The organism is Escherichia sp. MOD1-EC5950 (genome assembly GCF_002965345.1).
Taxonomy (GTDB): Bacteria; Pseudomonadota; Gammaproteobacteria; order Enterobacterales; family Enterobacteriaceae; genus Escherichia; species Escherichia marmotae.
Genome location: NZ_PTSR01000013.1, coordinates 1 through 57,671 on the forward strand (window position 1 = coordinate 1; position 57,671 = coordinate 57,671).

Annotated in this window: 42 protein-coding genes and 3 pseudogenes (1 of these 45 running past the window's edge); 24 read left to right on the forward strand and 21 right to left on the reverse strand. The window is 49.8% G+C overall.

From position 1 onward, the window contains the following. Positions 1-75: 75 nt before the first annotated feature. The 5 genes and pseudogenes from BEA93_RS13975 to apbC all read right to left on the reverse strand — a co-directional run. A pseudogene (locus BEA93_RS13975) lies at positions 76-684 on the reverse strand (FimD/PapC N-terminal domain-containing protein); the annotation flags it as partial. A 15-nt stretch (positions 685-699) separates the two neighbouring features. After that, complete coding sequence (locus BEA93_RS13980; protein ID WP_105225002.1) at positions 700-1,374, reverse strand: fimbria/pilus periplasmic chaperone; 675 nt, start codon at positions 1,372-1,374, stop codon at positions 700-702. Between the two features lie 85 nt (positions 1,375-1,459). Continuing rightward, a complete protein-coding gene (locus BEA93_RS13985) occupies positions 1,460-2,002 on the reverse strand; it encodes a fimbrial protein (RefSeq protein ID WP_016248949.1) in 543 nt (180 codons plus the stop codon). Positions 2,003-2,295: 293 nt separating this feature from the next. After that, positions 2,296-2,577, reverse strand: a complete 282-nt coding sequence (locus BEA93_RS13990; RefSeq protein ID WP_001516679.1) for a DUF2574 family protein — start codon at positions 2,575-2,577, stop codon at positions 2,296-2,298. Positions 2,578-2,840: 263 nt separating this feature from the next. Beyond that, the gene (gene apbC / locus BEA93_RS13995; RefSeq protein WP_105225001.1) at positions 2,841-3,950 is read right to left on the reverse strand and encodes an iron-sulfur cluster carrier protein ApbC; all 1,110 of its coding nucleotides are present in this window, start codon (positions 3,948-3,950) and stop codon (positions 2,841-2,843) included. A gap of 132 nt (positions 3,951-4,082) precedes the next feature. Here apbC and metG point away from each other — a divergent pair, with 132 nt between their 5' ends. The 12 genes and pseudogenes from metG to BEA93_RS14050 all read left to right on the forward strand — a co-directional run bounded on the left by metG (position 4,083) and on the right by BEA93_RS14050 (position 28,810). Continuing rightward, entirely contained in the window at positions 4,083-6,116 is a 2,034-nt protein-coding gene (metG, locus tag BEA93_RS14000; RefSeq protein WP_016248950.1) for a methionine--tRNA ligase, read from the forward strand. Between the two features lie 140 nt (positions 6,117-6,256). Further along, positions 6,257-10,078, forward strand: a complete 3,822-nt coding sequence (locus BEA93_RS14005; RefSeq protein WP_105225000.1) for a WGR and DUF4132 domain-containing protein — start codon at positions 6,257-6,259, stop codon at positions 10,076-10,078. Positions 10,079-10,090: 12 nt separating this feature from the next. Continuing rightward, on the forward strand, positions 10,091-14,083 hold the full coding sequence (locus BEA93_RS14010; protein ID WP_105224999.1) for a DUF4132 domain-containing protein: 3,993 nt from the start codon (positions 10,091-10,093) through the stop codon (positions 14,081-14,083). A 12-nt stretch (positions 14,084-14,095) separates the two neighbouring features. Next, positions 14,096-14,303, forward strand: a pseudogene (locus BEA93_RS26350) (WGR domain-containing protein); the annotation flags it as partial. A gap of 1,328 nt (positions 14,304-15,631) precedes the next feature. Further along, positions 15,632-17,119: pseudogene (locus tag BEA93_RS26355) on the forward strand (DUF4132 domain-containing protein); the annotation flags it as partial. 9 nt (positions 17,120-17,128) lie between these two features. Then, positions 17,129-20,761: a DUF4132 domain-containing protein YehI gene (gene yehI / locus BEA93_RS14020; RefSeq protein WP_105224997.1), complete on the forward strand. Its 3,633-nt coding sequence runs from the start codon at positions 17,129-17,131 to the stop codon at positions 20,759-20,761. 52 nt (positions 20,762-20,813) lie between these two features. After that, the gene (locus BEA93_RS14025; RefSeq protein WP_001516688.1) at positions 20,814-21,119 is read left to right on the forward strand and encodes a hypothetical protein; all 306 of its coding nucleotides are present in this window, start codon (positions 20,814-20,816) and stop codon (positions 21,117-21,119) included. Between the two features lie 600 nt (positions 21,120-21,719). Continuing rightward, entirely contained in the window at positions 21,720-22,808 is a 1,089-nt protein-coding gene (locus tag BEA93_RS14030) for an ATP-binding protein (RefSeq protein ID WP_001516689.1), read from the forward strand. 10 nt (positions 22,809-22,818) lie between these two features. Next, the gene (locus BEA93_RS14035) at positions 22,819-25,098 is read left to right on the forward strand and encodes a DUF5682 family protein (RefSeq protein ID WP_105224996.1); all 2,280 of its coding nucleotides are present in this window, start codon (positions 22,819-22,821) and stop codon (positions 25,096-25,098) included. Next, positions 25,091-26,227 (forward strand): vWA domain-containing protein, encoded by a 1,137-nt coding sequence (locus BEA93_RS14040; protein WP_001292790.1) that lies wholly within the window; start codon positions 25,091-25,093, stop codon positions 26,225-26,227. The genes BEA93_RS14035 and BEA93_RS14040 overlap by 8 nt, the downstream gene beginning before the upstream one ends. Beyond that, the gene (locus tag BEA93_RS14045) at positions 26,224-28,242 is read left to right on the forward strand and encodes an SWIM zinc finger family protein (protein ID WP_105224995.1); all 2,019 of its coding nucleotides are present in this window, start codon (positions 26,224-26,226) and stop codon (positions 28,240-28,242) included. Before BEA93_RS14040 ends, BEA93_RS14045 begins: the two co-directional genes overlap by 4 nt. A gap of 106 nt (positions 28,243-28,348) precedes the next feature. Continuing rightward, the gene (locus BEA93_RS14050) at positions 28,349-28,810 is read left to right on the forward strand and encodes a YehR family lipoprotein (RefSeq protein ID WP_001516693.1); all 462 of its coding nucleotides are present in this window, start codon (positions 28,349-28,351) and stop codon (positions 28,808-28,810) included. A 41-nt stretch (positions 28,811-28,851) separates the two neighbouring features. On the opposite strand, the gene BEA93_RS14055 is transcribed toward BEA93_RS14050, so the two are convergent. The 3 genes from BEA93_RS14055 to btsS are packed head-to-tail and all read right to left on the reverse strand — an operon-like array spanning position 28,852 to position 31,770. After that, entirely contained in the window at positions 28,852-29,322 is a 471-nt protein-coding gene (locus tag BEA93_RS14055; RefSeq protein WP_001516694.1) for a DUF1456 family protein, read from the reverse strand. Between the two features lie 46 nt (positions 29,323-29,368). Further along, on the reverse strand, positions 29,369-30,088 hold the full coding sequence (btsR, locus tag BEA93_RS14060) for a two-component system response regulator BtsR (protein WP_001516696.1): 720 nt from the start codon (positions 30,086-30,088) through the stop codon (positions 29,369-29,371). Next, a complete protein-coding gene (gene btsS / locus BEA93_RS14065; RefSeq protein WP_001516697.1) occupies positions 30,085-31,770 on the reverse strand; it encodes a two-component regulatory system sensor histidine kinase BtsS in 1,686 nt (561 codons plus the stop codon). Before btsS ends, btsR begins: the two co-directional genes overlap by 4 nt. A gap of 225 nt (positions 31,771-31,995) precedes the next feature. On the opposite strand from btsS, the gene mlrA reads away from it, so the two are divergent. Both mlrA and BEA93_RS14075 read left to right on the forward strand, forming a co-directional pair. Then, on the forward strand, positions 31,996-32,727 hold the full coding sequence (mlrA, locus tag BEA93_RS14070; protein WP_001240391.1) for an HTH-type transcriptional regulator MlrA: 732 nt from the start codon (positions 31,996-31,998) through the stop codon (positions 32,725-32,727). A gap of 59 nt (positions 32,728-32,786) precedes the next feature. Further along, positions 32,787-32,894 carry a protein YohO gene (locus tag BEA93_RS14075; RefSeq protein WP_001216965.1) on the forward strand — a complete coding sequence of 36 codons (108 nt, stop codon included), beginning with the start codon at positions 32,787-32,789 and terminating at the stop codon, positions 32,892-32,894. Here BEA93_RS14075 and BEA93_RS14080 read toward each other — a convergent pair. The 5 genes from BEA93_RS14080 to bglX form a co-directional block, all read right to left on the reverse strand. Continuing rightward, the gene (locus BEA93_RS14080) at positions 32,875-33,606 is read right to left on the reverse strand and encodes an ABC transporter permease (RefSeq protein WP_001516698.1); all 732 of its coding nucleotides are present in this window, start codon (positions 33,604-33,606) and stop codon (positions 32,875-32,877) included. The genes BEA93_RS14075 and BEA93_RS14080 overlap by 20 nt on opposite strands. Before the next feature lie 4 nt (positions 33,607-33,610). Then, on the reverse strand, positions 33,611-34,537 hold the full coding sequence (yehX, locus tag BEA93_RS14085) for a glycine betaine ABC transporter ATP binding protein YehX (protein ID WP_105224994.1): 927 nt from the start codon (positions 34,535-34,537) through the stop codon (positions 33,611-33,613). Then, positions 34,530-35,687 (reverse strand): ABC transporter permease, encoded by a 1,158-nt coding sequence (locus tag BEA93_RS14090; protein ID WP_000940766.1) that lies wholly within the window; start codon positions 35,685-35,687, stop codon positions 34,530-34,532. The genes yehX and BEA93_RS14090 overlap by 8 nt, the downstream gene beginning before the upstream one ends. A gap of 6 nt (positions 35,688-35,693) precedes the next feature. After that, positions 35,694-36,611, reverse strand: a complete 918-nt coding sequence (gene osmF / locus BEA93_RS14095) for a glycine betaine ABC transporter substrate-binding protein OsmF (protein WP_105224993.1) — start codon at positions 36,609-36,611, stop codon at positions 35,694-35,696. Between the two features lie 256 nt (positions 36,612-36,867). Then, positions 36,868-39,165: a beta-glucosidase BglX gene (gene bglX, locus BEA93_RS14100; RefSeq protein ID WP_016248961.1), complete on the reverse strand. Its 2,298-nt coding sequence runs from the start codon at positions 39,163-39,165 to the stop codon at positions 36,868-36,870. Positions 39,166-39,360: 195 nt separating this feature from the next. On the opposite strand from bglX, the gene dld reads away from it, so the two are divergent. Continuing rightward, entirely contained in the window at positions 39,361-41,076 is a 1,716-nt protein-coding gene (gene dld, locus BEA93_RS14105; RefSeq protein ID WP_105224992.1) for a D-lactate dehydrogenase, read from the forward strand. Positions 41,077-41,872: 796 nt separating this feature from the next. Here dld and pbpG read toward each other — a convergent pair. After that, complete coding sequence (gene pbpG, locus BEA93_RS14110; RefSeq protein WP_038355335.1) at positions 41,873-42,802, reverse strand: D-alanyl-D-alanine endopeptidase; 930 nt, start codon at positions 42,800-42,802, stop codon at positions 41,873-41,875. Positions 42,803-42,975: 173 nt separating this feature from the next. Beyond that, complete coding sequence (locus BEA93_RS14115) at positions 42,976-43,563, reverse strand: Yip1 family protein (protein WP_010379386.1); 588 nt, start codon at positions 43,561-43,563, stop codon at positions 42,976-42,978. Between the two features lie 169 nt (positions 43,564-43,732). Here BEA93_RS14115 and BEA93_RS14120 point away from each other — a divergent pair, with 169 nt between their 5' ends. Continuing rightward, positions 43,733-44,302 carry a DedA family protein gene (locus tag BEA93_RS14120; RefSeq protein WP_000365434.1) on the forward strand — a complete coding sequence of 190 codons (570 nt, stop codon included), beginning with the start codon at positions 43,733-43,735 and terminating at the stop codon, positions 44,300-44,302. 26 nt (positions 44,303-44,328) lie between these two features. On the opposite strand, the gene mdtQ is transcribed toward BEA93_RS14120, so the two are convergent. After that, a complete protein-coding gene (mdtQ, locus tag BEA93_RS14125; protein ID WP_105224896.1) occupies positions 44,329-45,768 on the reverse strand; it encodes a multidrug resistance outer membrane protein MdtQ in 1,440 nt (479 codons plus the stop codon). Positions 45,769-45,991: 223 nt separating this feature from the next. On the opposite strand from mdtQ, the gene yohP reads away from it, so the two are divergent. Further along, a complete protein-coding gene (yohP, locus tag BEA93_RS25725; protein ID WP_000691708.1) occupies positions 45,992-46,075 on the forward strand; it encodes a small membrane protein YohP in 84 nt (27 codons plus the stop codon). A 180-nt stretch (positions 46,076-46,255) separates the two neighbouring features. On the opposite strand, the gene dusC is transcribed toward yohP, so the two are convergent. Beyond that, positions 46,256-47,203, reverse strand: coding sequence for a tRNA dihydrouridine(16) synthase DusC (dusC, locus tag BEA93_RS14140; protein ID WP_001264859.1), 948 nt, complete (start codon positions 47,201-47,203; stop codon positions 46,256-46,258). 273 nt (positions 47,204-47,476) lie between these two features. Here dusC and BEA93_RS14145 point away from each other — a divergent pair, with 273 nt between their 5' ends. The 7 genes from BEA93_RS14145 (at position 47,477) to preA (ending at position 53,402) form a co-directional block, all read left to right on the forward strand. Further along, positions 47,477-47,875, forward strand: coding sequence for a CidA/LrgA family protein (locus BEA93_RS14145; protein WP_001516704.1), 399 nt, complete (start codon positions 47,477-47,479; stop codon positions 47,873-47,875). Continuing rightward, positions 47,872-48,567, forward strand: coding sequence for a CidB/LrgB family autolysis modulator (locus BEA93_RS14150; protein ID WP_000968214.1), 696 nt, complete (start codon positions 47,872-47,874; stop codon positions 48,565-48,567). The genes BEA93_RS14145 and BEA93_RS14150 overlap by 4 nt, the downstream gene beginning before the upstream one ends. 129 nt (positions 48,568-48,696) lie before the next feature. Next, on the forward strand, positions 48,697-49,581 hold the full coding sequence (gene cdd, locus BEA93_RS14155; protein ID WP_000553575.1) for a cytidine deaminase: 885 nt from the start codon (positions 48,697-48,699) through the stop codon (positions 49,579-49,581). A gap of 195 nt (positions 49,582-49,776) precedes the next feature. Then, the gene (gene sanA / locus BEA93_RS14160; protein ID WP_000920076.1) at positions 49,777-50,496 is read left to right on the forward strand and encodes an outer membrane permeability protein SanA; all 720 of its coding nucleotides are present in this window, start codon (positions 49,777-49,779) and stop codon (positions 50,494-50,496) included. 2 nt (positions 50,497-50,498) lie between these two features. Continuing rightward, positions 50,499-50,738 carry a DUF2542 family protein gene (locus BEA93_RS14165; protein WP_105224897.1) on the forward strand — a complete coding sequence of 80 codons (240 nt, stop codon included), beginning with the start codon at positions 50,499-50,501 and terminating at the stop codon, positions 50,736-50,738. A gap of 196 nt (positions 50,739-50,934) precedes the next feature. Further along, the gene (locus BEA93_RS14170; RefSeq protein ID WP_105224898.1) at positions 50,935-52,173 is read left to right on the forward strand and encodes an NAD(P)-dependent oxidoreductase; all 1,239 of its coding nucleotides are present in this window, start codon (positions 50,935-50,937) and stop codon (positions 52,171-52,173) included. Further along, positions 52,167-53,402, forward strand: a complete 1,236-nt coding sequence (gene preA / locus BEA93_RS14175) for an NAD-dependent dihydropyrimidine dehydrogenase subunit PreA (RefSeq protein ID WP_000956081.1) — start codon at positions 52,167-52,169, stop codon at positions 53,400-53,402. Before BEA93_RS14170 ends, preA begins: the two co-directional genes overlap by 7 nt. Before the next feature lie 104 nt (positions 53,403-53,506). Here preA and mglC read toward each other — a convergent pair whose 3' ends face one another. The 4 genes from mglC to galS all read right to left on the reverse strand — a co-directional run. Then, positions 53,507-54,517, reverse strand: coding sequence for a galactose/methyl galactoside ABC transporter permease MglC (mglC, locus tag BEA93_RS14180; RefSeq protein WP_001275110.1), 1,011 nt, complete (start codon positions 54,515-54,517; stop codon positions 53,507-53,509). A 15-nt stretch (positions 54,518-54,532) separates the two neighbouring features. Continuing rightward, on the reverse strand, positions 54,533-56,053 hold the full coding sequence (mglA, locus tag BEA93_RS14185; RefSeq protein ID WP_000255047.1) for a galactose/methyl galactoside ABC transporter ATP-binding protein MglA: 1,521 nt from the start codon (positions 56,051-56,053) through the stop codon (positions 54,533-54,535). Positions 56,054-56,113: 60 nt separating this feature from the next. Beyond that, complete coding sequence (mglB, locus tag BEA93_RS14190) at positions 56,114-57,112, reverse strand: galactose/glucose ABC transporter substrate-binding protein MglB (protein ID WP_001036961.1); 999 nt, start codon at positions 57,110-57,112, stop codon at positions 56,114-56,116. A gap of 278 nt (positions 57,113-57,390) precedes the next feature. After that, a protein-coding gene (gene galS / locus BEA93_RS14195; RefSeq protein WP_000628623.1) for an HTH-type transcriptional regulator GalS crosses the window boundary here: on the reverse strand, positions 57,391-57,671 show its end. It continues 760 nt past the right edge of the window; the window shows 281 of its 1,041 coding nt (coding positions 761-1,041); its start codon lies off the right edge, out of view — the gene reads right to left on this strand; its stop codon occupies positions 57,391-57,393.

The window sequence follows — 57,671 nt, forward strand, 5'->3', positions numbered from 1 at the left end:
TCAGGAAGAACGAAGAATGGGATATGTCATACCATTCGGTATCTCTTTAATTTTATCATTCAAGACAGTTGCTGTATTGTTATCTGTTTTGCTAAAACTGGCATCAGAATGCAGTTGCCACCCCAGAAAATTTAACCCGCTGTTAAAACGTACATAGGTACTTTTGCTATTTCCCGACGCTTTATAGTCGCTGTAATACTGACTCACATAATAAGAGGTGTAAACCGCATTAATTCCCCGTTCCCAGTTTTCCGGTGGAACATAGCCACTTTCCAGCTCTTCCACCCAGGCTTGCGGAACACTGAAATCGAGACGAAAAACGCCGATATCCCAGGCATAACTCCCCCCCTGAACAAGTTGCTCTAATGTTAAACATTGCTTGTCGCTGGCAAAGTTATCGGTATTAATACCTAACCGTTTGATAATATCCCTCGATAAACACGTTTCTTGCGGATTATCTTTAACGCTAATTTCATATTTACCGCGCCATTGTTTATTAACATAAATATCGATTTCATATTGGCCAGGCAAAGGTTGATTATCATCCAGACGAATATGAGCAACCTGTTGGTCTTTCATTCCCCCCATCATAAAATGGGTATCAAAGGTTTCTTCAGCCGCATAAGCTTCAATGCCGAGCAATAACGCAACGATTGCTGATGCAAGTGGGGTCATTCTCAACATAGGCAGCTCCTGCAATTAAATTTTGTCACTAATATAGTTGCCACGATCATCAATAATGGTCAGATGCCAGCTATTTGCATTATTATTTTTTACGTTAACACTCTGACTTTCTAATGGTGCAATCATGATAGTTTCATAATTAACTTTGACATTATTGGCTTTTACATCAGAAATCGTTACCCAATTCGCTGAGTCATTTTTTATCACCAAATGATTACCACTGCGATTCACCAGCAATTTTTTAAATATTGCTTTGTTTACCGGTGGGATACCCGCCGGTCGATAAAACAATTTAATTCTGTTTTGCATCGCAAACTTCAGTGCATTCTTGCCTTCTTGTTCTGGACTATTTGGTGGAATATCCAGAATATTCAGATAAAAAATACTCTCTTTATTAGTGGGCAGTTTATTCGGCATGATTTTAATTTTTACTTGCTGCCCGGAATTTGCCCCTATTTTTGCCACTGGTGGCGTTAACATAAAAGGAACCTGGATTTTTTCTGGTGGGAGTGAAGTATCACCATCATCAATCCACGCCTGAAGCAGCGAAGAGCGATCACCCTGATTCATCAACTGTACCATCACTTCTTTTTTTTCTGCCGGGTAAATAATACGTGTCCCGTAGATAACAACTCCGGCATGTGCAGGAAAAACCATCGAAGAGATGAGCAAGGGTAATAATCCTTTCATCTTAATTCCTCTTTAAATTAAAAGGCCGCCATGGGGATAGCGGCCATGTCTATTACCTGGAGAAACTTGAAAATTTATTTAATTATTAATCCTGGGCTACACGCATAACTAAAGAAGATACTACATCACCTGATTGCACTGAGTTTTCTGTCAGTTTCAGATATTTCGCTTTAAACGGGATCGCATATTGACCATCCGCTGTTTTATAATTTTCAATATTAAAAGGTGCAGAAACATCCAGGACATCGCTGTTATCACCTAAATAGAGATAGTAGCCCACGGTATCGTTACTACTGGCTATAGCTTTATCGTTGCCGGTTATTTTATCGTTGGTAATCAACGAAAGTTTTACACCAGCAACCTCTTTCGGACAGCTAATTTTTAACATGCTACTGGTTACACCGACCGCATCATCATAGGTAGAATATTTAGATTTACCATCAAAGACAGTAGTTGGTACAGTCGGCATATTAATACTTACTGAATCACCACCTGCCTCGAATTTACATGGGGACTCTGCAATATTCCCTTTAATGGTTAAAGTCCCGGTATCAACATCAGCAGCAAATACCTCAGCACTCATGAAAAAAGAAGAAAAGACAGCGGCAGCAATAATTGAACGTTTCATAACATGTTCCTTAATAGAATTTATTTTTGGTTGTTAAGAGTCTGTATCTCCTGGGAACAAATTTCTCACGCTTCAAAAGTTACCGCAATGTAAACATATTGTTTTATTGATTTAAAGCAAATTAACTATTGCAATATAAACGCAACAAATAGCTAATGGTATTAAATATTTATCAAATCTATTAATTAATACGAATTACTGTAGCTGTCATTTTTAATATCAATAAAAAAGCTGAAATCATTCACATGAATGATTTCAGCTTTCTAAACTCTTTAACCCCGATATTGCCAGATTTAATCGTAGCGATTTAAAACGATTTGCCGTTTGTTCCCATTACCCGCAGCAACCAGCTCTGTCGTGACGCCTTTTACCGGTGAAGAAATCCGATGGCGGGAATCAACGCTTTGCAATACCTGACCGCAATGCTGTTGGGGCTGGCTATTAACAATATCCATACTGCATGTCGGGGGGCTGATCCTGCCATTGATAGTTAATGTGGCGGTATCTGATGAAAACGCGGGAGACGCCAATCCATAGGCGAGAAAAATAATTCCTGACAGCCAATACTTATTCATTGAACGTTATCCCTGTAGTAAAGGTTATGCCTGGATAGATTGAGTGCATAACAAACTATAGCTGTACATCCACTACACAGCCACGAAGGATGGTAAATGGGCATTGCCTGCACGATCAATCTACTTTGTTCAGTTTCGGACGAAGATCCGCAGAATATTCGCAGCATTAAAAAAGCTGTTCATTATAGCTGCAAAAATAAATACACCGCATCAATGTAACATTGCTGCGGTGTATGAAGTGTACCCAGAAAGGTTAATACGCGTTAGACTGCGCGGAAGGAGATCTCGCCAGGAATAACTTCTCCCTGCCAGTAGAGCTGGGCAGCAACGCGGTCAGCCAGTTGACGATAGATAGCGGTAAATTCGCTCTCCGGACGGCTGATAACGGTCGGTGTGCCTTTGTCGAGGTCTTCACGCAGGCTAATGTGCAACGGCATCTGACCCAGCAACTGCGTGTGATATTTCTCAGCCAGTTTCTCTGCACCACCGGTGCCAAAAATCGGCTCGTGGTGACCACAATTACTACAGATATGCACGCTCATGTTCTCGACAATGCCCAGTACCGGCACTTCGACTTTCTCGAACATTACAATGCCTTTTTTCGCATCAATCAATGCGATGTCTTGCGGCGTAGTGACCACTACAGCACCGGTCACTGGAATATTCTGCGCCAGTGTCAATTGAATATCACCGGTGCCTGGCGGCATATCAAGCACCAGATAGTCCAGATCGGGCCATAAGGTTTCTTGCAACATTTGCATCAGCGCCTTGCTGGCCATCGGGCCGCGCCACACCATCGCGTTGTCGTCAGTGACCAGATAACCAATCGAGTTGGTTGCCAGACCATGAGACATAATCGGCGCCATGTGAGTGCCGTCCGGCGAGGTCGGACGCTGATTTTCTGCCCCCAGCATGGTTGGGATCGACGGGCCATAAATGTCGGCATCCAGAATGCCGACTTTCGCTCCTTCCGCCGCCAGCGCCAGCGCCAGGTTTACCGCCGTGGAGGATTTACCCACGCCGCCTTTGCCGGAACTGACCGCGATAATGTTCTTCACGCCGTTAATTCCCGGCTGATTTTTAACGCGTTTCAGCGTGGCAATGCTATACGACAGTTTCCAGTCGATAGCTTTTGCCCCGGTGATACGCAGCAATTCGGCGCTACATTGCTCTTTTAACTCTTCGAACGCGCTATGCCAGACGAACGGCATAACCAGTTCCACATGCAGCGTGTCGTCCATCCAGGCGACATGATGCAATGCTTTCAGCGTGGTGAGGTTATGCTTCAGGGTTGGGTGCTGAAAATTAGCCAGTGTCCCGGCGACCATTGCGCGCAAGGCTTCTGGTGATTTGGCCTGGGATTGTTCGTTCATCCCGACTCCTTATTTATATAGATAAACCATCAGCTAAATAGTTTACCTGAAGAAAATAGATAAGTACTTACTTAACATTTTCCCATTTGGTACTATCTAACCCCTTTTCACTACTAAGAAGTAATGCCTACTATGACTCAAGTCGCGAAGAAAATTCTGGTGACGTGCGCACTGCCGTACGCTAACGGCTCAATCCACCTCGGCCATATGCTGGAGCACATCCAGGCTGATGTCTGGGTCCGTTACCAGCGAATGCGCGGCCACGAAGTCAACTTCATCTGTGCCGACGATGCGCACGGTACGCCGATCATGCTGAAAGCTCAGCAACTCGGTATCTCCCCGGAGCAGATGATTGGCGAAATGAGTCAGGAGCATCAGACTGATTTCGCAGGCTTTAATATCAGCTATGACAACTATCACTCAACGCACAGCGAAGAGAACCGCCAGTTGTCGGAGCTTATTTACACTCGCCTGAAAGAGAACGGTTTTATTAAAAACCGCACTATCTCTCAGTTGTACGACCCGGAAAAAGGCATGTTCCTGCCGGATCGTTTTGTGAAAGGCACCTGCCCGAAATGTAAAGCGCCAGATCAATACGGCGATAACTGTGAAGTATGCGGTGCGACTTACAGCCCGACTGAACTGATTGAACCGAAATCGGTGGTTTCTGGCGCTACGCCGGTAATGCGTGATTCCGAACACTTCTTCTTTGATCTGCCCTCTTTCAGCGAAATGTTGCAGGCATGGACCCGCAGCGGCGCGTTGCAGGAACAGGTGGCAAACAAAATGCAGGAGTGGTTTGAATCCGGTCTGCAACAGTGGGATATCTCCCGCGACGCGCCTTACTTCGGTTTTGAAATTCCGAACGCGCCGGGTAAATACTTCTATGTCTGGCTGGATGCGCCGATTGGCTACATGGGTTCCTTCAAGAATCTGTGCGACAAGCGCGGCGATACCACCAGCTTCGATGAATACTGGAAGAAAGATTCCACCGCCGAGCTGTACCACTTCATCGGTAAAGATATCGTTTACTTCCACAGCCTGTTCTGGCCAGCCATGCTGGAAGGCAGCAACTTCCGCAAGCCGACCAACCTGTTTGTTCACGGCTATGTGACGGTGAACGGCGCGAAGATGTCCAAATCTCGCGGCACGTTCATTAAAGCCAGCACCTGGCTGAATCACTTTGACGCTGACAGCCTGCGCTACTACTACACCGCGAAGCTCTCTTCACGCATCGATGATATCGACCTGAACCTGGAAGATTTTGTTCAGCGTGTGAATGCCGATATCGTTAACAAAGTGGTTAACCTGGCCTCCCGTAACGCGGGCTTCATTAACAAGCGTTTTGACGGTGTGCTGGCAAGCGAGCTGGCTGACCCTGAGCTGTACAAAACCTTTACCGATGCCGCTGAAGTGATTGGCGAAGCGTGGGAAAGCCGCGAATTTGGTAAAGCAGTGCGCGAAATCATGGCGCTGGCTGACCTGGCTAACCGCTATGTTGACGAGCAGGCTCCGTGGGTGGTGGCGAAACAGGAAGGCCGCGATGCTGACCTGCAGGCGATTTGCTCGATGGGTATTAACCTGTTCCGTGTGCTGATGACGTATCTGAAGCCGGTTCTGCCAAAACTGACCGAGCGTGCAGAAGCATTCCTGAATACGGAACTGACCTGGGATAGTATCCAGCAACCGCTGCTGGCGCATAAAGTGAATCCGTTCAAAGCACTGTATAACCGCATCGACATGAAGCAGGTTGAAGCACTGGTGGAAGCATCCAAAGAAGAAGTGAAAGCCACCGCCGCGCCAGTTACTGGCCCGCTGGCAGACGATCCGATTCAGGAAACCATCACCTTTGATGACTTCGCCAAAGTTGACCTGCGCGTGGCGCTGATCGAAAACGCAGAGTTTGTTGAAGGTTCTGACAAGCTGCTGCGCCTGACGCTGGATCTCGGCGGTGAAAAACGCAATGTCTTCTCCGGCATTCGTTCTGCTTATCCAGACCCACAAGCGTTGATTGGTCGTCACACCATTATGGTGGCTAACCTGGCGCCGCGTAAGATGCGCTTCGGTATCTCCGAAGGCATGGTGATGGCTGCCGGTCCTGGCGGGAAAGATATCTTCCTGTTAAGCCCGGATGCCGGTGCTAAACCGGGTCATCAGGTGAAATAATTCCCCTTCAAGGCGCTGCATCGACAGCGCCTTTTCTTTATAAATTCCTAAAGTTGTTTTCTTGCGATTTCGTCTCTCTCTAACCTGCATAAATACTGTTAGCATCTGTATTCGACTGGATAAAAATACAGGGATGCAGAATGAGACAGTTTATCTATCAGGACGAAAAATCACATAAATTCTGGATGGTGGAGCCGCATGGCAACGTGCTGCATATCAGTTGGGGCAAAGTTGGCACCAACGGACAAAGCCAGGTAAAAAACTTTGCGGACGCTGCAGCAGCGGAAAAAGCGGAGCTGAAGCTGATTGCGGAGAAAACGAAAAAAGGCTATGTGGAAGACGCTTCGGCAAATGTGAATCTCCCGGCAGCCACCAAAGCCAGAGTCACTCCTGAAGTTGAAACTCCTCCTGTAAATAAGAATAAATGCCCCTGGCTTGCTGATGATGCGACGATTCCGGTAACTGACGATATTAATCGATTTGCTTTTCCTCATCGCCGCAGGCCGAGAGAAATCGGTTACCTGTATAAAGATGGTGAAATATGGAAGCGCATCGCAGATAACACCAATATGTATCTTCCCTATAAACGGTACACTTCTTATCCTGAAAACTGGCAGCAGGCATTTGCTGAGTTACAAATGCGAATCCAGCAAAACCAAAACTCAGGGAGCTTGCAATCCGATGCCGCATTGCTCTGGCGCTTCTGGCACTCTTATTTTGCAGATGAACTTGTTGATGACTTAGTCGTTCACCGTGGTCTGGAAACTACTGTTGAGATCGCCATCCTGTCTTTGCAACTAATTGCAATATCTAATGAATTATCAAGAGAGTATGAAGTAAATGTGACAACAGATATTGCTCCTGATCTCGAAATTGAATCTCGACCAGACTGGCATCAGCGTCTATGCCATTATCTTTCACTCGCTTCAGAAGATGAGTGGCAACGCTGTGTAGATAAAGTACTTGCCGCCATTCCCTCGCTCTCCCCGGCACGGCAACCTTTTGCGGCGCTACTGATCCCTGAACGACCGGATATCGCCAATGCTATGGCGCTACGTTATGTAGATCAAAACGTTCCGGCAATGACCTGGTTAAGACTGGTGGTAACCGATAATGCAGCTCTGAGCACAGCGGAAAAATACGACTTCCCACCGTTGTATCGTGATTTTCGCGCTTACCTGGCAATGTTGCTGGCAAATCATGGGATATGCGGTGTAAGCCGGATACTTCTTGAGTTAACGGAAGACCATTCTGACAATCCCACTTATCTCTTCGAGCGCATCAGCGAGACTGAAGATCTTGTCAAATGGTTATGGAAAACGAATCACCCGGATGCGATTCAAATTCTGATCCTTGGTGTAATTGGCAAGAAAAAGCACCTGGAATACTTAAGCAAAGCCTGCCAAAAACATCCCGCTGCGGCTATTGCCGCTTATGCAACTTTACTGGCAATACATGAAGATGCACAGTGGCGTAACGCACTTGTCAAACTGATTACCGCCACGCCAGAGTTGGTATGTGACGTTATTCCCTGGGTTAATGCTAAAGCGGCAGGCATATTATCTGAATGTCGTCCGCAACCTGTGACTGATGAATGTGAATATGCCACTGCGGATATGTTGCCGGAGCTGTTTACCGCTCCACCGTGGGTAATAAATAAGAAAAAGAATGCAATACCCGTATTTGATTTACCGGTGCTTCCAGTTCCTGCCGTCACTGATATCACACCAGGAATTACAGAGTTAATCAGTCATACTGACATATCCAGATTCAGTGAAATCGCGAAATTTCAGGCATCACAGCAAACATTATTTACCGATCTGCCACTAATTGAAAAGGAAAGCTGGGAAACGTCTTTCATCCCTTTAACGCCAGAACAGCAAATCCTTTGGCGACTGGGGTTTAAGGAATGGCGCAGAACCGGAGAAGAACAATACGAAAAAAAAATAATGCCACAAAGCGCAGTTGATGCCCTGTTACGTTTCGATTTCCCCGCGCTGAAAGCAGAGTTTGCGCAATACCATAACAAAGGAAGCAGACACTGGCAGTTGTACGCGCTCTGCTTCCTACCCACTCAGCATGCTATTTATTTTCTCAATCAAATAATTAATGAAGAGCAATTCTCCGGCGAGAGAGAAATTCTGGCGATTTTTGGTGACGCGGCCATTCCTGCGTTTATGAAATGTCTGCAACGTAAGCCACAACAGTTGTGGATATTCACCCTTTTCCTGGGCGTCAGCGAATTAGCATTACCGATGGCGCAGCGATTACAGAAAAAAATGTCTGCTGAAGATGCCCGAAAATGGCTGGTTAACTTCCCACGCCATGCAACCGCCGGGCTACTTCCTGTGGCACTGGGCAAACAAGGAAAAGATCGTGATTGTGCCCGCCAGGCACTCCGCCTGCTGGTGAAATTAAACCAGCGAGAAACGATTGAGGAAATCGCCCAATGGTATAATCAACCTGATGTTTTAGCTGCGCTGGCAACATTATTTGATAGCGACCCGCTGGAAGAATATCCCGCTAAAATCGCCCCACTGCCCGGCTTTTATCAGTTCAGCTTATGGCGCAGACCACGGCTTAAAAGTAACAACCTGCCTCTGCCAGATGACGCTATGCGCCACCTCGGCACAATGTTGAGCTTTCCTCGCGACATTACCCCCTACGCTGGGCTGGCGATCATCAAAGAAACCTTCACCCGCGAATCACTGGCTGACTTTGGCTGGGATCTGTATACCGCATGGACGGAAGCTGGCGCACCCGCAAAAGAAAATTGGGCATTTACCTCGCTGGGGATTTTAGGCAATGACGACACCGCGCGTAAACTAACCCCGCTCATCCGCGCCTGGCCGGGTGAATCCCAGCATAAAAGAGCTGTTTATGGTTTGGATGTGCTAGCCAATATCGGTAGCGATATTGCGCTGATGTTGCTTAATGGTATTGCGCAAAAGATTAAATTCGTTGCATTACAAGAACATGCCAGCGACAAAATCAACATGGTCGCTGAAAATCGCGGACTGACAATGGCCGAACTGGAAGACCGCCTGGCACCGGATTTAGGGCTTGATATCAACGGCTCGCTGACACTGGGTTTCGGCTCACGCCAATTCACCGTTGGTTTTGATGAAACCTTAAAACCCGTCGTGCGCGACGAAAACGACAAAGTTCTGAAAGATTTACCTAAACCCAACCAGAGTGATGATAAAACACTGTCAACTGACGCAGTTATCCTCTTCAAACAGTTGAAAAAAGATGTTCGTGCTATCGCCAGCCAGCAAATTACCCGTCTGGAACAAGCCATGTGCCAGTGCAGACGCTGGACGGCAGAGCAGTTCCGTCTCTTTCTGGTGGAACATCCGCTGATGTGTCACTTAACCCGACGGCTATTATGGGGAGTATATAACGATGAAAACACCCTTATAGCCTGTTTCCGCGTGGCAGAAGACAGCACCTACAGCGATGCACAAGATGAGCTATTCACGCTGCCAGCAGGAAACATCGGTATTCCGCATGTGCTGGAAATTCCCGCTGAATCCGCCGCTGCATTCAGGCAAATTTACGCTGATTACGAACTACTTCCCCCCTTCCAACAGCTCGATCGTGGTAGTTATCGTCTTGCTGATAATGAACGTAGCGCCCACGAACTGACGCGCTGGCAAGGACGTCTTTGCCAGGCCGGTCGCATTGTCGGACTGGAGCGCCGAGGCTGGCAACGTCTGGAAGAAAGCGGCAGTGTTTATGCGATGCGCAAATCTACTCCTTATGGCGATCTCGAACTTGAAACAGAACCTTTTTCATTGATTTACGGCGAAACGGGATATGGCGACCTGCTACCTGTTGAAAGCGTAAAAATGACTTCACCAGGGGAACGCTACAGTACACAGCCCTCGCTCACGTTCTCCGCGCTTGATGCCATCACCGCCAGCGAACTGATTAACGATATTGAATCACTGTTTGATTAAAAGGACTTTGCAATGAAAACCTATATTTATCAGGACGAAAAATCACATAAATTCTGGGCGGTTGAGCAGCAAGGCAACGAGTTGCATATCAGTTGGGGTAAGGTCGGCACCAACGGGCAAAGCCAGGTAAAAAGTTTTGCGGACGCGGCGGCGGCGGAAAAAGCGGAACTGAAGCTGATTGCGGAGAAAGTGAAGAAGGGGTATGTGGAGCAAGCTGCTTCCACTGAGTTGCAAATAACCAGTGAGATTCTACAGAATGATAGCGTTTCTTCTGAATTATATTCAGAAATTATTTTTTCACCGGTCAAAACATCAGCGGATTCTTTGCCATGGTTACAAGAAAATTCTCCTATTATTTTAGATGAACCATATCGTTCAAAGGCTTTTAGTTCAAGAAAATTTCCTGGCGAGAAAATTAGTATTGTTTCCGTCCCTGATTCATTCCTGGAATTCATCTGGCAACAAAATACATGCCCGATCGAATTTAGAACTATTCTTGGTTATTTTGATGTGAATGCCTGTAATTCTGAATGGAAAAATGCTTTAAACGAGGCGATTATACGTGCAGAACAAGGCATTGAAGAAGGTTCATTGCTTTCAGATGTTTTCCTGATTATCGCATGCCCGGTCTTTCATATCAGCCTAAAACAGGAAATATTGTTAGACTATATTGTTCAACACAAAGGTCTGGAATACGTAGTAGATATTATTCTTGCTTTAATGCAAATTCAAATTGATATCGAAGATCGTGGTATTGATGAAGATCTTATATTTCATTTTTCGCATTTAATTACTCAGCAACGTTTTGAGTATGGTATAGGCCCACTGGAATTCCAATTACGGAAACACCTTTCTCATGCTGAGGAAAAAATATGGTTATGCTGCATAAACAAACTCATTGAAGCACTACCAGGTATCGCACCTCGCCGCCAGCCTGTCATTGCATTGTTATTGCTTGAAAGGCCTGAAATCACAAATCAAATAGCACTCAGTTTATCTCATCTGGATTTTCCGGAGCTCGAATGGCTTAATATATTCGTCACCGATCAACAAGCTATTTCATTACTGGAAAAATTTAATCATTGGAAACTTTTCGAAAGCTATAGTTTTGGTGAAAGTTGTATAGCCACATTATTACAGGAGCAAGGTATAAGTGGATTATCTCGTCTGTCTGCCTGGGCTGATCATTACCGTGTCCTTGATGCTTTGCTGCAGATTAATCATCCATATAGTCTTGAACTGGTAATCCGCAAGACTGACCGGGTACATCAATTAGAATCCTTAATCCAGAAATTTCCGGAGGCTATGCTGGCTGCATTATGTGCTATCGTATGCCAGGATTCGCATCCCCTTTATGAGACACTTATTCAAGGTATTGCTTTAAGCGATATGTCAGTTGTTCGCCGGACATTTCCACATCTGACGCCCACAGCACAAGAAGTACTGACTGGATGTTTACATAAATGGGGGCTAAATCTGGAAATTGATCCCGCTGTACCTGACTGGCAACCGCACACAAACCATATACTCGCGTTGCTCTCACAGGAAAAACGCTCATATTATGATGATGATCCTCTGTTATATTCAGAGAATCATCCTGAAGCCACACTTTCGGCATTAACACAGTTATGTATGAAAGGTAAAAACACTTCCTTTTTAAAACAGTTAAATCAGCTCATTTTAACCCATGTGCAAGCTGTACATAACTTTCTTGAATGGTGTAGTGAAACACAGAAGCAATTCATTTATAGCCATTTCCCACAACTGTTCACAAAATCAGAAATAGCAGAACCAAATGAGATACCAAACATATTCGTTTCACCACCATGGTTTATTAAAGAAGATGTTTCTCTACCTGTGTTGAAATTAGACATTTTGCAATTGAGTCCTGTTGTTAATACGTCTTCAGCATTAAAAACCACCTGTACACTTTCGACAGCAGAGATTCTCGAGCACTTGGGTCTTAGATATACACATAGAAATAATATTGAAAAACATTTTCCAGAAGAAATTGTGAACGGCTGGAACAAAGGTAATTATAGCGATGTCATCAAAAAGTGCAGATATAATCTAATTGATTTGTCAGCACTTATCCATCTACCAGAAGATAAAGCTATTAAAATCTGGAATGTCATTATAGGGGATTATTTCCTTTATCATACGGGTGCAGAAGATGTAATTAATCAATTTGGTATTTCTACTATTCCCGCATTGCTGCGTTGCTCAAGTTATGTTGGAGCAAAAGAAATCTTGCCATTGATAGCAAATATTGGTGCTGTAGAGCTAGCGGTCATAATAAGTTACGCATTCACCCAATTGAAAACATTCAAATCGTTAGCCAGTAATTGGCTATTATCATTCCCGCAGCATGCTATTGCTGGATTACTTCCATCAGCATTGGGCAAAGTGGGCAAATCAAAGGATAATGCCCAATTATCGTTACGTTTTTTAATAGATAATGGTTACAGTGACACCATTCTTGATATAGCGCAGAAGTATCAACAAGCAGAAGTCATGGCTGCCGTTAGACAACTTCTGAGCATCGATCCGTTGAATAATATCCCAAATAAAATTAATCCATTGCCAGCGTGGTGTCAGCCAGACCAGTGGCGCAAACCAGTATTAAAAAGCAATGGTAGAATCCTTCCAGTTCAGGCAATTCAACATCTTTGCACCATGCTCTCTTTCCCCCGCGAAGCCACCCTTTACCCAGGGATAACACAGGTAATCGAGGCCTGTACCCCGCAGTCTCTTGCCGATTTCGCCTGGGATCTCTTCCTCAGTTGGGAATCTGCCAGTGGCTCCGCTAAGGATAACTGGGCATTTACCGCGCTGGGGATTCTGGGCAACGATGACACCGCCCGCAAACTCACCCCGCTCATCCGCGCCTGGCCTGGCGAATCTCAGCATAAACGCGCCACTGTCGGGCTGGATATCCTTGCTGCAATTGGCAGTGACATCGCGCTGATGCAGCTTAACGGCATTGCGCAAAAGCTAAAATTTAAAGCCTTGCAGGATCAGGCTAGAGTTAAAATCGCCCAGATTGCCGAAAGCCGCGAACTCACCGTCGTAGAGATGGAAGACCGGTTAGCGCCCGATCTCGGTCTGGATGATAACGGCTCGCTGCGGCTGGATTTCGGCCCTCGCCAGTTCTCCGTCAGCTTTGATGAATCCTTAAAACCTTTTGTGCGCGATGCTTCCGGCAGTCGCCTGAAAGACCTGCCCAAACCGAACAAAAGCGATGACGAAACACTGGCTGATGAGGCGGTAAATCGCTACAAACTGCTGAAAAAAGATGTCCGCACGGTAGCTGCACAACAGATTTCGCGGCTGGAAGTGGCTATGTGTCAGCGCCGTCACTGGACTGCAGAACAGTTCCACCTGTTTCTGGTTGCGCATCCCCTGGTACGTCATATCACCCAACGTCTGATGTGGGGCGTATACGATGCAGATAATCAACTTGTCACCTGTTTCCGCGTGGCGGAGGATGGCAGTTTTAGCGACGGACAGGATAACCCTTTACTCCTTCCGCAGGGCAATATCGGTATCCCGCATGTACTGGAAATCCCGGCCCAGCAATCTGCTGAATTTGCCCAACTGTTCTCTGACTACGAACTATTGCCACCGTTCCGTCAACTCGATCGCCCCTGGTATCAACTCTCTGAGACAGAAAAAAACAGCAACGATTTGCAGCGCTGGGCTGGTCGCCAGGCAGCGAGTGGGCGCGTCGCCGGGCTGATGAATAAAGGCTGGCAACGGGGCGATGTTCTGGATGCTGGCGGCTATTACTCATTTTATAAAGCTGTGGATGATGGCTCCGTCGAACTGAGTGTGACACCCGGCTTCAGTGTTGGATTGCCCGTCACCGTAATCAGCGACAGCCAAAAAATTGAGCACATTCAGTTGTACAAACTGATGCCGCGCAAATCGGTTTATCCCTTCTCCGTGCTCGACGACATCACCGCCAGCGAGCTGATTAACGATATTGAATCACTGTTTGATTAAAAGGATTTAGCAATGAAAACCTATATTTATCAGGACGAAAAATCACATAAATTCTGGGCGGTTGAGCAGCAAGACAACGAGTTGCATATCAGTTGGGGCAAAGTTGGGACCAACGGGCAAAGCCAGGTAAAAAGTTTTGCGGATGCTGCGGTGGCGGAAAAAGCGGAGCTGAAGCTGATTGCGGAGAAGGTGAAGAAGGGGTATGTGGAGCAAGTAGACTCCAACGCTCACTCACATGACGCCTCAGCAAAGAAAGTCATAATCATAGAGGAAAAAGCCTCAATAAATCACCAGGTAGCAACTAATGGTTTACCCTGGCTGGCAGACAACGATCCCATTATTCTTCCCCCGAATATTGCTCGCTATGCTCTCAGCCACCGCCTTTGGCCGGGAGATCCGGTAAAAAAACCAACCAAACTTGAGAAACAAAATTTAATTTCTCGGCTGGCAAATCGAACCTACAGCTATTATAAGAATCTGACTTTCGATTACAGCTCATGCTCCGATGAATGGAGTAATGCCATCAGTCAGGCAATCAGCTTAATTAATGCACGAAAGCCTGAGATGTCTGCACGTACTATGGCTGTACTTACCTTACTGGAAATTTGTTTTTGTCAAAGCTGGAATGATGAAACCTCATCCGAGTTGTTGGATGAAATTGTAAGCACCTTCGGTATTGAATACGCAACTGAAACTGTCATCTACTGGTGGCAAATTGATTTCGATTTTGATTATAAAAAGGAACATTTGACCTTCTTTATTAATAATTCAGATTACAGCCAGGATAACTATAGAAGGAATAGAGACAACTTTAGTTTACGTCTGCGTAAACATTTATCGCTGGCTGAAGAGGAAGTCTGGCAAAATTGCATTGCCAAATTACTCGTTGCGTTGCCGCATATATCACTCTATCGCCAGCCGTTAATTGCCATTTTAATACCTGAAATACCCGAAGTGGCCCATGATATCGCACGCCAGTTGCATCAAGTGATGAACATTCCACAACTGGAAATGTTAAAACTTGTAGCGACAGATCCACAAATACTGGAAATATTAGAGCCATATCAGGATACTAATGTATTTGGAAGAAGTTGGTCTGCCACTGTACTGCGAGAACAAGGCATCAAGGCTCTTACTCGCCTGCTTCCCTATGCTGGAGAAGATAATTGCGGTGACGTACTGAAATGTATCAATCATCCGCTGGCTGTTACGGGACTCATAGACGCCGCAGATTATAATAAACGTTGTTATGACCGACTGATAAAAAGTGCCGAAAGTTTTCCTTCTGCCACAATAGCGGCATTAGCCGAAGCATTAATAAAAAATGACGATCAACGTAAACATACTTTGCTGGTTTCACTACTTAATGCAAATCCTTTATTGGCCGAAAAATTAGGCCAATGGCTATCGTCACAAGCTGCGAAATTAGTACATCAATGCCAACAATTGCTGAATAGTCGCGATGAAGATTTCGCAAACTCAGAAATTCTGCCAACGGTGTTAGTCTCGCCGCCGTGGGTGGTTCGAAATAAAAATGACGACAACAGTCCTTTGGCTAAATACCCGGCGAAAATTCCCTCTTTACCGCTATTTTATCAACCTTCGTTATGGACACGCCCGGTACTAAAAAATAGTAGCAAGATATTACCAGATAACGCCCTCCTCCACCTCGGTGAAATGCTTCGCTTCCCTCAGGAAGAAGCACTGTATCCGGGATTATTACAGGTGAAAGATGCCTGTACCCCAGACTCACTGGCTGAATTTGCCTGGGATCTGTTTATCGCCTGGCAGACTGCTGGCGCGCCGTCGAAAGAGAGTTGGGCATTCAGTGCGTTAGGTGTTCTCGGTAACGATAACACCGCCCGCAAACTAACGCCGCTTATTCGCGTCTGGCCTGGCGAATCCCAGCATAAACGCGCCACCGTCGGGCTGGATATTCTCGCCGCTATCGGCAGTGACATTGCCCTGATGCAACTTAACGGTATCGCCCAGAAGCTGAAATTCAAAGCATTGCAGGAGCGGGCAAAAGAAAAAATTGCCAGCATTGCCGAAAGCCGCGAACTGACAGTAGCAGAACTTGAAGACCGGTTAGCCCCGGATTTGGGGCTGGATGATAACGGCTCCCTGCTGCTGGATTTCGGCTCGCGTCAGTTCACCGTCAGCTTTGATGAAACCCTAAAACCGTTTGTGCGCGATGCGTCTGGCAGCCGCCTGAAAGACCTGCCCAAACCGAACAAAAGCGATGATAAAACGCTGGCTGCCGATGCCGTTAACCGCTTTAAACTGCTGAAAAAAGATGCCCGTACCGTCGCCGCTCAACAGGTAGCAAGGCTGGAATCAGCCATGTGCCTGCGCCGCCGCTGGGCAGCGGAAAACTTTCAACTCTTCCTGGTTGAGCATCCGCTGGTTCGCCACCTAACCCGTCGCCTGATTTGGGGCGCGTATAACACCGACAACCAGTTGCAGGCCTGTTTCCGCGTGGCGGAAGATAACAGCTACAGCACCGCTGACGATGATCTCTTCACTCTCCCAGAAGGTGATATAGCGATTGGTATCCCTCACGTTCTGGAAATATCACCGACGGATGTCGCCGCTTTTGGTCAGCTTTTTGCCGACTACGAATTGTTACCGCCATTCCGCCAGCTTGATCGTAACAGTTACACCCTGACAGAAGCCGAACGCAATGCCAGCGAACTGACCCGCTGGACAGGCAGAAAATGCCCGAGCGGTCGGGTGATGGGGCTGGCAAATAAAGGCTGGTTGCGTGGCGAACCGCAGGATGCAGGCTGGATCGGCTGGATGATCAAACCTCTGGGCCGCTGGTCGTTAATCATGGAAATCGATGAAGGTTTTGCTGTAGGCATGTCGCCAGTCGAACTCAGCTCTGAGCAACTCTTAAGCAAATTATGGTTATGGGATGGAAAAGCAGAGAGTTATGGCTGGGGAAGAAATTCTGCACAGGAAGCACTGTTCTCCGTGCTCGATGCCATCACCGCCAGCGAGTTGATTAACGACATCGAAGCACTGTTTGAATAAGGAAAGAACATGAACAAGGAATTACTGTGGCTGGCGGACGACGCGCAACTGGAACTGAAATTTAAAAAAGGCAAAACGCCGCTAAGCCATCGCCGCTGGCCGGGCGAACCGGTGCCCGCTGTCACTGAAAGTCTCATTCAGACATTAGGAGATGAATTACTACAACAAGCAGGCAAGAAGCAAAATATCACCTGGCATTACGATAAATGTTCACTGGAGTGGCAGTCCGCCATCCAGCAGGCGATCAATTTGATTGGTGAGCATAAACCGTCAATCCCAGCCTTTACAATGGCGGCTCTGATCTGTATCGAGAAAAATGATAGCCAGCAGTTACTTGATGAAATCGTGCAAAAATATGGGCTGGAATATGCGACGGATGTGGTGATAGCGCGTCAGTTCATTGTACAGAGTTATCATGCTGATCCATCAACAGTGTGTTTAATGACACCGAACGAGAATACGGGCTATGGCTATCGCTCAGAGACTTATAGCAATTTCGATTTTCGTCTGCGTAAACATCTTTCACTGGCAGAGGAAAATTGCTGGCAGCGTTGTGCCGACAAACTCATTGCCGCACTGCCAGAGATCCCCATAGTTCGCCGCCCTTTTATTGCGCTGCTGCTTCCGGAAAAACCAGATATAGCGAATGAGCTTGCCAGCCTTGAAAGCCCATCAACGAGTTTTTACTCAAAGGAGTGGTTAAAGGTCGTTGCTACTGATAATACGGCGGTAAAAAAACTCGAACGATACTGGAGCCTGGACGTATTTAGCGATCGTGAAGCCAGTTATATGTCGCATGAAAACCACTTCGGTTACGCTGCCTGCGCGGCCCTTTTACGCGAACAGGGAATTGCAGCCGTTCCCCGCCTGGCGATGTATGCTCATAAAGAAGACTGTGGCAGCCTGCTGGTACAAATAAACCACCCGCTGGTCATCCGCATCTTGCTACTGGTGGCTGATAAAAATAAACCCAGCCTGCAGCGTGTTGCCAAATACAGTAAAAATTTCCCCCATGCAACGCTCACTGCACTGGCAGAACTTATCGCGCTGGAAGCACCACCTGCTCGCCCCGGTTATCCGATTATTGAAGACAAAAAACTGCCCGCACAGCAAAAAGCACGTGATCAATACTGGCGTAATCTGTTGCAAACATTGATTACATCGCAGCCACAACTGGCAGATGAAGTGAAGCCCAGGCTAAGTACAAAAGCACAAACCGTGCTGAATAGTTTTTTATCCGTGCCGCCGAAATCTGCCATTGATAGCCCTGATAGCAGTGCTCTGCCTGAAATTTTGGTTTCACCTCCGTGGCGTAGTAAGAAAAAATCGCCGCAACCACGTCTTGATTTGGTTCCGCTCGAATTAACGTCACAAGTCTACTGGCAACCGGGCGAGCAAGAGAGGCTTGCCACCACAGAGTCTGCCCGTTATTTCAGCACGGAATCACTTGCGGAACGCATGGAACGAAAAAGTAGTCGGGTTGTACTACAGGAGCTGGGTTTTGGGGATGATGTATGGCTGTTCCTGAATTATATACTGCCCGGCAAACTGGATGCGGCGCGCGAATCATTAGTGCTTCAGTGGCATTACTACCAGGGCAGAGTCGAGGAAATCTACAATGGCTGGCATTCTCCGGAAGCAAAATCAGCAGAACAGGCGCTTCGCAGCGGCGACGTTGAAACGTTAATTGACATCTGGGAAAAGGACAATCATTCGCCTTATCATCAGGAAAAGAGTGTCTGGAATCTGTATTTATTGGCACTGCTTCCGCGTGAGATGGCAGTGACTTTCTGGCTGCGTATCAATGAGAAAAAGCATCTGTTCGCGGGTGAAAACTATTTTCTCAGCATCCTCGGTTTGGATGCATTACCCGGCCTGTTGTTGGCTTTTTCACATCGTCCAAAAGAAACATTTCCGTTAATTTTAAATTTCGGCGCTACCGAACTGGCGCTACCCGTTGCTCGCGTCTGGCACCGTTTTACCACTCAGCGTAATCTGGCACGCCAGTGGATTTTACAATGGCCAGAACATACGGCTACCGCACTTATTCCTCTCGTCTTCACTAAACCCAGCGATAATAGCGAAGCCGCATTACTTGCCCTGCGTTTACTGTACGAACAGGGACATGGCGAGTTGCTGCAAACCGTGGCAAACCGCTGGCAGCGTGTTGATGTGTGGCCTGCCCTGGAGCAATTGCTTATACAGAACCCACTGGAAATTTACCCTCCGCGCATTCCGAAAGCCCCGGATTTCTGGCATCCGGCAATGTGGTCCAGGCCGCGACTTATCACGAATAATCAGCCTGTTACTAATGACGCTCTGGAAATTATCGGCGAAATGCTGCGCTTTACCCGGGGTGGACGTTTTTATAGCGGGCTGGAACAACTGAAAGCGTTCTGCCAGCCGCAAACGCTGGCCGCTTTTGCCTGGGATCTCTTCACCGCATGGCAACAAGCTGGTGCCCCCGCAAAAGACAACTGGGCATTTCTGGCGTTAAGTCTCTTTGGCGACGAAAGCACGGCACGGGCTCTGACGACACAGATCCTCGCCTGGCCACAAGAGGGCAAATCTGCCCGTGCTGTCAGTGGTCTGAATATACTTACCCTGATGAATAATGATATGGCGCTGATACAGCTGCATCATATATCGCAACGGGCGAAATCCCGCCCCTTACGTGATAACGCGGCGGAATTTCTTCAGGTGGTCGCAGAAAATCGCGGGCTAAGCCAGGAAGAGTTAGCGGACAGATTAGTCCCAACACTGGGCCTTGATGATCCACAGGCGTTGATTTTTGATTTTGGTCCACGGCAGTTTACCGTTCGCTTCGATGAAAACCTCAACCCGGTTATCTATGATCAGCAAAACGTTCGCCAGAAAAGCGTTCCCCGTTTGCGAGCCGATGACGATCAACTGAAAGCGCCCGAGGCACTGGCCCGACTAAAAGGGCTAAAAAAAGATGCCACTCAGGTGAGCAAAAACCTGCTCCCGCGTCTTGAAACTGCCCTGCGCACCACCCGACGCTGGTCGCTGGCAGATTTTCATACTCTGTTTGTTAATCATCCCTTTACCCGCCTGGTTACCCAGCGATTAATATGGGGCGTTTATCCGGCAAATGAACCGCGTCGTTTACTTAATGCATTTCGCGTGGCCGTAGAGGGGGAATTCTGTAATGCCCAGGACGATGTTATTGATCTACCTCCAGATTGCCTGATTGGCATTGCGCACCCGTTAGAAATGCCAACAGAAATGCGTTGTGAATTTGCACAACTTTTTGCCGATTACGAAATTATGCCGCCTTTTCGCCAGTTGGCGCGGCGCACGGTGCTGCTCACACCTGACGAGTCAACCAGTAACAGCCTGACTCGCTGGGAAGGTAAATCCGCTACCGTTGGGCAACTGATGGGGATGCGTTACAAGGGCTGGGCATCAGGGGATGAAGACGAATTTATCTATGGCTTAGGTGAGTATCGTCTGGTGCTTGAGTTTTCACCCGGTTTTAACCACTACAATGTTGATAGCAAAGCGCTAATGAGCTTCCGTTCTCTTCGAGTATATCGTGACAATCAATCTGTCACTTTTGCTGAACTCGATGTATTTGATTTGAGTGAAGCCTTAAGTACGCCGGACATCATTTTTCACTAACACACTGCGGGTAGTAACAGAACTGCCCGCTATCTGACAACTGAGAAAATCCATGATCGTGCAAAGTGAACTGGTCGCTGTTTACGACTATCAGGTTATTGATCCCGAAGAACCCTTTTCCTTCCGACTTGCAATCCATAAGTACGCCCAATTATTTACTGGAACGGTCTACCGACAGGAACGCTTCCGGTTACATCCAACATTTAATCAATTTGATCGAGATGATAGCGTTCCGCTAATAAATGATGCGTTGATTTATATAAGAGATGAATTTATTGATGAGGGAAGATTACGTGGGGAATCACCAGAAGCTGTAATGGCGATTTTTAATCGTGAACTACAGAATATATTTAACTAACAAATATAAAGATAGTTTTATTAAAGGGGGAAGCGGTTTCCCCCTTAGTTGCGTTTCAATTTGCCCGTTACTTCAACAAATCAATCAACCGTAACAGAGCCACTAATAGCTCCAGTACGGCAATGAGCACGGTTAACTTTCGTGTCAGCGTGTCCATCCGCTCTCCTTATTAAGGAGCGCAACACCAGCACCTTACCCTTACACTGCCTGTCGATACTGGTTTACGTATGTTGGACCACGATGTTGCACTCCGGATCAGGGCACCACCTGCAGCACCACCCGTCCGGTAGCCAGGACTTGAAATGGGTTCGATCCGGCGCAACGTCCCAACAGTCAGGATTATAAATCTCATTATCTTAATTGCAACGGGGTCCAGCGGTGGTTATAATTCGTTCGTTGGAACACGATGTTGCACAGGCTGCGGTGTTGGGCCTGAAAGTAGGAAATAAAAAAACCTGCCTCACCAGCAGGTTTTTTTATTTCCTGTGATCTGCTTTCCAGATATTTTATTACTATTTTCCGCTCAAACAACTAATGCGCCAAACAGTTATTGCGCGTAAAATATCGTTTATTTCATTAATACATTTCAGGGATGAATATATGTCACCGCAGAATAATCATCTGCAGCGTCCGCCTGCCGCTGTGTTATACGCCGATGAACTGGCAAAATTAAAACAAAATGATAACGCACCTTGCCCGCCCGGTTGGCAGTTAAGTTTGCCTGCAGCGCGTGCTTTTATTCTTGGTGATGAGACGAAAAACATCAGCCGTAAAGTCGTAATAAGCCCTTCTGCTATTGAACGCATGTTAGTGACTCTCGCCACCGGGCGCGGTTTAATGCTGGTCGGGGAACCGGGTACGGCCAAATCTCTCCTTTCTGAATTGCTCGCAACGGCCATTAGCGGCGATGCCGGTTTAACCATTCAGGGCGGCGCATCAACCACCGAAGACCAAATCAAGTACGGCTGGAACTACGCTCTGCTTATCAACCACGGTCCGTCAACAGAAGCGCTTGTCCCGGCTCCACTTTATCAAGGCATGCGCGATGGCAAAATCGTCCGTTTTGAAGAGATAACGCGTACACCGCTGGAAGTGCAGGACTGTCTGTTAGGCATGCTTTCTGATCGGGTGATGACGGTGCCGGAACTGGCCGGTGAAGAAAGCCAGCTTTATGCTCGCGAAGGCTTTAACATTATTGCCACCGCCAATACCCGCGATCGCGGCGTCAATGAAATGAGCGCCGCGCTCAAGCGTCGCTTCGATTTTGAAACCGTCTTTCCGATTATGGATTTCGCCCAGGAACTGGAACTGGTCGCCAGTGCGTCAGCGCGTTTACTGGCCCATAGTGGCATTCCGCATAGGGTGCCTGACGCAGTACTGGAGCTGCTGGTACGCACGTTCCGCGATCTGCGGGCCAACGGTGAGAAGAAAACGTCAATGGATACCCTGACGGCCATTATGTCCACCGCCGAAGCCGTTAACGTAGCGCACGCCGTGGGCGTCCGCGCCTGGTTTTTAGCAAATCGCGCGGGTGAACCTGCCGATCTGGTGGACTGTATTGCTGGCACCATCGTCAAAGACAACGAAGAAGATCGCGCTCGTCTGCGCCGTTACTTTGAACAGCGCGTTGCCACACACAAAGAAGCTCACTGGCAGGCTTATTACCAGGCTCGCCACCGCCTGCCGTGAGGAAAGATGCATGAGTGAGCCGTTAATTGTCGGCATCCGGCACCATAGTCCGGCCTGCGCCCGTCTGGTGAAATCGCTAATTGAAAGCAAGCAACCGCGATACGTGTTGATTGAAGGACCGGCCGATTTTAATGACCGGGTAGATGAACTGTTTTTAGTCCACCAGCTTCCGGTAGCCATATACAGTTATTGTCAGTATCAGGACGGTGCTGCCCCCGGGCGTGGTGCCTGGACGCCATTTGCCGAATTTTCGCCGGAGTGGCAGGCGCTACATGCTGCCCGCAGCATCCAGGCACAAACCTGGTTTATCGATTTACCTTGCTGGGCACAGAGTGAAGAAGATGAAGATGAGCCTGTTGCGGCTAATGACCATCAGGCCTTACTGCTACTCGCTACCAGTATGGATAACAGCGATACCCTGTGGGATCACCTGTTCGAAGATGAAAGCCAGCAGTCCACACTTCAATCCGCTCTGGCGCAATACTTTGTGCAACTTCGTGGTAATGATGCGGGTGATTCGGTAAATCGCCAGCGCGAAGCCTTTATGGCCCGCTGGATTGCCTGGGCGATGCAGCAAAACAACGGCAATGTATTAGTCGTCTGCGGTGGCTGGCATGCCCCTGCACTGGAAAAATTGTGGCGCCAATATTCTCAGGAAGAGAGAAAACCCAGGCTACCCTCATTACCGGATGCAGTGACCGGTTGTTATCTGACGCCATACAGTGAAAAGCGCCTTGATGTGCTGGCGGGATACCTTTCAGGAATGCCTGCTCCGGTCTGGCAAAACTGGTGCTGGAAATTTGGTTTGCAACGCGCAGGTGAGCTGTTACTTAAAACGATTCTTACCCGTTTGCGCCAGCACCACTTACCCGCATCTACCGCTGATATGGCTGCCGCGCATCTATATGCGATGGCACTGGCACAATTGCGCGGTCACAGATTGCCGCTACGCAGTGACTGGCTGGATGCATTAGCCGGATCGCTTATTAAAGAGGCATTAAACGCGCCGTTGCCGTGGAGCTATCGCGGGATCATTCATCCCGATACCGATCCAATTCTGCTAACGTTGATAGACACATTAGCGGGTGCCAGATTCGGTAAACTAGCCCCCTCCACGCCACAACCGCCGCTGCCAAAAGATGTCACGTCTGAACTGGAACGTACCGAAATCACTCTTCCGTCCAACCTGGCGTTAAATCGCTTTACCCCCTGCGGGCTGGTACAAAGTCAGGTGTTGCATCGGCTGACGATACTGGAGATCCCGGGGATAGTGCGCCAGCAGGGAAGTACACTGACGCTTGCGGGTAACGGTGAAGAACAATGGAAATTAACCCTGCCGCTTAGCCAACATGCGGCATTGATTGAGGCCGCCTGCTTTGGTGCCACACTCCTGGAAGCCGCACGCAATAAATTAGAAGCCGATATGCTGGACACAGGAGGAATCGGCAACATCACCACATGTCTTAGCCAGGCGGCGTTAGCTGGTCTGGAGTCCTTCAGTCAGCAATTACTGGAGCAACTCACATTATTAATCGCCCAGGAAAATCAGTTTGCCGAAATGGGCCAGGCGCTGGAAGTGCTTTATGCCTTGTGGCGTCTGGATGAGACTGGCGGTATGCAAGGGGCGCTAATACTGCAAACAACACTGTGTGCGGCGATAGATCGAACGTTGTGGTTATGTGAATCCAACGGCAGGCCGGACGAAAAAGAATTTCACGCCCATTTGCATAGCTGGCAGGCGCTGTGCCATATCCTGCGCGATCTCCATTGTGGCATTCAACTGCCAGGTGTTTCGCTTTCCGCCGCCCTGGCCTTACTGGAGCGCCGTAGTCAGGCGATTCATGCCACGGCGCTGGATCGCGGCGCGGCTCTCGGGGCGCTGATGCGTCTGGAACATCCCAACGCCAGTGCCGAAAGCGCACTGGATATGCTGGCGCAATTATCCCCGACTGAGTCAGGCGAAGCCCTACATGCTTTGCTGGCGCTGGCTCGCCATCAACTGGCTTCTCAGCCTGCATTTATCGCCGGTTTCAGCACTCATTTGAATCAACTTAGCGACGCCGATTTTATTAACGCTCTGCCCGATTTACGTGCAGCGATGGCCTGGCTACCGCCTCGAGAACGCGGGGCGCTGGCGCATCAGGTGCTTGAGCATTACCAACTGGCGCAGCTCCCCGTCCCGGCACTGCAAATGCCGTTACATTGTCCACCGCAAACCATTGCTCATCATCAACAACTGGAACAGCAGGCACTGGCGTCACTGCAACACTGGGGAGTTTTCCATGTCTGAACTGAACGACCTTCTGACTACCCGTGAGCTACAGCGCTGGCGATTGATTCTTGGTGAAGCGGCTGAAACTACCCTTTGCGGTCTTGATGGCAACGCCCGACGAATAGACCACGCCCTGGAGTGGCTATACGGGCGCGATCCTGAGCGCATTCAACGCGGTGAACGGCACGGAGGGCTGGGCAGTTCAACTCTCACAACGCCCGAGTGGATCAATGATATTCACACGCTCTTCCCACAGCAGGTAATTGAGCGACTGGAAAGCGACGCCGTGCTGCGCTACGGCATAGAAGATGTGGTGACAAATATTGAAGTGCTGGAACGCATGCAACCTTCCGAAAGCCTGCTACGCGCCGTATTGCACACTAAACATCTGATGAATCCCGAGGTGCTGGCAGCCGCTCGCAAGATAGTGCACCAGGTTGTTGAAGAAATTATGGCGCGGCTGGCCAAAGAAGTTCGTCAGGCTTTTTCTGGTGTGCGTGACCGCCGTCGCCGCTCGCATATTCCCCTGGCGCGCAATTTCGATTTCAAAAGTACCCTGCGGGCCAACCTGCAGCACTGGGACCCCAAACGCGGCAAGTTGTATATCGAATCACCCCGCTTTAACAGTCGCATTAAGCGCCATAGTGAACAATGGCAACTGGTTTTACTGGTCGATCAAAGCGGATCGATGGTTGATTCAGTGATCCACTCAGCAGTGATGGCGGCCTGTTTATGGCAATTACCCGGCATTCGCACCCATCTGGTGGCATTTGATACCAGCGTCGTAGATCTCACTGCCGACGTTGCCGACCCGGTAGAGTTATTAATGAAAGTGCAACTGGGCGGTGGAACGCATATCGCCAGTGCAGTGGAGTACGCCCGTCAACTTATTGAACAACCAGGTAAAAGCGTGATTGTTCTGGTAAGCGATTTTTATGAAGGCGGAACATCGTCATCACTCATCCACCAGGTGAAGCAGTGTGTTCAAAGCGGCATCAAGGTGCTGGGGCTGGCGGCGCTCGACAGCACAGCAACCCCCTGTTATGACCGGGATATGGCCCAGGCATTGGTCAATGTCGGTGCACAAATAGCTGCCATGACGCCGGGTGAACTGGCTTCCTGGCTGGCGGAGAATCTTCAGTCATGAATTCACTACGCCCGGAATTATTAGAACTGACGCCACAGGCACTGACAGCGTTAAGTAATGCCGGTTTTGTTAAGCGCAGCCTTAAGGAACTGGAAAATGGCAATATCCCAGAAATTAGCCATGAGAGCGGCACACTGATCGCCACTTTCAGTGACGGTACACGCAGCCAACTGGCAAACGGTCAGGCTCTGAAAGAGGCCCAGTGTAGCTGCGGGGCCAGCGGCATGTGCCGCCATCGCGTGATGTTGGTGTTAAGTTATCAGCGACTTTGTGCTACCCCTCAGCCCACGGAAAAAGCAGAGGAATGGCCCCCGGCAATCTGGCTGGAAGAACTGACTACCCTGCCCACTGCCTCGCACAAACGCGCACAATCCCTGGTCGCCAAAGGTATAACTATTGAACTGTTCTGCGCGCCAGGCGAAATTCCCTCTGCCCGCTTACCGATGAGCGATGTGCGTTTTTATTCCCGCAGCAGTATTCGTTTCGCCCGTTGTGATTGCATTGAAGGAACGCTGTGCGAACACGTGGTACTGGCAGTGCAGGCATTCGTCCAGGCCAAAGCACAGCAGGCAGAATTTTCTCATTTGCTCTGGCAGATGCGCAGCGAACAAATCGCATCAAATGACGATCCATTTGCCAGCGATGAGGGCAAAGCCTGTCGTAAATATGTCCAGCAATTAAGTTACGCGTTATGGCTGGGGGGGATCAGCCAGCCGTTAATTCATTACGAGGCAGCATTCAGCCGCGCCCGGCAAGCGGCAGAAGCCTGCAACTGGCGATGGGTAAGTGAATCGCTACGGCAACTGCGTGCCAGCGTTGATGCGTTCCACGCCCGCGCCAGCCACTATCACGCAGGAGAATGTTTGCGCCAGCTTGCAGCATTAAACAGTCGGTTAGCCAGTGCACAAGAGATGGTACGACGTGACTGTGTCGGTGAAGTACCGCCCATGCCGTGGCGCACGGTCGTTGGCGCAGGGATTGCCGGAGAAGCAAAACTGGATCATCTGCGGCTGGTGTCATTAGGTATGCGTAGCTGGCAAGACTTCCAACAGTATGGTTTACGGATCTGGTTCACCGACCCCGACACCGGTAGTATTTTGCACCTTTCACGCAGTTGGCCGAGAAGTGAACAGGAAAACGCGCCTGCGGCAACGCGTCGGCTATTTACCTTTCAGGCAGGGGCGCTGGCGGGAGGGCAAATCGTCTCACAAGCAGCGAAACGCAGTGCCGAAGGTGAGCTGTTGTTAGGTACGCGCAACCGCTTAAGCAGCGTCGTTCCACTGTCTCCGGATGCATGGCAAATGCTGAGTGCGCCGCTGCGCCAGCCGGGAATCGTAGCGTTACGGGAATACTTACGCCAGCGCCCGCCAGTCTCCGTTCGCCCGCTTAATCAGGTGGATAATTTATTTATTCTGCCTGTGGCTGAGTGTATTTCACTTGGCTGGGACAGCAGCCGCCAGACACTGGATGCGCAGGTAATCAGTGGCGAAGGCGAAGATAATATGCTGACGTTATCACTGCCAGCCTCTGCCAGCTCACCCTTTGCCGTTGAACGCATGGCGTCCCTGTTACGACAGCAAGATGATCCCGTGTGTCTGGTTTCTGGATTCGTCAGTTTTACCGAAGGACAGTTAACGCTGGAGCCACGGGTGATGATGACGCAATCTCGCGCCTGGGCGCTGGATGCAGAAACTGCGTCTGTGGCACCGCTACCTTCCGCCAGCGTTCTTCCTGTGCCGTCCACCGCTCATCAGTTGTTGATGCGCTGCCAGTCATTATTAATTCAGGTGCTACATAACGGCTGGCGCTATCAGGGGCAAAGTGTCATCAGTCAGGTCGGCTTGCTGGTAAATGAGTTGACCGGGGCGGGCTTTTACCGGCTGGCACATTTGTTGAATCAATTGCGTACTACAGAGGGAGAGGCTCTGGGTGAAACATTAAACAACTGCGTTTTACTCTGCGAACAGTTGTTACTGATGCTTGAGCAACAAGGGGGGAAAAATGCTTTTTATTAAGAGTTCTACTCCATTTCCGGACTGCTCAAGACGAGGTATAAAGAATATTCTATAGCGCCCTGGTGAGAGTCACCAGTTTTCTGATCTTGATAAAATGGAGTTTTACATGAAGGCTTTCAACAAGCTGTTTTCCCTCGTTGTTGCATCTGTTCTGGTTTTCTCTCTCGCTGGCTGTGGTGACAAAGAAGAATCAAAGAAATTTAGTGCCAATCTGAACGGTACTGAAATTGCCATTACCTATGTCTACAAAGGCGACAAGGTACTTAAGCAATCTTCAGAAACTAAAATTCAGTTCGCATCCATCGGTGCGGCTAACAAAGAAGATGCAGCTAAAACGCTTGAGCCGTTAAGCGCAAAATATAAAAACATTGCTGGCGTTGAAGAAAAATTAACTTTTACAGATACTTACGCACAGGAAAACGTAACTATCGATATGGAGAAAGTTGATTTTAAAGCCCTGCAGGGTATTTCTGGCATCAACATTTCTGCTGAAGATGCCAAAAAAGGCATCACTATGGCGCAAATGGAACTGGTGATGAAAGCCGCAGGCTTTAAAGAAGTGAAATAATCTGTCGGCGGCCATGTTCTTACATGGCCGCCATATCCGTCTTAGCTTTTCTTCACATGCTGGCGCGCTGCCAGCCCTCGCAGAAAATAACGCAAGAATTGATCACCGCATTCGCGGAAGTTTTTATGATCCGGTGCGCGCATCATTGCAGTAATTTCCGGCATGGAAACACGGAACTGCTGTTCGGTGAGGATCGCCAGAATGTCATCGGTTTTCAGCGAAAACGCGATGCGCAATTTTTTCAGCACAATGTTGTTATTAATACGACGTTCCGGCTCCAGTGCCGGTGCAGACTCATCCCTGCCGCGTTTTTCATAAATCAGGCCATTCAGGAATGAAGACAAAATAATGTCCGGGCAACGTTGAAATCCCTCTTCGTCTTCTTTACGCAGCCAGATAGCGATCTGATCGGCGGTAGCTTCAACATTGCTCAGCGCGAGAATACGCACCAGGTCGTTATTATTGGCTTTTAAAATGTAGCGCACGCTGCGCAGAATATCGTTACTTAGCATGAGGCCTTCAGGTGTTGATGAGGCAAAAAGCCATTTTAGCAGTCTTTTACAGGCCAATCGCCTCTTTTAAACTTTTCAGATAACGACGGCTGACCGGAACGGTTAAGCCATTACGCAAAATCAACTCCGCCTGGCCGTTATCCTCCAGACGAATCTCCTGCAAATGCGCGAGGTTAACCAGATACTGCCGATGACAACGCAGTAGCGGCGTACGACTCTCCAGAGTGCGTAAAGTCAGTTCAGTGAAGCCCTCTTTACCTTCGTGACTGGTGACGTAAACACCGCTCATCCGACTGCTGACAAATGCCACATCTTTCATTTGCAGCAAATAAATACGGCTGTGACCGGTACAAGGGATAAATTTCAGTCCTTGCTGATTCTCCGACAACAAGGAAACATCCTGCTTGCTGCGTTCCTGACGCAGGCGGGTCAGGGATTTCTCCAGCCGCGCTTCATCAATCGGCTTCAGTAGATAATCAAAAGCATGTTCTTCAAAGGCTTTAATGGCGTATTCATCAAACGCAGTCAGAAAAACGATATATGGACGATGTTCCGGGTCGAGCATCCCCACCATTTCCAGACCACTGATGCGCGGCATCTGGATATCGAGAAACAGCACATCCGGGCGCAGTTTATGCACCGCGCCAATCCCTTCCACGGCGTTTGAACACTCACCGACGATTTCAATATCGCTCTGCTCTTGCAAAAATACGCGCAGGTTTTCCCGTGCTAACGGTTCATCATCGACAATTAAGACTCTAATCATGCCTCATCCCTCCATGGCAGTCGTAACGTTATTCGGGTGTAACTATCAGGCTCACAGGCGACGCTGATCCCATAGTCATCGCCAAACCGTTCACGTAAACGCTTATCCACCAGATTCATCCCCAGCCCGCTGGCATTGGTTACCGGTTGATACAAACCGGCATTATCTTCGATCTCCAGCATTAAATGTTGCCCTTCACGGCGCGCGCTAATTGCCACTCTCCCGGTATCCAGTAGTTGCGATGTCCCATGTTTAATGGCGTTTTCGACTATCGGTTGTAGGGTAAACGCGGGCAACTGCTGCTGGGATAATTCCTCCGGAATAGAAATATTGACCTGCAAGCGCGACTGAAAACGCGCCTTTTCAATTTGCAGATAAGCGTTCACATGTTCAATCTCGTCAGCGAGAGTAACAAACTCCGAAGGCCGCTTTAAGTTTTTGCGGAAAAAAGTAGAAAGATACTGCACCAGTTGACTGGCCTGCTCACTGTCGCGGCGGATCACCGCTTTAATGGTATTAAGCGCATTGAACAGGAAATGGGGATTCACCTGGGCGTGTAACAGCTTGATTTCCGACTGCGTAAGCATCGCTTTTTGCCGCTCATACTGCCCGGCGAGGATCTGCGCCGAAAGGAGTTGTGCGATCCCCTCACCCAGCGTGCGGTTGATCGAACTGAACAGGCGGTTTTTCGCTTCATACAATTTGATGGTTCCCACCACCCGCTGATTTTCGCCACGCAATGGAATAACCAGCGTTGAACCTAACTTGCACTGCGGGTGCAGAGAACAACGGTAAGGCACTTCGTTGCCGTCGGCGTACACCACTTCGCCGGTTTCTATCGCTTTTAAGGTGTACGTAGAAGAGATTGGCTTACCGGGCAGATGGTGATCATCGCCAATTCCGGTAAACGCCAGCAGTTTCTCACGATCGGTAATCGCCACCGCCCCAATATCCAGCTCTTTATAGAGCACTTGCGCCACTTTCATGCTGTTCACTTCATTAAAGCCCTGGCGCAAAATCCCTTCTGTCGAGGCTGCCACTTTCAGCGCCGTGGCAGAAAAAGCCGAAGTGTATTTTTCAAACATCGCGCGCTTATCAAGCAAAATGCGCATAAACAGCGCCGCGCCCACGGTGTTGGTTACCATCATCGGCGCAGCGATATTACTCACCAGACGCACGGCGTCTTCATAAGGTCGGGCAATCGCCAGAATAATCAGCATCTGCACCATTTCCGCGACGAATGTAACAGCACCTGCGGTAATCGGATTAAAGACTTTATCGGTGCGCCCGCGACGGATCAGGATGCTGTGTACCAGCCCCCCGAGCAAACCTTCGACGATGGTCGAGATCATGCAACTCAGCGCGGTCATACCTCCCATCGAGTAACGATGTAACCCGCCGGTCAGACCAACCAGCCCGCCCACCACCGGGCCGCCCAGTAAGCCGCCCATCACCGCGCCAATCGCCCGGGTGTTGGCAATAGAATCGTCAATGTGCAGCCCGAACCAGGTGCCCATGATGCAGAAGATGGAAAAGACGATATAGCAGAGAAATTTATGCGGCAGACGAACCGTGACCTGCATTAATGGTATGAATAATGGCGTTTTACTCATTAACCACGCGATAACCAGAAAAACGCACATCTGCTGAAGCAGCAGCAACACCAGATTAAAATCGTACATACCCGCAAACCACAGATCCCTTAAACATGCGTAACATACATTGCCTGCGTTTAACTTTCTTTGAACTCTTGCAGAAAAATGAGAATTCGTGATTACAATCACTCAAAACAATCTGGCAAAAACAAAATCACCCTGAAGATGAACAAAAAACGGGCAAAACTACCTGGTTCGCAAAACTACGTCTAAAGTTAAACCGGGACCTCGCGAGCAAGGGTGGTAGGATGGATGGCGCTTTACACAATTGGTGAAGTGGCGTTGCTTTGTGATATCAATCCTGTCACGTTACGCGCGTGGCAGAGACGTTACGGATTGCTGAAACCACAGCGGACCGACGGCGGTCATCGCCTGTTCAACGATGCGGATATCGACCGGATCCGGGAGATCAAACGCTGGATCGACAACGGCGTGCAGGTGAGCAAAGTCAAAATGCTACTCAGTAATGAAAATGTTGATGTGCAGAACGGCTGGCGCGATCAGCAAGAAACTCTGCTTAATTACCTGCAAAGCGGCAATCTGCAAAGTCTGCGAATGTGGATCAAAGAGCGCGGTCAGGATTATCCCGCTCAGACCCTCACCACACATCTGTTTATTCCTCTGCGCCGACGGCTTCAGTGTCAGCAGCCAACCCTCCAGACGTTGCTGGCGATCCTTGATGGCGTGTTGATCAACTACATCGCCATTTGTCTGGCCTCGGCACGTAAAAAACAGGGCAAAGATGCGCTGGTCGTCGGCTGGAATATTCAGGACACCACCCGCCTGTGGCTGGAAGGCTGGATCGCCAGCCAACAGGGATGGCGTATTGATGTTCTCGCTCACTCGCTCAATCAGCTACGCCCGGAACTGTTCGAAGGCCGAACATTATTGGTATGGTGCGGTGACAACCAGTCTCCCGCCCAGCAGCAGCAACTTACCCACTGGCAAGAGCAAGGACATGATATTTTTCCGCTTGGCATTTAATGATTCGTTAACAAATGCGCTTTACTGTACAATCCTTTCGTTAACATAAGGAGTGCATTATGCGCATAGCTAAAATTGGGGTTATCACCCTGTTCCTGTTGATGGCGTTAGGCGGTATCGGTGGCGTCATGCTCGCAGGTTATACCTTTATTTTGCGTGCTGGCTAAGTCGCTGCACCAGCCGTTCAAACAGGCGGTCTACGATGATCGCCGCCAGTGCCACCAGCAACGCCCCCTGAATGACATAAGCGGTATTAAATCCGCTAAGTCCGATGATGATCGGCGTTCCCAGCGTGCTGGCCCCGACCGTTGAGGCGATGGTCGCCGTGCCAATGTTGATAATCACCGAAGTCCGCACGCCAGCCAGAATCACTGGTGCGGCCAACGGTAACTCCACTTTACGCAATCGCTGACTCCGGCTCATTCCCATACCTTTGGCAACGTCTGTCACGCTATCATCAATCGCTCCCAGTCCGGCAAGTGTCGCCTGTAAGATGGGCAATACACCATAAAGGATCAGCGCAATAATCGCTGGCTGCAGACCAAACCCCATCACCGGAACGGCAATCGCCAGTACCGCTACGGGTGGAAAAGTCTGCCCAACGGCGGCTATGTTTTCCACCATCGGGCGAAACTCCGCGCCCCACGCGCGAGTGACCGCAATTCCTGCACCGACGCCAATAGCCACGGCAAACAAACTTGAGATCCCCACCAGCCAGAAATGGGCCAGCGCCAGGGAAGCAAAACTTTCTTGCTGATAAACAGGCCGCGGCAGTTGTGGGAATAAGGCACCGAACAGCGGCTGGCTGTATGGCAGCCAGAAAATCAGCGCCACAAACAGGGCAATCAACCAGAAAAGCGGATCGCGCACTATTTTCATGCGATTACGCCTCCATCAGCAGATCCTGAAAATGCAGTGTGCCGCAAGGTTGGCCTTGAGCGTTAACCACCGGCAGCACTTCACAGCCACGGGCGACAAACAATGAGAGTGCATCACGTAGCGTCATCTCTTCTGCCAGCGCCTCACCTTCAGCACGTTCGTTGCGGCGCACATAATCGGTCACACTGCGTAACGATAACAGGCGCACGCCCAGCTCGCTGTGACCAAAAAACTGGCGCACAAAATCATTCGCCGGACGGGTAAGCATCGCCAGCGGATTGCCCTGCTGCACCACTTCACCATGATCCATCAGCACCAGATGCTCCGCCAGGCGCAGCGCCTCATCGATATCATGAGTCACCAGCACAATGGTGCGCCCCAGCAAACGGTGAATGCGCGTCATCTCTTGTTGCAACGCGCCGCGCGTTACCGGATCCAGTGCGCCAAACGGTTCATCCATCAGCAAGACTTGTGGATCGGCAGCCAGTGCACGGGCAACCCCCACGCGCTGCTGCTGACCGCCGGAAAGCTGATGCGGATAACGCTCGCGTAAATTTGCCTCCAGCCCCAGTAGCGCCATTAATTCGTCGATACGATCGTCAATTCGCGCCCACGACCATTTTTGTAATTGCGGTACGGTGGCGATATTTTGCGCCACGCTCCAGTGGGGAAATAAACCTATCGACTGAATGGCGTAGCCCATTCGGCGGCGCAGCTCCAGCACTGGCAGCGAACGAATCTCTTCTCCGGCAAAACGGATCACGCCACTGTCGTGCTCCACCAGGCGGTTGATCATCTTCAGAGTGGTTGATTTACCGGAGCCTGACGTGCCAATCAGCACCGAAAAGCTCCCCTCCTGAAAATTGAGATTGAGATCGTTAACGGCCTTTTGCGTGCCGAACTGTTTGCTGACATGGCTAAATTCAATCATGACTTTTCACCTTCAGCAGTGCGATAACCAAATCGAACAGCGCGTCGATCAGCACCGCCAGTACAATCACCGGGATCACCCCCAGCAACACTAAATCAATGGCACTGCTTAACAGTCCCTGAAAAACCAGCGCACCAAAACCGCCCGCGCCAATTAACGCCGCAATCACCGCCATACCGACGGTCTGCACCATTACCACACGCAGACTGCGCAGAAATACCGGCAGCGCCAGAGGTAACTGGACATGAAGGAGTCGCTGCCCCCCGCTCATGCCCATTGCTCTGGCGCTTTCCAGCACATCGCGCGGGATCTGGTTCAAGCCCACTACCACGCCGCGCACCAGCGGCAACAAGGCATAGAGCACCAGGGCAATCAATGCTGGCGTCATGCCTGTTCCTGCTATGCCGAGCGTCCCCAGCCACGGAAAGGTAGCGGCCAATCCGGCAAGCGGTGCGATCAACAAACCAAACAGCGCCACCGAAGGCACGGTCTGAATGACATTGAGTAAAGAAAAAATCGCCCCCTGCCGCGCGGTGGAAAAGTAGCACCAGACGCCCAATGGTACGCCGATAACCAGCGCAGGCAGTACCGAACCAAACAGCAGTGCCAGATGTTGAGCCAGTGCATCATCGAATACATCCTGACGGTTGGCATACTCTTTCATTAACGAAAGATCGTTAAGCGTGCCAGAGAACAGTAACCACAACGGAATAATGGCGATCTGAATATGCAGCAACCAGCGCCATAGCGGATGCGTGGAAATTCGCCGGATAGCATCGCTACAGGCCAGCAGCGCCAGCGCCGCAGCCAGCCAGAAGCCACTGCCGAGGCTGGTACGCGCCAGGGCGCTACCACTTTGCGCCAGTTGCGTCGCGGCTTTTCCTGCCCCCCATACCAGCAAAATAAACACCAGTTGCGCGAGGAGAAAAGCAAAAATGCTGCCTTTTCTTCCGGGAACGAAACAAGCAGTCAGCCATGCGCAACCAACGCCCACCAGCATCCAGATGGTTTGCGGCCACAACTGCCAGAGTTGTCGACCTTCACCAGAAACTAATCGGTTAGGTGCGTAACTGATAAACGGCAACGCCGCTGCTATTGCCATCAGTAACAGCAGCAACGCCAGAACAGAGTTAATACGAAGATGCGCCACGGGAAATTACTTCGTCCACCCTTTTTGTTTCAGGTAGTCGGCAGCCACTTTTTTCGCGTCCAGCCCTTCTACAGCAATACTGGCATTCAATTGCTGCAACGTCTTTTCATCGAGGCTGGCGAAGACAGGCTGTAGCCACTGCGCCATTTGCGGATACTCTTTCAACACCGACGCACGCACCACTGGCGCAGGCGCGTAAATTGGCTGGACACCTTTCGGATCGCTTAATGTTTGTAGCCCCAGCGCTGCTACCGGGCCGTCAGTACCGTAGGCCATCGCCGCATTAACGCCGGACGTTTGCTGGGCTGCGGCTTTAATCGTCACTGCCGTGTCGCCACCTGCCAGTGACAGCAACTGCTCCTGATCGAGTTTAAATTCATAGGCTTTTTCAAAAGCGGGCAACGCATCGGCGCGTTCAATAAACTCTGCCGAGGCCGCCAGTTTAAAGGTGCCACCGTCTTTCAGATAACGACTGAGATCGGCAAGCGAAGTGAGTTTGTTTTTTTCTGCCATATCCTGACGCACGGCGATGGTCCAGGTGTTATTCGCAGGTGCGGGCGTCAGCCAGATTAACTGGTTTTGCTCTGCATCGAGTTTTTTGACCTTCTCGTAGCCTTGTTGCGCGTTTTTCCATGCCGCATCGTTTTCATCTTTAAAGAAGAAAGCACCATTGCCGGTGTATTCCGGGTAAATATCCAGTTCGCCCGAAGTAATCGCCCCGCGCACCACTGGCGTGGTGCCAAGCTGGACTTTATTTACCGTGGGAACGCCGTGGTTTTCCAGCACCTGCAAAATGATGTTGCCGAGCAGTGCGCCTTCGGTATCGATTTTCGAACCGACTTTAACGGGGGAAGCCGCCTGTAGCGGCAGGCTCACGGCGGCTATCAAAACCAGTGAACTGGCCTGGAGCTTTGAGAGTGGCATGATGCTTTCCTCATTCTTTTACTGTTGTTTTCAGAGAATTAAGAAAAAAGCATAGTTGATAATGACGGGATTAGCCTGACAGGACGAATTCAGTGGCAGAATCAGATAAATACTTAAGAGGGAAATACTGCCCGCGTTTTCCTGCCGGGATGCGGCGTGAGCGCCTTATCCAGTCTACAGGGTGTTTGCAACCTGTAGGCCTGATAAGCGCAGCGCATCAGGCAAAGGGCGCAAACGTCGCGCCCTTCATAAAGAGTTACAGCAACTCAAACTCGCCTTTCTTAACGCGTGCGGAATCAGTGCCGATAAAGACGTTGAACTTGCCGGGTTCGGCGTCATATTTCATCTGCTGATTCCAGAACTTCAACGCCTCAATATCGATCGGGAAGCTGACGGTTTGGGTTTCACCCGGTTTCAGGGTGATTTTCTCAAAGCCTTTCAGTTGTTTCACCGGACGGCTCATAGAAGCCGTCACATCCTGCAAGTACATCTGGACAACCGTCGCCCCTTCGCGTTTGCCGGTATTTGTCACCTGCACGCTGGCGGTCACTTTGCCGTCACGCTTCATGGTCGGCGCAGAAAGTTTCACATCAGAGACGGTGAAAGTGGTATAGCTCAGACCATAACCGAACGGATAAAGCGCCCCGTTTGCTTCATCGAAATAACGTGAAGTGTATTTGTTTGGCTTGTCGGCGTTATACGGACGCCCCGTGTTCAGATGGCTGTAATAAACCGGGATCTGCCCGACAGAACGCGGGAAGGACATCGGCAGCTTGCCAGACGGGTTGTAATCGCCAAACAGCACATCGGCAATCGCATTCCCGCCTTCAGTACCGGCAAACCAGGTTTCCAGAATCGCGTCGGCTTGCTGATCTTCTTTCACCAGCGCCAGCGGGCGACCGTTCATTAACACCAGCACCAACGGTTTACCAGTGGCTTTCAGGGCAGCAATCAAATCGCGCTGGCTTTGCGGGATGGTGATATCGGTACGGCTGGAGGCTTCGTGCGCCATCCCCTGAGCTTCACCGACCACAGCCACCACCACATCAGCTTGTTTCGCGGTCTGCACCGCTTCATCAATCATCTCTTGCGGCGAGCGCGGATCGACTTTTACCGCTTCTTCATACTGATTCAGGAAGTCTATAATGCCTTTATCACTGGTAACGTTCGCACCTTTGGCATACAGCACTTTACCGTTTTCACCAACGGCATTTTTAATCCCGGTTAGCACAGTCACGGATTGATCGACGACACCTGCTGCCGACCAGCTTCCCATTACGTCACGTTTGCTGTCGGCCAGTGGGCCAACCACCGCAATGGTTGCTGATTTTTTCAGCGGTAACGTTTCGAGACGGTTTTTCAGCAACACCAGGCTTTCGCGCGCCACTTCACGTGCTTCTTTGCGGTGCAAACGGCTTTCGGCATTGGTATCCGCCGGGTCAGACTCTTTCGGCCCAAGATGGCTGTACGGATCGTTAAACAACCCCATATCGTATTTAACGTTCAACACGTGGCGAGTGGCGTCATCCAGTTCTTCCATCGTCACTTTGCCGGATTTGATCAAACCAGGCAGATACTTCGAGTAATACTCGTCACTCATGCTCATATTGATACCGGACTTAAGCGCCACCCGCACCGCATCTTCCGGGTCTGCCGCCGTGCCGTGTTTGATCAGCTCTTTGATTGCACCATGATCGGAAACCGTGATGCCTTTAAAACCCCACTGATCGCGCAGAACATCTTTCAGCAACCAGGAATCGGAAGTTGCCGGTGTACCATTGAGCGAGTTCAGCGCCACCATCACCGCGCCGCTGCCTGCATCCAGCCCCGCTTTGTACGGCGGCATATAATCATTAAACAGACGCTGCGGACTCATATCGACGGTGTTGTACTCTTTACCGCCTTCTACCGCACCGTAAGCAGCGAAGTGTTTAACGCTGGTCATCACCGAGTAGCGATCTGCCGGACTTTTGCCCTGCATCGCTTCAACCATAGTTTTACCCATAATTGAGGTGAGATACGTATCTTCGCCAAAACCTTCGGAAGCTCGTCCCCAGCGCGGATCGCGCGAGACGTCGACCATCGGCGCCCAGGTCATGTTCAGGCCATCGTCTGCCGCTTCATAAGCTGAAACGCGCCCCACGGTTTTCACTGCATCGAGGTTAAAAGAGGACGCCAGACCAAGGCTAATCGGGAAAACGGTACGCTGACCGTGCAGCACATCGTAGGCAAAGAAGAGAGGAATTTTCAGGCGGCTTAGTTCCATCACCTGATCCTGCATGGCGCGGATATCCTGGCGAGTCACGGTGTTAAAAATCGCCCCCACCTGCCCATCTTTGATCATCTCGCGGATCGCCTCTTTCGGGTTATCCGGGCCAACGCTGATTAAACGAAGCTGACCAATTTTCTCATCAACCGTCATTTTCTTGAGCAGATCGGTGACGAATGCATCCCGCGCTTCGGGCGTTAATGGATGGTTGCCGAACAAATCATCCGCCAGTGCTGGTTGTAGGGCCAGACTCACCGCGATACCTACTGAACATAGCCATTTCATATGGATTTTTCTTCCTCTGTTGCCCGACGTGGCAGCGAAAATGGTGCAAAAACCGTAGTTTGCCATAAGCATGATGGAGAGAGAAAAAGAATGCTCTGTTTATTGTCTGAATTTTCAAAATATTCACTCGCTGAATTGTCGTACAAGGCGCTATTCTAGTTTGTGATGTTTTTTCGCCACCACAAGGAGTGGAAAATGTCTTCCATGACAACAACTGATAATAAAGCCTTTTTGAATGAACTTGCCCGCCTGGTGGGTCATTCACACCTGCTCACCGATCCCGCAAAAACGGCCCGCTATCGCAAGGGCTTCCGCTCCGGTCAGGGCGACGCGCTGGCCGTTGTTTTCCCAGGCTCGCTACTGGAGTTGTGGCGGGTACTGAAAGCCTGCGTCATCGCTGACAAAATTATTCTGATGCAAGCCGCCAATACCGGCCTGACCGAAGGCTCCACGCCAAACGGTAACGATTATGATCGCGATATCGTTATCATCAGCACCCTGCGACTCGACAAACTGCACGTTCTCGGCAAGGGTGAGCAAGTGCTGGCATATCCTGGCACCACGCTTTATTCGCTGGAAAAAGCCCTGAAACCATTGGGGCGCGAACCGCACTCGGTGATTGGTTCATCCTGCATTGGCGCATCAGTCATCGGGGGGATCTGTAACAACTCCGGCGGCTCGCTGGTACAGCGTGGTCCGGCGTATACCGAAATGTCGTTGTTCGCGCGCATTGATGAAAACGGCAAACTGACGCTGGTCAACCATCTGGGGATTGATCTGGGCGAAACGCCGGAGCAGATCCTCAGCAAACTGGATGACGATCGCATCAAAGATGACGATGTACGCCACGATGGCCGCCACGCCCACGATTATGATTATGTTCACCGCGTGCGTGACATCGAAGCCGACACCCCCGCACGTTATAACGCTGACCCGGATCGACTGTTTGAAGCCTCCGGCTGCGCCGGTAAGCTGGCGGTATTCGCGGTACGTCTCGACACTTTCGCAGCAGAGAAAAATCAGCAGGTGTTTTATATCGGCACCAATCAGCCGGAAGTCCTGACTGAAATCCGCCGCCATATTCTGGCCAATTTTGAAAATCTGCCGGTTGCCGGGGAATACATGCACCGGGATATCTACGATATCGCGGAAAAATACGGCAAAGACACCTTCCTGATGATCGATAAACTTGGCACCGACAAGATGCCACTCTTCTTTAATATCAAAGGGCGTACCGATGCGATGCTGGAAAAAGTAAAATTCTTCCGCCCGCATTTTACCGACCGTGCGATGCAGAAATTCGGCCATCTGTTCCCCAGCCATTTGCCCCCGCGTATGAAAAGCTGGCGTGATAAATATGAACATCATCTGCTGTTAAAAATGGCGGGCGATGGCATTGGCGAAGCCAAATCCTGGCTGGTGGATTATTTCAAACAGGCGGAAGGTGATTTCTTTGTCTGTACGCCGGAGGAAGGCAGCAAAGCATTTTTGCACCGTTTCGCAGCAGCAGGTGCGGCAATTCGTTATCAGGCGGTGCATTCTGATGAAGTCGAAGACATTCTGGCACTGGATATCGCTCTGCGTCGTAATGACACCGAGTGGTATGAGCATTTGCCGCCGGAGATCGATAGCCAGTTAGTGCATAAACTCTATTACGGCCATTTTATGTGTTACGTCTTCCACCAGGATTACATCGTTAAAAAAGGTGTGGATGTGCATGCGTTGAAGGAGCAGATGCTGGAACTATTGCAGCAGCGCGGCGCACAATATCCCGCCGAACATAACGTTGGTCATTTGTATAAGGCACCGGAGACGCTGCAGAAGTTTTATCGCGAGAACGATCCGACCAACAGTATGAACCCGGGGATCGGTAAAACCAGCAAGCGAAAAAACTGGCAGGAAGTAGAGTAAATACGGCTGGATGCCTGATGCAGATGTAGGCCAGATAAGATGCGCAGACATCGCATCAGGCACGGCCACCTAATACCGGATGCGCCGTGAACGCCTTATCCGGCCTACGGACGCGTCACGTTTGTAGGCCTGATAAGATGCGCAGGCATCGCATCAGGTACGGCCACCTAATGCCGGATGCGCCGTGAACGCCTTATCCTGCCTACGGACACGTCACGTTTGTAGGCCTGATAAGATGCGCAGGCATCGCATCAGGCACGGGCACCTAATGCCGGATGCGCCGTGAACGCCTTATCCGGCCTACGGACGCGTCACATTTGTAGGCCTGATAAGATGCGCAGGCATCGCATCAGGCACGGCCACCTAATACCGGATGCGCCGTGAACGCCCTATCAGGCCTACGGACGCGTCACGTTTGTAGGCCTGATAAGATGCGCAGGCATCGCATCAGGTACGGGCACCTAATGCCGGATGCGCCGTGAACGCCTTATCCGGCCTACGGATGCGTCACGTTTGTAGGCCTGATAAGATGCGCAGGCATCGCATCAGGCACGGGCACCTAATGCCGGATGCGGCGTGAACGCCTTATCCTGCCTACGGACGCGTCACGTTTGTAGGCCTGATAAGATGCGCAGGCATCGCATCAGGCACGGGCATCTAATGCCGGATGCGGCGTGAACGCCTTATCCTGCCTACGGACGCGTCACGTTTGTAGGCCTGATAAGATGCGCAAGCATCGCATCAGGCACGGGCACCTAATACCGGATGCGCCGTGAACGCCTTATCCTGCCTACCCTTAATCGTTCTGAGCCGTCTGCCCAGCCGCCATCTGGGCGGCTTTTTGTTTTTTATAGCTCAACGCCGCTGCCGGAACAGGCATCACTTTGCCGGTTTCAATCCACGTGCGTAAACGACTCGCATCGGCAAAATGGGTATATTTGCCAAATGCATCCATCACCACCAACGCCACCGGTTTATTATTGAAGACCGTACGCATCACCAGGCAATGCCCCGCCGCATTAGTAAAACCGGTTTTGGTTAACTGGATATTCCAGTTATCGCGATACACCAGGTGGTTAGTATTACGGAATGGCAAGGTATAAGCCGGGTTTGAGAAGGTCGCCATCTCTTCGCGAGTGGTACTTAACTGACCAATCAACGGATACTGTTTGGTGGCAATCAGCAGTTTGGTTAAATCACGGGCAGTTGAAACGTTATGCACCGACAATCCGGTCGGTTCAACGAAGCGCGTGTTGTTCATTCCGAGAGATTTCGCTTTCGCATTCATCGCATTAATAAATGCGTTATAGCCACCAGGATAATGGTGCGCCAGGCTTGCCGCTGCGCGGTTTTCTGAAGACATCAGCGCCAACAACAGCATCTCTTTGCGGCTGATTTCGCTGTTCAGTCGCACGCGCGAATAAACGCCTTTCATCTCTGGCGTCTGGCTGATATCCACTTTCAGTTTTTCATCCAGCGGCAATCGTGCGTCAAGCACCACCATCGCAGTCATTAATTTGGTAATTGAAGCAATCGGACGCACCAAATCCGGGTGGTTCGAATAGATCACTTTGTTGGTATTGAGATCAACAATCATCGCACTACCGGAGGCAATTTCCGGCTGCGAAGCTGTAGTCGCGGCTGCAGTTTTGGCAACGGCCTGAGGCGCAAAAGGCACAGCCAGCATCAGGGCCAGGCTAAATAAAGAAACTCGAAATTTCGGCATGATGAGCATTCAGATAGTGGTTCACGCGCATGGGTTGCGCACCGCCGGAGTAAGGATTTACTGAGGCTGGCGAGGCCATCATAACGAGCAAAAAGTGCGATCGTCAAAGGAGAATCGTGAGGAAATGCTGCATTGCTGATATTTACGCCAACAATGCAGCACAAAAGAACTTTCTAGAACAGGCGATAACCGTAACCCCACAGAATAACGGTAATGGCGAGCAGCACTTCCAGCACCAGCACGCCAATCGCCAGTGTCGAACTGGAGAAGCTAAGACCTTCCTCTTTGTTGATATTCAGGAAGCTTGGAATACCGAGATAAAGCAGATAGCCGGTGTAAAACAGCGCCACCGTTCCCACCAGCGCACACAGCCAGACCAACGGGTAAAGCGCCACCAGGCCGCTTAAAAACAGCGGTGTTGCAACGTAGCCCGCGAAAACCATACAGTGCGCAAGCGACGGGCGCTGTGGGTAATTGCGTGCCATCCACCAGATGACCCGTCCCATCACTGCCACCCCAGCCAGCATAACGCCATAAAACAAGACAGCCAGCGCCAGTCCGGTAAACCAGGATAACTTCAGGATAGTGCCATCGCCAAAATTCCAGCCGATTTGTGTAGTGCCAATAAAGGCGCAGATCACCGGGATCGCCGCCATCAGCAGAACGTGGTGGGTGTAGTGATGAGAAATCGTTTCGTTTTCACGATTAATCACCTGCATTTCACGATCGGGATGGGAAAACAGTCCCCAGACATGGCTCATACCGCCCCCTTGTTGTGAGTTCATGAACCTGACAGTTCAAGTATAAGTCAGCTTGTGGTTGTTTTTTGTTCTGACGCAAAATTTGCGTCGCGTGATAAAACGCCTTCTCCTGCGTAAACAATTCACAGGGTGTATGCTTACAGACAATCAAATGGAGACAGACCGACCTATGGATCTCAATACACTCATCTCACAATATGGTTATGCCGCGCTGGTGCTCGGTAGTCTGGCAGAGGGTGAAACCGTGACATTGCTGGGAGGCGTTGCGGCACATCAGGGATTATTAAAATTCCCACTGGTGGTTCTTTCTGTGGCGCTTGGCGGCATGATTGGCGACCAGGTGCTTTATCTGTGCGGACGGCGATTTGGCGGCAAACTGTTACGCCGTTTATCAAAACATCAGGACAAAATTGAGCGCGCACAAAAGCTGATCCAGCGCCATCCTTATCTGTTTGTCATCGGCACGCGTTTTATGTACGGCTTTCGGGTGATTGGCCCAACGCTAATCGGTGCCAGCCAGCTCCCACCGAAAATCTTTCTGCCACTGAATATTCTCGGCGCGCTGGCCTGGGCGCTGATTTTTACCGCTATTGGTTACGCGGGAGGCCAGGTGATTGCGCCGTGGCTGCACAATCTCGATCAGCATTTGAAACACTGGATTTGGTTGATTCTGGTCGTGGTTCTGGTGGTTGGCGTGCGCTGGTGGCTGAAACGGCGTGGGAAGAGAAACGCTGGATAAACCTAACGTCCCCACAGGCATACTCATCAGCTACGTTTATAACCACCACCCAGCGCACCGGTGAGCTGAATGGACGCATCCAGCCATTGCCCTTGCAAAAGCAGACCGTTCGCCCGTTCACGGAGCGCCGGGATTCGGGCTTCGCTGATGCGAGAACCTGCGATGATACCTGCGTTAAAACGCGCCTGCGCCAGACCAACTACCCGCAGGGCATCGCGCTCAATTTGCGCCTGATGCTGATTTTTCTCCGCCAGTGTCTGAACCTGAGTTGCTGCCCGCGCCACGTCATTCACCGCTTCAACCACCGCTTTGTTGTAACTGGCGATCGACAAATTGCTTTCGGCTTTCACAATATCAAGGTTGGCGTTAAGACGACCACTATCGAAAATAGGTAGCGTCAGACCTGCCGTAACGCCCATTTGCTGCGCAGAATGACGGAACAAATCGCTTAAGTGCAGCGCATCTTGTTGCAGAAAGGCCATCAGGTTGATGTCGGGGTAAAAGGCAGCTTTTGCCGCATCGATGGTGCTTAAGGATGATGCAACGTACCAGTGTGCCGCCTGTAAGTCTGCCCGGCGAGCCAGCAAAGAATAGCCCAGGTCGTCAGGAAGTTTGCTTTCCACTTTGGGCAGCGCAACCGGATGCAGTTTTAAGGCGCTCGTCTGGCTGTTAGTCAGCGCAGTTAGCCGCGCCTCAATAATTTTCATTTTCCCCGCGACATCGTTGAGCTGTTGCCGGGTTTTGCTGGCATTGATATCGGTTTCGACACCTTCAACCGACGAGGTAATGCCGCGCAGATATAACTGGCGGTCGGTCGCGATAATCGTGTTCTGCTCTTTTTCGATTTGCTGCAAGACAGTGTTTAAAGCTGCCAGGGTTTGCCACTCCCAGTACAAACGAGCCACACTGCCTGCCAGCAATTGCCGGGTCTGCTCGCGTTCTGCCGCCTGCGCTTTTACCGTACCGAGGCGCGCAGTCACTTCCGCCCGATTCTTTCCCCAGATATCGAGATGCCAGCCCGCCATTAAACCAAAGGTGCCGTTGGTGTACCAGGGGCCGGTAGTGCCTGCGGCAGGATCGTCCAGGGCAAACGGCCCCATTAACCCTTCTGCCGACATTTTTTGCCGTTCCATATCCGCAGAAAAATCGAGCTGTGGACCATCCTGGGCGGCGACGGCCTTCGCCTGTGCTTCAGCCAGTTGAATGCGCTGTTCAGCAACCTGCATATCCGGCGCGTTCTGTATGGCATTATTAATTAAGGAAGTGAGTTGATTATCGTGATGTTCCAGCCACCACTGACTGTCCGGCCAGCCGTTTTTCAGAGATACCGGTAATGCGGTGTCAACATGTGTGGCGGGCGTTTGCTGGCTTAAAGCCTGGCGTGTTTCATGCATAGGCGCACACCCGGCCAGAGTAAGTAACAACGGAAAACAGGCAATTGCCGGATAAAAGGAATCACGATTCATGGGGGAGTAATCAGGTAAGAAAAGGTGCGCGGAGATTACCGTGTGTTGCGATATATTTTTTAGTTTCGCGTGGCAATACATCAGTGGCAATAAAACGACATATTCAGAAAAATATAAAGTAAGTGAATGATATTCTCCGATTTATCTTAATTCTTTATGAATGGCGGCAAAGGGTTTTGTTTTTTCCTATACTTATTTAGCACTCACAAATAAAGGAACGCCAATGAAAATTATACTCTGGGCAGTATTGATTATTTTCCTGATTGGGCTACTGGTGGTGACTGGCGTATTTAAGATGATATTTTAAAATTAATTAATGTCATCAGCTCCGAAAATAACGAGGATATTTCAGTCTCTCATCCTGTTGCGCCCCTGTCATGTACATTGCTTCATATAATCACTGGCGCAAGGAGCACGCAGGGGGTGGATAATCACCTCCTCCCCCTGCCCCCCGGCTTATCCCTTATGACTATCGGGTCGATGATTTTTAGAGTTTTTCTATATCAATCGCCTGAATAGCCCTTGCAATATCAGGGGAATTATTCAACACCCGAACATGATGAAATAAATCCGTTGCTTCATCATATTCTTTACGCAAATAACTCAACCACTGCTTAATCCGTGCGACGTGATATAACCCGGTATCGCCCTGTTTTTCCAGACGGGTATATTTTTGCAGCAATGCAACGACCTCCGGCCACGGCATCCGCGGTTCGTTATATTTCACCACTCGGCTCAGGTTAGGAATATTAAGCGCCCCACGCCCAATCATCACCGCGTCACAACCGCTGATAGCTATACATTGTTGCGCACTCTGCCAGTCCCAGATTTCTCCGTTGGCAATAACCGGAATGGCCAATCGCTGACGAATATCGCCTATCGCCTGCCAGTCGATATGCTCCGCACGGTAACCCTGCTCCTTTGTCCGCCCATGAACGACCAGTTCCGTAGCCCCAGCCTGCTGGACAGCATCGGCAATTTCAAACTTCTTATCACCGCTGTCCCAACCAAGCCGCACTTTCACACTGACGGGTAAATGCGCCGGTACAGCTTCGCGCATCGCTTTTGCACCCTGATAGATAAGTTCAGGATCTTTGAGTAACGTTGCCCCGCCGCCACTGCCGTTAACCGTTTTCGACGGGCAACCGCAGTTGAGATCCACGCCCCAGGAACCCAACTCCACCGCACGGGCGGCGTTCTCTGCTAACCATTGCGGGAACTGCCCCAGCAGTTGTACCCGCACCAGTGTCCCGGAAGGCGTTCGACTGGCGTTTTGCAGCTCAGGACAAATGCGATGAAAAACTTTTACCGGCAGCAGTTGATCCACCACGCGGACAAATTCGGTGATGCACAGATCGTAGTCATTAACTTCGGTCAGTAATTCACGCACCAGGGAGTCAAGCACACCCTCCATCGGTGCCAGTAACACACGCATATCATCACCCGCAAAAAAATGAGGCGCTATGGTAGCGCCTCCGGTCAACGGATTAAAGGTCTGCAGAGAGGGATTGCTGCAAACTACAATCCCTCTCTATGCTTGATGTATGGCTGGCGCGCTTTCTGATCTGCAAAAGTATGGTATGCCTGAGTTCGCTGCTCACATCGTCATGCCCTGGCGCGAAAAATAAGCGATGTTTTCTTAATGTGATCGGTAGCACATTTTATAGATTAATTGTATGATGAATCCATCTCATCTGGGGTGTTGATTATGAGTAAGACACTGAACATTATCTGGCAATATTTACGCGCTTTTGTCCTGATTTATGCCTGCCTGTATGCAGGCATTTTCATTGCTTCCCTGCTACCGGTAACCATTCCGGGCAGCATCATCGGGATGCTAATCCTGTTTGTCCTGCTGGCCTTGCAAATTCTTCCGGCGAAGTGGGTCAATCCGGGGTGTTACGTACTGATTCGCTATATGGCACTGTTGTTTGTGCCAATTGGCGTAGGCGTAATGCAATATTTTGATTTGCTACGCGCACAGTTTGGCCCGGTGGTGGTTTCCTGTGCCATTAGTACGCTGGTGGTTTTTCTGGTGGTGAGCTGGAGTTCGCACCTGGTACACGGTGAACGTAAAGTCATAGGTCAGAAAGGATCAGAAAAATGATGGCGAATATCTGGTGGTCATTACCGCTGACATTGATTGTCTTTTTTGCCGCCCGCAAACTGGCAACACGGTATAAGTTTCCGTTGCTTAACCCGTTGCTGGTGGCAATGGTGGTGATCATTCCTTTTTTAATGCTGACCGGCATCTCTTACGACAGCTACTTTAAAGGTAGCGAAGTGTTAAACGATCTGTTGCAACCGGCGGTGGTCGCACTGGCCTATCCTTTATATGAACAACTGCACCAGATCCGCGCGCGCTGGAAATCCATCATCACTATCTGTTTTATCGGTAGCGTGGTCGCGATGGTGACGGGGACTTGCGTAGCATTGTTGATGGGCGCTTCACCGGAAATCGCTGCATCAATATTACCGAAATCGGTTACCACACCAATTGCGATGGCCGTTGGTGGCAGTATTGGCGGTATTCCGGCAATCAGCGCGGTTTGTGTGATTTTTGTCGGTATTTTGGGTGCGGTGTTTGGTCATACGCTACTCAATGCGATGCGTATTCGTACCAAAGCAGCGCGTGGCCTGGCGATGGGGACGGCCTCTCACGCCCTCGGAACAGCGCGCTGTGCCGAGCTGGATTATCAGGAAGGCGCATTTAGTTCGCTGGCGTTGGTGTTATGCGGGATTATTACCTCGCTGGTTGCACCATTTCTTTTCCCGATTATTCTGGCAGTAATGGGCTAAAATTTGCGATGCGTCGCGCATTTTTGATGTAAGTTTCACGCGTTGCATAATTAATGAGATTCAGATCACATATAAAGCCATGATGGGTTCGTAAACTGTTATCCCATTACATGATTATGAGGCAACGCCATGCATCCACGTTTTCAAACTGCTTTTGCCCAACTTGCGGATAACTTGCAATCTGCACTGGAACCCATTCTGGCAGATAAGTATTTCCCCGCGTTGTTGACCAGAGAGCAGGTCTCTTCGCTGAAGAGCGCAACGGGGCTGGACGAAGACGCGCTGGCTTTCGCACTGCTACCACTGGCGGCGGCCTGTGCCCGCACGCCATTGTCGAATTTTAATGTTGGTGCCATTGCGCGCGGCGTGAGTGGAACCTGGTATTTTGGTGCCAATATGGAATTTATTGGCGCAACAATGCAGCAAACCGTTCATGCCGAACAAAGCGCAATCAGCCACGCCTGGCTGAGCGGTGAGAAAGCGCTCGCGGCCATCACCGTTAACTACACACCTTGTGGTCACTGCCGTCAGTTTATGAACGAACTGAACAGCGGGCTGGATCTACGCATTCATCTGCCGGGCCGCGAAGCGCATGCGCTGCGTGACTATTTGCCGGATGCCTTTGGGCCGAAAGATCTGGAGATTAAGACACTGCTGATGGACGAGCAGGATCACGGCTATGCGCTGACTGGCGATGCGCTTTCTCAGGCGGCAATTGCCGCGGCCAACCGTTCGCACATGCCTTACAGCAAGTCTCCAAGCGGCGTGGCGCTGGAATGCAAAGACGGTCGTATTTTCAGTGGTAGCTATGCTGAAAACGCCGCATTCAACCCAACTCTACCGCCGTTGCAGGGCGCATTAATTCTGTTAAATCTCAAAGGTTATGATTACCCGGATATTCAGCGGGCGATTCTGGCAGAAAAAGCCGATGCGCCGCTGGTTCAGTGGGATGCAACCTCGGCAACGCTGAAAGCTCTCGGTTGTCACAATATCGACCGCGTGCTTCTCGCTTAAGCCCGCTGCCGGATGCGGCGTGAACGCCTGATCCGGCCTACAGAGTGCAAAATTTCGTAGGCCGGATAAGCGTAGCGCATCCGGCATTTCTACTCACCCTGGTGTCGAAAATCCCGGCAAACAGTTTGCCGTTTCTTGCGCAAAGCCCACAGGTAAAGTAGCCTGATTGAAATTCCCCAAGATCGAGTTTTCAGCATGTTAAAGCGCGTGTTCTACAGCCTGTTAGTCCTGATCGGCTTGCTGCTGTTGACAGTGCTCGGCCTCGACCGCTGGATGAGCTGGAAAACTGCGCCTTATATCTACGATGAATTGCAGGATCTCCCCTACCGCCAGGTCGGCGTGGTACTTGGCACGGCAAAATATTATCGTACTGGGGTGATTAATCAGTATTACCGCTACCGTATTCAGGGTGCAATAAATGCCTATAACAGCGGTAAGGTGAATTATCTATTACTTAGCGGTGATAACGCATTACAGAGTTATAACGAACCGATGACCATGCGCAAAGATTTAATTGCCGCTGGCGTCGATCCGGCTGATATTGTTCTCGACTACGCCGGTTTTCGTACCCTGGATTCCATCGTGCGTACACGCAAGGTGTTCGATACCAACGACTTCATTATTATTACTCAGCGCTTCCACTGTGAGCGGGCATTATTTATCGCTCTGCATATGGGTATTCAGGCGCAGTGTTATGCCGTACCGTCACCAAAAGATATGTGGTCAGTACGTATTCGCGAATTTGCCGCCCGCTTCGGTGCGCTGGCTGACCTTTATATTTTTAAACGTGAACCGCGCTTTTTAGGACCACTGGTCCCTATTCCGGCAATGCACCAGGTGCCCGAAGATGCGCAGGGTTATCCCGCCGTCACGCCAGAACAGTTACTTGAATTACAAAAGAAACAAGGAAAGTAGTTATGGATGTTCAGCAGTTTTTTGTCATTGCCGTTTTTTTCCTTATCCCGGTATTTTGTTTTCGCGAAGCATGGAAAGGCTGGTGTGCTGGCGCAATTGATAAACGGGTTAAAAATGTGCCGGAACCGGTGTATGTCTGGCGTGAAAAAAATCCCGGTCTCTTCTTTGCTTATATAGTGGCGTATAGCGGCTTCGGTATTTTATCCATCGGTATGATTATTTATCTTATTTTTTACCGATAATATTATTTCTCGCCCACTGTTAACTATTGAGAATAATTATTATTTCCCCCGCTAAGCTGCGGATATAACATTCTGAACCGCAGCTATTTGTGAATCTTTTCACAGTTTAAATTCCCCCGCACGCTTAGCCTTAATATCAGCACGTTATATTTACTATACGTTCGCCTTAATTACCCATAGCATTAAGGAAGATCACATGCCGCAACAAAATTATCTGGATGAACTCACTCCGGCTTTTACGCCTTTACTGGCGATTAAAGAAGCCTCTCGTTGTTTATTATGCCACGACGCCCCTTGCAGCCAGGCGTGCCCGGCGCAAACCGATCCGGGAAAATTTATTCGCTCAATCTATTTTCGTAATTTTAAAGGCGCTGCCGAGACTATTCGCGAAAATAATGCCCTCGGTGCCGTTTGTGCCAGAGTGTGCCCCACAGAAAAATTATGCCAGAGCGGTTGTACCCGCGCAGGTGTCGATGATCCGATTGATATTGCTCGCTTACAGCGTTTTGTTACTGATTTCGAACAACAAACCGGAATGGAAATTTATCAACCGGGCAGTAAGACGCTTGGTAAAGTAGCGGTTATCGGTGCTGGCCCTGCTGGGCTGCAGGCCAGCGTGACGCTAACCAACCTGGGTTACGACGTCACGGTTTACGAAAAAGAAGTACAACCAGGCGGCTGGTTGCGTAACGGCATTCCACAATTCCGTTTGCCGCAGTCGGTGCTGGATGCGGAAATCACCCGTATCGAAAAAATGGGTGTGACTATTAAGTGCAACTGTGAAATTGGCAAAACGCTCTCGCTGGAGCAACTGAAAGCAGAAAACCGCGCGGTACTGGTAACCGTGGGGTTATCGCGTGGTTCCACCCTGCCGCTGTTTGAGCATAGCGACGTTGAGATTGCCGTCGATTTCCTGCAACGCGCACGCCTGGCACAAGGCGATATCAGCATTCCACAAAGCGCATTAATTATTGGCGGCGGCGATGTCGCGATGGACGTTGCCAGTACGCTGAAAGTTCTCGGTTGTCCGGCGGTGACCTGCGTGGCGCGTGAAGAGTTAGATGTGTTTCCGGCAAGCAAGAAAGAGTTCACCGGTGCTCAGAAATTGGGGGTATCGATTATCGATGGCTTTACGCCTGTGGCGGTAGATGGCAATAAAGTGACGTTTAAACATGTTCGTTTACCGGGCGAGCTGACGATGGCGGCAGACAAAATTATTCTCGCCATCGGTCAACATGCCGAACTTACCGCTTTTGCTACACTGGAACCCCAACGTAACACTATCGAAACGAAAAATTACCAGACCCGTGACCCGCAACTGTTTGCCGCTGGCGATATTGTTGAGGGTGATAACACCGTGGTCTATGCCGTGAAGACCGGGAAAGAAGCCGCCGAGGCGATCCATCACTATTTAGAGGGAGCTTGCTCATGTTAACGAAAGATCTTTCTATTACCTTTTGCGGCGTGAAGTTTCCCAACCCGTTCTGCCTCTCTTCTTCGCCAGTAGGCAATTGCTATGAGATGTGTGCCAAAGCCTACGACACCGGCTGGGGCGGCGTGGTATTCAAAACTATTGGCTTTTTTATCGCTAACGAGGTTTCGCCACGTTTTGATCATCTGGTGAAAGAAGATACCGGTTTTATTGGCTTCAAAAATATGGAGCAGATTGCCGAACATCCGCTGGAAGAGAATCTGACCGCTCTGCGTCGGCTGAAAGAGGATTACCCGGACAAAGTGCTGATCGCCTCGATCATGGGGGAAAATGAGCAACAATGGGAAGATCTGGCGCGTCTGGTGCAAGAAGCTGGCGCGGATATGATCGAATGTAATTTCTCCTGCCCGCAGATGACTTCTCATGCGATGGGTAGCGATGTCGGGCAAAGCCCGGAACTGGTAGAGAAATATTGTCGGGCGGTGAAACGTGGTTCAACGCTGCCGATGCTGGCGAAGATGACGCCGAATATCGGTGATATGTGCGAAGTGGCGCTGGCGGCTAAGCGTGGCGGTGCAGATGGCATTGCAGCGATTAACACCGTTAAATCCATCACCAATATCGATCTGAATCAGAAAATCGGTATGCCGATCGTTAACGGTAAATCGAGTATTTCCGGTTATTCCGGTAAAGCGGTGAAACCGATCGCCCTGCGCTTTATTCAGCAAATGCGCACGCATCCGGAGCTGCGCGATTTCCCGATCAGCGGTATTGGCGGCATTGAAACCTGGGAAGACGCGGCAGAGTTTTTATTGCTCGGCGCGGCTACACTGCAGGTGACCACCGGAATTATGCAGTACGGTTATCGGATTGTGGAAGATATGGCGAGCGGGTTATCGCATTATCTTGCCGATCAGGGATTTGACTCGTTACAGGAGATGGTGGGTCTGGCGAATCACAATATTGTCCCGGCGGAAGATTTAGACCGCAGTTATATCGTCTATCCCCATATCAATCTTGATAAGTGTGTCGGCTGCGGGCGCTGTTATATTTCCTGCTACGACGGTGGTCACCAGGCGATGGAATGGGATGAGAAAACACGCACGCCACATTGTAATACCGAGAAATGCGTCGGTTGTTTGCTTTGCGGTCACGTTTGCCCGGTTAGCTGTATTGATCTCGGGGAAGTGAAGTTTAAGAAGGGAGAGAAAGAACATCCGGTAACGTTGTAGGACGGATAGTAGGACGGATAAGACGCACCAGCGTCGCATCCGACATTTGACACCAACTGCCGGATGCGGCGTAAACGTCGCATCCGGTAATGCCCAAATTCACATCACTTCTTACGCGCGTACTTCAGGGAATCCAGCGCCACGGCGAAGATAATGATCGCCCCTTTGATGATGTACTGCCAGTACGGGTTGACGCCGATATAGGTCAGACCGTAGTTGATGACCGTAAAGATAATGACCCCGGTCACCACGCCAATGACCGTACCCACGCCGCCGCTAAACGATACACCGCCCACCACGCACGCCGCGATAGCATCCAGCTCATACATAAAGCCGAGGTTGTTGGTGGCAGAGCCGATACGTCCGGCTTCTAACATCCCACCAAAGGCATAGAACACGCCAGACAACGCATAAATCATCAGCAGATTCAGGCCGACGTTAACACCAGAAACTTTCGCCGCTTCCGGGTTGCCGCCAATAGCAAAAATATTCTTGCCGAAACGGGTTTTGTTCCACAGCACCCAGACAAACGCCACGGCAATCAGCGCGTAGAAGGTGATGTAAGATAGCCGGAAACTCCCCAGCGCAATAAACCCCTGGGCAAAGGTGGAGAAGCCGCTATCAAAACCGGAAATCGGTGACGCACCAACAAAGTCGTAATAGAGCGAGTTGATACCGTAGACGATAATCATCGTGCCGAGCGTGGTAATGAACGGCGTCACGTTGAGGTAAGCGATAATCAGACCGTTGATCAAACCGATAACCGCGCCAATGGCACAGACTATCAGAATAACCAGCGCAATCGGCATGGTCGCCATTTCGGGGAATACTTTGTTGGCGTTATCCATCGATTGTAACAAGGTAGCCGCCACCACCGCCGCCAGCCCTACCTGACGACCAGCAGAAAGGTCAGTTCCCTGGGTGACAATTAACCCTGCCACGCCGAGCGCGATAATAATACGCACCGATGATTGGGTAAGAATATTACTTAAGTTCAACAGACTTAAGAATGTTGGGTCCTGGAAAATAATAATAGCCAGCAAAACTAAAAGAACGACGTAAATACCACCTTCTTTCAGGTAAGTAAGAAAACTTTTCTTATTTAACGCACTCATGGGAAGCCCCTAATCTTAAAGGTGCAAAGACGCAAGACGCAGAATTTCGTTTTGCGTTGTTGTTTTTGTATCGACAATGCCGGAAACGAGACCATTGCTCATTACCAGAATACGGTCCGTTATCCCTAACAACTCTGGCATTTCAGAGGAGATAATAATTATCCCCTTGCCTTTTTTCGCCAGCTCGGCAATTAATTGATAAATTTCAAACTTCGCGCCAACATCAATGCCACGCGTCGGTTCATCGAGCATTAATATTTCCGGTTGCGTTAGCAGCCAGCGCCCAATAATGACTTTTTGCTGATTACCGCCGGAGAGTGAACCAATTTGCGTACGATGACCCGGCGTTTTTACCCTCATCGAATCAATGACCCACTGGGTGTCGCTTTTCATCCGCGAATTATCCAGCAGCCCCACTTTGTTTTTGTAGTTGCGAATATTAGAAATTAACGAGTTAAAGCCAATATCCAGGTAAGCATAAATCCCCGTTGAGCGGCGCTCTTCGGTGACCAGCGCGAACCCATGGTTAATGGCTTCGTTGGCATTATGGTTATTAATCTTTTTGCCGTGCAGTGTAATGGTGCCGGAAGATTTCTCACGGATCCCAAACAAGGTTTCGACAATATCGGTACGTTTCGCACCTACCAGCCCGGCAATACCGAGGATCTCCCCTTTATGCAGATCAAACGAGACATCGCGAATTGACGGCTGACGCAGTGACGTCAGGTTACGCACTTCAAGGATCACTTCGCCAGGTTTGTTTTGCTTATCCGGGAAACGCTGATTAAGAGAACGGCCAACCATCATGGCGATGATCTTGTCCATCGTCAGCCCCGCCAGCGGCTCGGTAGCGATCCACTGTCCGTCGCGCAGTACGGTGACTTCATCACATAACTGGAATATCTCTTCCATTTTATGCGAGATATAGACAATACCGCAGCCGCGTTCTTTTAATTTACGAATAATGGTAAACAGATGATTGACTTCTTTTTCAGTTAATGAAGAAGTTGGTTCATCCATAATGACTATTTTCGCGTTATAGGAAAATGCTTTGGCGATTTCAATCATCTGCATTTGTGAAACGGACAACGTACCAACGCGCGCACGCGGATCGATATCAATATCCAGTTCGTCAAATATCGCTTTGGTTTCGCGGTACATTTTATCCTGGTCGACAAACATCCCTTTGGTGGGATATCGCCCCAACCACATGTTGTCCATGACCGAACGCTGTAATACCAGGTTTAACTCCTGGTGTACCATCGAAATACCATTTTCCAGGGCTTCTTTGGCTGAGTGAAAATCGATTTCCTTACCCTGGAATAAAATAGTGCCGGAGTCTTTTTGATAGATACCAAACAGGCATTTTAATAATGTCGATTTTCCTGCGCCATTCTCCCCCATTAACGCATGAATGGAGTGTGGTCGCACTTTTAAATTAACGTTATCAAGTGCCTTAACGCCGGGAAAAGACTTGTTGATACCGCTCATTTCCAACAAGTATTCTCCTGATGACGGAGTCGTTGAGCTGACCATATAATTTTACCTTGTTGGCCATACAATAAGGGCGCAGTGAATGACTGCGCCCAATCAGTCTTATTTCTTGCTGAATTCAGCCAGATTGTCTTTATCTACGCCAACATAAGGAACGCGGACAACTTTATTGTCGATTTTCCAGTTGGTGCCGTCAGCGGCTCCCTTGCCATCAGCCAGATTTTTCGCCAGATCAAAGGTCGCTTTCGCCTGGTTGTTAGCATCGTTCAGCACGGTGCCAGCCAGTGCACCAGATTTCACCAGTGCCAGAGCTTCTGGCAGCGCATCGACGCCAAACACCGGAATGCTGGACTTGTTGTGTGCTTTCAGAGCTTCAACCGCGCCCATTGCCATCGCATCGTTGTTTGCGATAACCACTTCGATTTTGTTGGCGTTCGGGCCAGACAGCCAGGCGTCCATCTTATCTTTCGCCTGAGCGGTATCCCACATTGCGGTATCTAACTGTAACTGTTCAGTTTTAATGCCTTTGTCATTTAGCTCTTTGATGACATACGTAGTGCGCGCTTCTGCATCCGGATGACCCGGTTCGCCTTTCAGCAGTACGAACTGAATCTGACCGTCTTTGTTGAGATCCCAACCCTGATTCGCCGCCCAGTGTTTAGCAATCAAATCGCCCTGAATAATCCCGGATTCTTTCGAATCGGTGCCAACGTAGTAGGCTTTGTCGTAACTATCCAGCGCCTTACGGGAAGGTTCTTTATTGAAGAAAACGATTGGCACGTTTTGTCCGCGCGCTTTCTCAATCACCGTACCCGCAGCAGCCGGGTCAACCAGGTTGATTGCCAGCGCCTTCACCCCTTTCGCCAACAGCACGTCAATCTGATCGTTCTGCTTGGACTGATCATTCTGTGAATCATTCATCAGCAACTGGACGTCTGGCGCGGCTTTCGCATCTTGTTCGATAGCCTTACGCACTACAGACATAAAGTTATCGTCATATTTATAAATCGTCACACCAATACGGGTATCAGCAGCGTGTGCAGCGGCACCGAATAACATGCTGGCCATCACAGCAGACAGGGTTAACACCTTCTTATTCATGGTATCTCCGGTTTTTCTTATGCAGGGTAGTGCTTGAGATAAATGCTCGGCGGGGCAGTATGGTTAATGAAGTGTTACTGAACGCCGAAGCTCACGTTTTAAAATTCGTTCTTCCATGTCCGGTAACGCTCCAGAAAACAGCTTTAATTGTTGTTATGACGCTATACCTCGATAAAAGTGAATTTCCACTGTTACACATAGGTTACAACGTTAAAACGGTGCAATCATAACTACTGCATTGTTAACATACTGTGAAATCACTCACAGATTGAAAGCGGTTACATCGCGTGATTTGTTGAGTTAGTGATCGCCGCCGCATTCTGGCGTATAGCAACAGAATGACGACGCACTAACGTCGGCATAAAACAGTGACTGGCACGCAGATCAATGTTGCCTGCGGCCCCCTGTAATGCCAGTTCGGTGGCCATTTTCGCCATTGAAGCAATGGGATAACGTACGGTTGTTAACTGCGGGTCGGTGTAACGGGCGATGGGGATATCATCAAAACCGATGATCGAGAGATGTAACGGAATAGCAATACCATTGTCTTTTAACGCTG

Coding starts and splice junctions, on each gene's coding strand:
- BEA93_RS13980 (WP_105225002.1), bottom strand. CDS start 1,374: ATGAAAGGATTATTACCCTTGCTCATCTCTTCGATGGTTTTTCCTGCA.
- BEA93_RS13985 (WP_016248949.1), bottom strand. CDS start 2,002: ATGAAACGTTCAATTATTGCTGCCGCTGTCTTTTCTTCTTTTTTCATG.
- BEA93_RS13990 (WP_001516679.1), bottom strand. CDS start 2,577: ATGAATAAGTATTGGCTGTCAGGAATTATTTTTCTCGCCTATGGATTG.
- apbC (WP_105225001.1), bottom strand. CDS start 3,950: ATGAACGAACAATCCCAGGCCAAATCACCAGAAGCCTTGCGCGCAATG.
- metG (WP_016248950.1), top strand. CDS start 4,083: ATGACTCAAGTCGCGAAGAAAATTCTGGTGACGTGCGCACTGCCGTAC.
- BEA93_RS14005 (WP_105225000.1), top strand. CDS start 6,257: ATGAGACAGTTTATCTATCAGGACGAAAAATCACATAAATTCTGGATG.
- BEA93_RS14010 (WP_105224999.1), top strand. CDS start 10,091: ATGAAAACCTATATTTATCAGGACGAAAAATCACATAAATTCTGGGCG.
- yehI (WP_105224997.1), top strand. CDS start 17,129: ATGAACAAGGAATTACTGTGGCTGGCGGACGACGCGCAACTGGAACTG.
- BEA93_RS14025 (WP_001516688.1), top strand. CDS start 20,814: ATGATCGTGCAAAGTGAACTGGTCGCTGTTTACGACTATCAGGTTATT.
- BEA93_RS14030 (WP_001516689.1), top strand. CDS start 21,720: ATGTCACCGCAGAATAATCATCTGCAGCGTCCGCCTGCCGCTGTGTTA.
- BEA93_RS14035 (WP_105224996.1), top strand. CDS start 22,819: ATGAGTGAGCCGTTAATTGTCGGCATCCGGCACCATAGTCCGGCCTGC.
- BEA93_RS14040 (WP_001292790.1), top strand. CDS start 25,091: ATGTCTGAACTGAACGACCTTCTGACTACCCGTGAGCTACAGCGCTGG.
- BEA93_RS14045 (WP_105224995.1), top strand. CDS start 26,224: ATGAATTCACTACGCCCGGAATTATTAGAACTGACGCCACAGGCACTG.
- BEA93_RS14050 (WP_001516693.1), top strand. CDS start 28,349: ATGAAGGCTTTCAACAAGCTGTTTTCCCTCGTTGTTGCATCTGTTCTG.
- BEA93_RS14055 (WP_001516694.1), bottom strand. CDS start 29,322: ATGCTAAGTAACGATATTCTGCGCAGCGTGCGCTACATTTTAAAAGCC.
- btsR (WP_001516696.1), bottom strand. CDS start 30,088: ATGATTAGAGTCTTAATTGTCGATGATGAACCGTTAGCACGGGAAAAC.
- btsS (WP_001516697.1), bottom strand. CDS start 31,770: ATGTACGATTTTAATCTGGTGTTGCTGCTGCTTCAGCAGATGTGCGTT.
- mlrA (WP_001240391.1), top strand. CDS start 31,996: ATGGCGCTTTACACAATTGGTGAAGTGGCGTTGCTTTGTGATATCAAT.
- BEA93_RS14075 (WP_001216965.1), top strand. CDS start 32,787: ATGCGCATAGCTAAAATTGGGGTTATCACCCTGTTCCTGTTGATGGCG.
- BEA93_RS14080 (WP_001516698.1), bottom strand. CDS start 33,606: ATGAAAATAGTGCGCGATCCGCTTTTCTGGTTGATTGCCCTGTTTGTG.
- yehX (WP_105224994.1), bottom strand. CDS start 34,537: ATGATTGAATTTAGCCATGTCAGCAAACAGTTCGGCACGCAAAAGGCC.
- osmF (WP_105224993.1), bottom strand. CDS start 36,611: ATGCCACTCTCAAAGCTCCAGGCCAGTTCACTGGTTTTGATAGCCGCC.
- bglX (WP_016248961.1), bottom strand. CDS start 39,165: ATGAAATGGCTATGTTCAGTAGGTATCGCGGTGAGTCTGGCCCTACAA.
- dld (WP_105224992.1), top strand. CDS start 39,361: ATGTCTTCCATGACAACAACTGATAATAAAGCCTTTTTGAATGAACTT.
- pbpG (WP_038355335.1), bottom strand. CDS start 42,802: ATGCCGAAATTTCGAGTTTCTTTATTTAGCCTGGCCCTGATGCTGGCT.
- BEA93_RS14115 (WP_010379386.1), bottom strand. CDS start 43,563: ATGAGCCATGTCTGGGGACTGTTTTCCCATCCCGATCGTGAAATGCAG.
- BEA93_RS14120 (WP_000365434.1), top strand. CDS start 43,733: ATGGATCTCAATACACTCATCTCACAATATGGTTATGCCGCGCTGGTG.
- mdtQ (WP_105224896.1), bottom strand. CDS start 45,768: ATGAATCGTGATTCCTTTTATCCGGCAATTGCCTGTTTTCCGTTGTTA.
- yohP (WP_000691708.1), top strand. CDS start 45,992: ATGAAAATTATACTCTGGGCAGTATTGATTATTTTCCTGATTGGGCTA.
- dusC (WP_001264859.1), bottom strand. CDS start 47,203: ATGCGTGTGTTACTGGCACCGATGGAGGGTGTGCTTGACTCCCTGGTG.
- BEA93_RS14145 (WP_001516704.1), top strand. CDS start 47,477: ATGAGTAAGACACTGAACATTATCTGGCAATATTTACGCGCTTTTGTC.
- BEA93_RS14150 (WP_000968214.1), top strand. CDS start 47,872: ATGATGGCGAATATCTGGTGGTCATTACCGCTGACATTGATTGTCTTT.
- cdd (WP_000553575.1), top strand. CDS start 48,697: ATGCATCCACGTTTTCAAACTGCTTTTGCCCAACTTGCGGATAACTTG.
- sanA (WP_000920076.1), top strand. CDS start 49,777: ATGTTAAAGCGCGTGTTCTACAGCCTGTTAGTCCTGATCGGCTTGCTG.
- BEA93_RS14165 (WP_105224897.1), top strand. CDS start 50,499: ATGGATGTTCAGCAGTTTTTTGTCATTGCCGTTTTTTTCCTTATCCCG.
- BEA93_RS14170 (WP_105224898.1), top strand. CDS start 50,935: ATGCCGCAACAAAATTATCTGGATGAACTCACTCCGGCTTTTACGCCT.
- preA (WP_000956081.1), top strand. CDS start 52,167: ATGTTAACGAAAGATCTTTCTATTACCTTTTGCGGCGTGAAGTTTCCC.
- mglC (WP_001275110.1), bottom strand. CDS start 54,517: ATGAGTGCGTTAAATAAGAAAAGTTTTCTTACTTACCTGAAAGAAGGT.
- mglA (WP_000255047.1), bottom strand. CDS start 56,053: ATGGTCAGCTCAACGACTCCGTCATCAGGAGAATACTTGTTGGAAATG.
- mglB (WP_001036961.1), bottom strand. CDS start 57,112: ATGAATAAGAAGGTGTTAACCCTGTCTGCTGTGATGGCCAGCATGTTA.